The organism is Actinomyces sp. HMSC065F12 (assembly GCF_001814535.1).
Lineage (GTDB): Bacteria > Actinomycetota > Actinomycetes > Actinomycetales > Actinomycetaceae > Pauljensenia > Pauljensenia radingae_A.
In genome coordinates this window covers 23228-80898 of sequence record NZ_KV816976.1, presented here as the reverse complement: position 1 = coordinate 80898, position 57671 = coordinate 23228, and the positions used below count along the sequence as shown (strand labels likewise).

General features: G+C 57.1%; 45 protein-coding genes (1 of these 45 cut by a window edge). 19 read left to right on the top strand and 26 right to left on the bottom strand.

Annotated elements, in window-relative coordinates:
* Both mtrB and mtrA read right to left on the bottom strand, forming a co-directional pair.
* A protein-coding gene (mtrB, locus tag HMPREF2975_RS05530; RefSeq protein WP_070726369.1) for an MtrAB system histidine kinase MtrB crosses the window boundary here: on the bottom strand, positions 1–1019 show its 5' portion. Its footprint begins 640 nt before the window's first position; the window shows 1019 of its 1659 coding nt (coding positions 1–1019); the start codon lies at positions 1017–1019; its stop codon lies beyond the left edge, outside the window.
* On the bottom strand, positions 1000–1680 hold the full coding sequence (gene mtrA, locus HMPREF2975_RS05525; protein WP_058237026.1) for an MtrAB system response regulator MtrA: 681 nt from the start codon (positions 1678–1680) through the stop codon (positions 1000–1002). Before mtrA ends, mtrB begins: the two co-directional genes overlap by 20 nt.
* A gap of 163 nt (positions 1681–1843) precedes the next feature.
* On the opposite strand from mtrA, the gene HMPREF2975_RS05520 reads away from it, so the two are divergent.
* Genes HMPREF2975_RS05520 through HMPREF2975_RS05500 form a run of 5 tightly spaced genes read left to right on the top strand, consistent with a single transcriptional unit; the run spans position 1844 to position 7589 of the window.
* Positions 1844–3271, top strand: a complete 1428-nt coding sequence (locus HMPREF2975_RS05520; protein ID WP_070726367.1) for a DUF7847 domain-containing protein — start codon at positions 1844–1846, stop codon at positions 3269–3271.
* A gap of 14 nt (positions 3272–3285) precedes the next feature.
* Positions 3286–4017 (top strand): DUF4129 domain-containing protein, encoded by a 732-nt coding sequence (locus tag HMPREF2975_RS05515; protein ID WP_070726365.1) that lies wholly within the window; start codon positions 3286–3288, stop codon positions 4015–4017.
* Positions 4014–5195: a hypothetical protein gene (locus tag HMPREF2975_RS05510; RefSeq protein ID WP_070726363.1), complete on the top strand. Its 1182-nt coding sequence runs from the start codon at positions 4014–4016 to the stop codon at positions 5193–5195. The genes HMPREF2975_RS05515 and HMPREF2975_RS05510 overlap by 4 nt, the downstream gene beginning before the upstream one ends.
* 19 nt (positions 5196–5214) lie before the next feature.
* The gene (locus HMPREF2975_RS05505; protein WP_227469282.1) at positions 5215–6213 is read left to right on the top strand and encodes an AAA family ATPase; all 999 of its coding nucleotides are present in this window, start codon (positions 5215–5217) and stop codon (positions 6211–6213) included.
* Positions 6210–7589: a DUF58 domain-containing protein gene (locus HMPREF2975_RS05500; RefSeq protein WP_227469276.1), complete on the top strand. Its 1380-nt coding sequence runs from the start codon at positions 6210–6212 to the stop codon at positions 7587–7589. Before HMPREF2975_RS05505 ends, HMPREF2975_RS05500 begins: the two co-directional genes overlap by 4 nt.
* A 6-nt stretch (positions 7590–7595) precedes the next feature.
* On the opposite strand, the gene HMPREF2975_RS05495 is transcribed toward HMPREF2975_RS05500, so the two are convergent.
* Entirely contained in the window at positions 7596–8609 is a 1014-nt protein-coding gene (locus tag HMPREF2975_RS05495) for a stage II sporulation protein M (protein WP_083314437.1), read from the bottom strand.
* Here HMPREF2975_RS05495 and HMPREF2975_RS05490 point away from each other — a divergent pair.
* A complete protein-coding gene (locus HMPREF2975_RS05490; protein ID WP_193600002.1) occupies positions 8608–9447 on the top strand; it encodes an RDD family protein in 840 nt (279 codons plus the stop codon). The two genes, HMPREF2975_RS05495 and HMPREF2975_RS05490, sit on opposite strands and share 2 nt — an antisense overlap.
* A gap of 1 nt (position 9448) precedes the next feature.
* Here HMPREF2975_RS05490 and HMPREF2975_RS11985 read toward each other — a convergent pair whose 3' ends face one another.
* A complete protein-coding gene (locus HMPREF2975_RS11985; protein WP_083314448.1) occupies positions 9449–9925 on the bottom strand; it encodes a DUF3499 domain-containing protein in 477 nt (158 codons plus the stop codon).
* Between the two features lie 138 nt (positions 9926–10063).
* On the opposite strand from HMPREF2975_RS11985, the gene HMPREF2975_RS05480 reads away from it, so the two are divergent.
* Positions 10064–10438 carry a metallopeptidase family protein gene (locus HMPREF2975_RS05480; RefSeq protein ID WP_307781418.1) on the top strand — a complete coding sequence of 125 codons (375 nt, stop codon included), beginning with the start codon at positions 10064–10066 and terminating at the stop codon, positions 10436–10438.
* A 19-nt stretch (positions 10439–10457) separates the two neighbouring features.
* Here HMPREF2975_RS05480 and HMPREF2975_RS05475 read toward each other — a convergent pair whose 3' ends face one another.
* The 3 genes from HMPREF2975_RS05475 to HMPREF2975_RS05465 are packed head-to-tail and all read right to left on the bottom strand — an operon-like array spanning position 10458 to position 15749.
* A complete protein-coding gene (locus HMPREF2975_RS05475) occupies positions 10458–11945 on the bottom strand; it encodes a DUF5719 family protein (protein WP_070726355.1) in 1488 nt (495 codons plus the stop codon).
* Positions 11942–15475 (bottom strand): glycosyltransferase, encoded by a 3534-nt coding sequence (locus tag HMPREF2975_RS05470; RefSeq protein ID WP_227469275.1) that lies wholly within the window; start codon positions 15473–15475, stop codon positions 11942–11944. Before HMPREF2975_RS05470 ends, HMPREF2975_RS05475 begins: the two co-directional genes overlap by 4 nt.
* Positions 15476–15479: 4 nt before the next feature.
* The gene (locus HMPREF2975_RS05465; protein WP_371935782.1) at positions 15480–15749 is read right to left on the bottom strand and encodes a WhiB family transcriptional regulator; all 270 of its coding nucleotides are present in this window, start codon (positions 15747–15749) and stop codon (positions 15480–15482) included.
* 262 nt (positions 15750–16011) lie between these two features.
* Here HMPREF2975_RS05465 and HMPREF2975_RS05460 point away from each other — a divergent pair, with 262 nt between their 5' ends.
* On the top strand, positions 16012–16965 hold the full coding sequence (locus tag HMPREF2975_RS05460) for a hypothetical protein (protein WP_070726351.1): 954 nt from the start codon (positions 16012–16014) through the stop codon (positions 16963–16965).
* A gap of 56 nt (positions 16966–17021) precedes the next feature.
* On the opposite strand, the gene HMPREF2975_RS05455 is transcribed toward HMPREF2975_RS05460, so the two are convergent.
* From HMPREF2975_RS05455 to HMPREF2975_RS05425, 7 genes are all read right to left on the bottom strand, one after another.
* Positions 17022–17783 (bottom strand): ABC transporter ATP-binding protein, encoded by a 762-nt coding sequence (locus HMPREF2975_RS05455; RefSeq protein WP_058237036.1) that lies wholly within the window; start codon positions 17781–17783, stop codon positions 17022–17024.
* Positions 17784–18668: an ABC transporter permease gene (locus HMPREF2975_RS05450; protein WP_058237037.1), complete on the bottom strand. Its 885-nt coding sequence runs from the start codon at positions 18666–18668 to the stop codon at positions 17784–17786.
* Between the two features lie 21 nt (positions 18669–18689).
* Positions 18690–20693: a glycosyltransferase gene (locus tag HMPREF2975_RS05445; RefSeq protein WP_058237038.1), complete on the bottom strand. Its 2004-nt coding sequence runs from the start codon at positions 20691–20693 to the stop codon at positions 18690–18692.
* Positions 20693–21886 carry a UDP-galactopyranose mutase gene (glf, locus tag HMPREF2975_RS05440; protein WP_058237039.1) on the bottom strand — a complete coding sequence of 398 codons (1194 nt, stop codon included), beginning with the start codon at positions 21884–21886 and terminating at the stop codon, positions 20693–20695. The genes HMPREF2975_RS05445 and glf overlap by 1 nt, the downstream gene beginning before the upstream one ends.
* 126 nt (positions 21887–22012) lie before the next feature.
* Complete coding sequence (locus HMPREF2975_RS05435; protein ID WP_141757301.1) at positions 22013–24058, bottom strand: DUF6541 family protein; 2046 nt, start codon at positions 24056–24058, stop codon at positions 22013–22015.
* A gap of 47 nt (positions 24059–24105) precedes the next feature.
* Complete coding sequence (locus HMPREF2975_RS05430) at positions 24106–25986, bottom strand: glycosyltransferase (protein WP_070726345.1); 1881 nt, start codon at positions 25984–25986, stop codon at positions 24106–24108.
* 53 nt (positions 25987–26039) lie between these two features.
* Positions 26040–27329: a nucleotide sugar dehydrogenase gene (locus HMPREF2975_RS05425; protein ID WP_070726343.1), complete on the bottom strand. Its 1290-nt coding sequence runs from the start codon at positions 27327–27329 to the stop codon at positions 26040–26042.
* 98 nt (positions 27330–27427) lie between these two features.
* Here HMPREF2975_RS05425 and wecB point away from each other — a divergent pair, with 98 nt between their 5' ends.
* From wecB to HMPREF2975_RS05410, 3 genes are read left to right on the top strand one after another with little or no spacing between them, the layout of a single operon-like run.
* Entirely contained in the window at positions 27428–28525 is a 1098-nt protein-coding gene (gene wecB / locus HMPREF2975_RS05420) for a non-hydrolyzing UDP-N-acetylglucosamine 2-epimerase (RefSeq protein ID WP_070726341.1), read from the top strand.
* Positions 28522–29676 (top strand): glycosyltransferase family 4 protein, encoded by a 1155-nt coding sequence (locus tag HMPREF2975_RS05415; protein ID WP_070726339.1) that lies wholly within the window; start codon positions 28522–28524, stop codon positions 29674–29676. The genes wecB and HMPREF2975_RS05415 overlap by 4 nt, the downstream gene beginning before the upstream one ends.
* A 57-nt stretch (positions 29677–29733) precedes the next feature.
* Entirely contained in the window at positions 29734–30882 is a 1149-nt protein-coding gene (locus HMPREF2975_RS05410) for a glycosyltransferase (RefSeq protein ID WP_070726337.1), read from the top strand.
* Between the two features lie 25 nt (positions 30883–30907).
* Here HMPREF2975_RS05410 and HMPREF2975_RS12260 read toward each other — a convergent pair whose 3' ends face one another.
* Positions 30908–32167, bottom strand: a complete 1260-nt coding sequence (locus tag HMPREF2975_RS12260) for a glycosyltransferase (protein ID WP_141757300.1) — start codon at positions 32165–32167, stop codon at positions 30908–30910.
* Complete coding sequence (locus HMPREF2975_RS05400) at positions 32164–33258, bottom strand: glycosyltransferase family protein (RefSeq protein ID WP_227469274.1); 1095 nt, start codon at positions 33256–33258, stop codon at positions 32164–32166. Before HMPREF2975_RS05400 ends, HMPREF2975_RS12260 begins: the two co-directional genes overlap by 4 nt.
* Before the next feature lie 81 nt (positions 33259–33339).
* Between HMPREF2975_RS05400 and HMPREF2975_RS11980 the strand changes: the two genes are divergently transcribed.
* On the top strand, positions 33340–34557 hold the full coding sequence (locus HMPREF2975_RS11980; protein WP_082628555.1) for a glycosyltransferase: 1218 nt from the start codon (positions 33340–33342) through the stop codon (positions 34555–34557).
* Positions 34558–34559: 2 nt separating this feature from the next.
* On the opposite strand, the gene HMPREF2975_RS05390 is transcribed toward HMPREF2975_RS11980, so the two are convergent.
* Positions 34560–35882: a lipopolysaccharide biosynthesis protein gene (locus tag HMPREF2975_RS05390; RefSeq protein WP_227469273.1), complete on the bottom strand. Its 1323-nt coding sequence runs from the start codon at positions 35880–35882 to the stop codon at positions 34560–34562.
* Positions 35883–35938: 56 nt separating this feature from the next.
* A complete protein-coding gene (locus HMPREF2975_RS05385) occupies positions 35939–37411 on the bottom strand; it encodes a hypothetical protein (RefSeq protein ID WP_070726329.1) in 1473 nt (490 codons plus the stop codon).
* 179 nt (positions 37412–37590) lie between these two features.
* Here HMPREF2975_RS05385 and HMPREF2975_RS05380 point away from each other — a divergent pair, with 179 nt between their 5' ends.
* Both HMPREF2975_RS05380 and HMPREF2975_RS05375 read left to right on the top strand, forming a co-directional pair.
* Positions 37591–39186 (top strand): asparagine synthase-related protein, encoded by a 1596-nt coding sequence (locus HMPREF2975_RS05380; RefSeq protein ID WP_092648726.1) that lies wholly within the window; start codon positions 37591–37593, stop codon positions 39184–39186.
* 36 nt (positions 39187–39222) lie between these two features.
* Positions 39223–40308 (top strand): acyltransferase family protein, encoded by a 1086-nt coding sequence (locus HMPREF2975_RS05375; protein ID WP_070726327.1) that lies wholly within the window; start codon positions 39223–39225, stop codon positions 40306–40308.
* Between the two features lie 44 nt (positions 40309–40352).
* Here HMPREF2975_RS05375 and HMPREF2975_RS05370 read toward each other — a convergent pair whose 3' ends face one another.
* Positions 40353–41594, bottom strand: coding sequence for a hypothetical protein (locus tag HMPREF2975_RS05370; RefSeq protein ID WP_070726324.1), 1242 nt, complete (start codon positions 41592–41594; stop codon positions 40353–40355).
* Between the two features lie 140 nt (positions 41595–41734).
* Positions 41735–44290, bottom strand: coding sequence for an FG-GAP-like repeat-containing protein (locus HMPREF2975_RS05365; protein WP_070726320.1), 2556 nt, complete (start codon positions 44288–44290; stop codon positions 41735–41737).
* A 341-nt stretch (positions 44291–44631) separates the two neighbouring features.
* On the opposite strand from HMPREF2975_RS05365, the gene HMPREF2975_RS05360 reads away from it, so the two are divergent.
* On the top strand, positions 44632–46623 hold the full coding sequence (locus HMPREF2975_RS05360; RefSeq protein WP_070726318.1) for an acyltransferase family protein: 1992 nt from the start codon (positions 44632–44634) through the stop codon (positions 46621–46623).
* Positions 46624–46706: 83 nt separating this feature from the next.
* Here the strand turns inward: HMPREF2975_RS05360 and HMPREF2975_RS05355 are convergent, their stop codons facing one another.
* Genes HMPREF2975_RS05355 through HMPREF2975_RS05345 form a run of 3 tightly spaced genes read right to left on the bottom strand, consistent with a single transcriptional unit; the run spans position 46707 to position 49527 of the window.
* A complete protein-coding gene (locus HMPREF2975_RS05355; RefSeq protein ID WP_058237054.1) occupies positions 46707–47738 on the bottom strand; it encodes a Gfo/Idh/MocA family protein in 1032 nt (343 codons plus the stop codon).
* 5 nt (positions 47739–47743) lie between these two features.
* Positions 47744–48865 carry a DegT/DnrJ/EryC1/StrS family aminotransferase gene (locus HMPREF2975_RS05350; protein ID WP_070726315.1) on the bottom strand — a complete coding sequence of 374 codons (1122 nt, stop codon included), beginning with the start codon at positions 48863–48865 and terminating at the stop codon, positions 47744–47746.
* The gene (locus HMPREF2975_RS05345; RefSeq protein WP_070726312.1) at positions 48865–49527 is read right to left on the bottom strand and encodes an acyltransferase; all 663 of its coding nucleotides are present in this window, start codon (positions 49525–49527) and stop codon (positions 48865–48867) included. The genes HMPREF2975_RS05350 and HMPREF2975_RS05345 overlap by 1 nt, the downstream gene beginning before the upstream one ends.
* 124 nt (positions 49528–49651) lie before the next feature.
* Here HMPREF2975_RS05345 and HMPREF2975_RS05340 point away from each other — a divergent pair, with 124 nt between their 5' ends.
* From HMPREF2975_RS05340 to HMPREF2975_RS05325, 4 genes are all read left to right on the top strand, one after another.
* Entirely contained in the window at positions 49652–50326 is a 675-nt protein-coding gene (locus tag HMPREF2975_RS05340; protein ID WP_070726309.1) for a glycosyltransferase family 2 protein, read from the top strand.
* 5 nt (positions 50327–50331) lie between these two features.
* Positions 50332–50823 (top strand): DUF2304 domain-containing protein, encoded by a 492-nt coding sequence (locus tag HMPREF2975_RS05335; RefSeq protein ID WP_070726307.1) that lies wholly within the window; start codon positions 50332–50334, stop codon positions 50821–50823.
* 288 nt (positions 50824–51111) lie between these two features.
* Positions 51112–52296: an LCP family protein gene (locus tag HMPREF2975_RS05330; protein WP_157886375.1), complete on the top strand. Its 1185-nt coding sequence runs from the start codon at positions 51112–51114 to the stop codon at positions 52294–52296.
* A 262-nt stretch (positions 52297–52558) separates the two neighbouring features.
* Positions 52559–54181 carry an LCP family protein gene (locus tag HMPREF2975_RS05325; RefSeq protein ID WP_227469272.1) on the top strand — a complete coding sequence of 541 codons (1623 nt, stop codon included), beginning with the start codon at positions 52559–52561 and terminating at the stop codon, positions 54179–54181.
* A 186-nt stretch (positions 54182–54367) separates the two neighbouring features.
* On the opposite strand, the gene galE is transcribed toward HMPREF2975_RS05325, so the two are convergent.
* The 3 genes from galE to HMPREF2975_RS05310 form a co-directional block, all read right to left on the bottom strand.
* On the bottom strand, positions 54368–55363 hold the full coding sequence (gene galE / locus HMPREF2975_RS05320) for a UDP-glucose 4-epimerase GalE (RefSeq protein ID WP_070726300.1): 996 nt from the start codon (positions 55361–55363) through the stop codon (positions 54368–54370).
* A 161-nt stretch (positions 55364–55524) separates the two neighbouring features.
* Entirely contained in the window at positions 55525–56106 is a 582-nt protein-coding gene (gene purE, locus HMPREF2975_RS05315) for a 5-(carboxyamino)imidazole ribonucleotide mutase (RefSeq protein WP_070726297.1), read from the bottom strand.
* A gap of 186 nt (positions 56107–56292) precedes the next feature.
* The gene (locus HMPREF2975_RS05310; protein WP_083314445.1) at positions 56293–57492 is read right to left on the bottom strand and encodes a 5-(carboxyamino)imidazole ribonucleotide synthase; all 1200 of its coding nucleotides are present in this window, start codon (positions 57490–57492) and stop codon (positions 56293–56295) included.
* Positions 57493–57671: the final 179 nt, after the last annotated feature.

Below are 57671 nucleotides of genomic sequence, written 5' to 3'. Positions count from 1 at the left end.
AGCTCGGCAGATCGCTTCGTCGATGGGGATAAGTTGTCGCGATCCTTCCAGATCATCACTTCCGCCATGCGGATTGTGGTCAGCGGGGTGCGCAGTTCATGTGAGACATCGGAGACGAAACGCTGCTGGAGTTTCGACAGCTCGTCATACTCGGTGATGCGGTGTTGCAGGGAATCCGCCATGTTGTTGAAGGCCTGTCCCAAGCGAGCCATTTCGTCGACACCTGTCACCGGTACGCGTGCGTGCAGGTCGCCCTCGGCCAGTCGCGATGCGGCGGACGAGGTGATGCGCACAGGACCCATCAGGTGATACAGAATCAGGAAAACTGCCAGCGGCAACACGATCGCAATAGGGATGACGGCCCAGCCCAGGGAGCGCATCACCATCGTGATGATGTTCTGTTCCTGTTTGAGCGAGTAGATAATGTACATTTCGTACAGCCCGGCGCGCGGCAGGTTGACCTGAGAGCCGACGATGATGCCCGGCTGTTCACTGCCATCCCTGTCGTGCAGCGCCACGGATTGCCACTGACCGCTGGTCGATTCAACAACCGCGTCACGCAGTGGGTCCGTGATGGTTGTCAAGTAGTCGACGTTGATAATTTCGTTGATGCGGAAATTAGTGTCGGACGAGGGCGAGCGAAGCACCATCACCGACACTGCTCCGGCGCCGGCAGCTGAACCACGCACATTAGCCACCATTCGACGCGCCAGCTCCTGAACCTGGTCAGGGCTGGAGGCTGTCGACTGGTCGAACATGGATTGCGCGGAAGCGAATCGAACACCAGCGTCCTCCAAGATGGCGTCTTTCCTGTTATCGAAGACACTGTCGGTGAGCTGCTCGGACGTGATCAGAGCAAAGATAATCAGCAGTGCCAGCGCCGAGGCGCACAGTGACAGGGCGATACGCACTGAAAGCGAGCTGCGTGCCTTTTGCCAGAGCCACAGGCGTTCATGCCAGCGCGGTTGCCGAGTGGCCGCGTCCGATTCCGGTGCAGTGTCACGACCCTGTTCCGGCACGATACCCCACTCCGCGCACAGTAATGACGATTTCGGGGCGCTCCGGATCGCGTTCAATCTTCGAGCGCAGACGCTGGACGTGGACGTTGACCAGACGAGTGTCGGCAGCGTGACGGTAGCCCCACACTTTTTCCAGTAGTTCCTCGCGCGTAAACACCTTCCACGGGGCGCGGCACAGCGCAACCAGCAGGTCGAATTCGAGCGGTGTCAACGCGATGGTCTCGCCGCCTCGGCGCACCACGTGTCCGGCCACATCAATGGACAGTTCGCCCAGGCGCAGGTGTTCCTCGGCGCTTTCGTCTCGACCTCGCAGGCGGGCCTTCACACGGGCGACAAGTTCCCTGGGTTTGAACGGCTTGGGTACGTAGTCATCTGCACCGGCTTCGAGTCCGGCCACCACGTCAGCAGTGTCGGAGCGTGCCGTCAGCATGACGATGGGAACGTCGGATTCGCGCCGAAGCCTACGACATACTTCAATGCCGTCAATTCCCGGCAGCATCAGGTCCAGCAGCACCAGATCTGGAGCATCAGTGTGGAATTCATCGAGCGCACGAGCACCGTCTTCCACTGCGGTGACGATGAAGCCTTCAGATTCGAGGACGATGCCGATCATCTCCGCCAGTGCGACGTCATCATCTACCACCAGGATATGTGCTGCCATAATCACAATAGTGTCACGAAATGGACAATTTTTACAGTCGACCCGCTTTCAACTTCCGTTCCTTTTGTGGCACTCACGGTCGTGAAAAATAGAATTGTCCATGACTTCATGGCACGATTAAAAACGATCACTGCACTGACACTAATGTCCAAGGAGTCAGACCATGAGTGAAAGCGATCAGTCGCGTACATTCGACCAATCGGCATCGGAGGGCGCATCGTCGTCTCCGCCTTACGAGGCCAATCAGACCGCGCCCGAAGCCGGCCACGACGCTTCCTGGTCAGCACCAGGTTCTGGATCCGCGTCTTCCGCATCACAATTTGATTCCACCGCTACCGGCGGTGCATCTGGCCACGCCGGAGCCTATAAGCCAGGTTCCGACTCACGTGAAGGGCCTGATTCATCCTGGGGTGCTCCGCCACCGCGGTGGGGACAGCGCACGTCGTTCGCTCCGCCTGCCAATGGATCTGACCAATTCGCCGCACCCAGCCAGCCAGCCTCACAGGCTTCCGCCCAGTGGTCGCATGCAAGCGACCACTCGGCGCCAGGGGGCAGTGATCAGAACTTTGCTCCCGGTGCCGGCCCTGCCCCGCAGAATGCTCCTCGGGCGCAGCAATGGGGCCTGGGTGACCCCAAGCCAGGGGTCATTCCGCTGCGCCCTCTCCAGATCGGTGAACTGTTCGAGGGAACGTTCCGTGCGATGCGTTCGAACCCGTCTGTTGTTTTCGGTTTCACCCTTGTCGTCGTCCTGATCGTCGCAGTGATCACCGCGATCATCTCGTCTTTGACGGTCGATTCGGTCTTCAACAAGCTTTTCCCGCTGATCGACCAAACTGACGAAGACCCAACCGTTCTCATTGACTTCATCCTGTCCGACCTGTCCAGCATCGCCACCAACCTCGGTATCAACGCGGTGACTACCACCGTTCTTCTGACGATCTCCACCGTGCTGGTCACCGGCGTGCTGTGCGCAACCGTTCAGGACGCTGTTTTGGGCAGGGCGTGCACACTGGCGGAAGCGTGGAACCAGATCAAGTCACGCGTAGGCGTGCTGTCCCTGTACGGTTTGCTCCTGTCGATCCCCAGCATCGCCATCGGTGCGCTGATGATCTTCGTGCTCACTCAGTTGGGAAGTGCTCAGGAAAGCGACATGCAGCGCATTGTCATCATGCTCCTTGTTGCCACCGTCGCGGCACTCATTGTCTCACTGATCTACCTGTTCCTGCTGATTCGACTCCTGTACGTCGAAATCGTCATCGTCATCGAACGCGCCGGCCTGATCGACTCCATCAAACGCTCATGGAAGCTGACCAAAGGCAGTTTCTGGCGCACATTCGGACGCTACGCGCTGATCTACATTCTGCTCACTGCGCTTGTATCTGTCGCCAGCGGCGTGGTCGGTGCCGTCACGGGCCTGCTCGCATTGACCGGCTCCCCCACCATTTTGTTCGTCTCGTCCGTCCTGGGCACAACGATCGCGCAAGCCATCACGCTGCCGGTCGTCGCCTGCTTTACGACACTGATGTATGTCGATGAACGCATGCGCAAGGAAAACCTCGGCCCCGCCCTGGCTCAAGCTGCCCGCGCCTGACTGGCAGGCCACTGATGCGAATCGTCAACCTGGACGTGCCCGTCACTCCGGATGCCCCAGAGGCTCAGGAGTGGCTCCAACGCGAGCTTTCCAAGACGCGCTATCAGTTTCCAGACCCCGTCGACAAGTCCGGTGAGACACTCCTGCAGCGCATCCTGCGATTTCTTCAGGAGCAGTCTTTTCCTACATTGCCCGGCTTCAAGATTCTCATGGTGGCGCTGGCTGTCTTTGCCGTGCTTCTCATTGTCGCGCTGATCCTCAACCCCATTCGCCTGCGCAACCGTGTGCGTTCTCATTCGGTCATGTCCGACCAGGACGTCTCCGCACGCCAGGCGCATGACAACGCATCTAGCTATCTGAAAGAGGCGGACTTCGCGCAGGCGTTCATTTGGGGAATGCGCTACCTGGTCCTGAGTCTTGACGAGCGTGACGTCGTGCGTGCCACGCCTGGCCTGACCGCTCATGAAGCGGCCACGGCTGCCAGCGCGCAGTTTCCAGACTCGCGCGACTCCCTCGTCAATGCGTCCGCGCTGTTCGATGCTGTCCTGTACGGCAGGTCAACTCCGACACGTGACGATGTCACCCGCCTGATGAAACTGACGAAAGCGCTACGCACTTCACGCACCTCCTCAGGCGAATCACTCGCAGGTGACCCACCGTCAGGCGACTCGTCTCCAGACGGCTCAGTATCTGAACACTCACCCTCAGACGCTGACCGTGTTCCCTCAGCCCAGGGGGCCAAGTGAATCAGCAACGAGCCACGGTCGCCACGCTGTCCGCACGGCAACGACTGCGCGAAAGCAAACCCCTGCTGATCCTGATCGGCATCATTGTCGCGTGCATGGCGCTCCTGCTGATTATCCCGACCAATTCGCAGGATCGGCGCCCATTTTCCGCCGGAAATCTGCACGATGAAGGCTCGGCCGCCCTCATTGAAGTCCTGCGCGAACAAGGGGTGAATGTCTTCGTCACGTCTTCGCCGGAGGACGCTATCGCCCGCGCTCAGCAGCCTGATACCACGCTCGCAGTCGCAGGAGATGTGGTGCCACTGAATTTTCAGATGTACACCGACCGGATCGACTCAATCGTGTGGATCGCGAACGGTCAGATGACCGGCCCGGAATTCAACGGCGTCACGTTTGCCGGCACGTCCCAGCTTCTGCCTGGTGTCCTGAAACCGGACGTCCCTGCGACGGTTCGTTTGCTGGAGGATTCAACGTGCCGGTCCGAGGCGGCCAAGCGGGCCGGAAAGATTTCGAAGTCCGAGGTCACAGTCAGCGTGCACGAACCGTGGACCGGGTGCTTCGAGCAGTCTTCCGGCCAATTTGTCTACGCTGAGAAGATCGAGGGTGACCAGTACCGCGCCATTATCCCCGGCGGGGCGGTGGTGCAGAACAAGACGATCGCTCAGGCGGGTAATGCTGCGTTGGCGTTGAACACCCTGGGCCGCAACGCGAACCTGGTGTGGTTCGTGGGCTCACTGAACGCCGGCACGACGGTTGCCGCACCTGCCCCTCCGATGCCGCTGTGGCTCAAATACGGAATTTTACTGCTGGGCCTGACGATGGCAATGCTGGCGTGGGTCAAAGGCGTGCGTCTTGGTCGCCTCGTTCCTGAAAACCTGCCCACGCCTGTCCCCGCCATTGAAACCGTCCAGGGACGAGGACGACTCCTGCGTTCCAACCGTGCGCACGCCCACGCAGCCACGTCGTTGCGCGTCCACACGGCACGAAGGATTGCCCGCCGCCTGGGGGTCACCGACCATTCCTCACGCGCCGCGCTGACCGAGGCGATTAGAGCCTCAGGTGTGGATGTGATGCGTGCTGACGACACATTGTGGGGGCCGGCCCCCACCAACGATCAGGATCTTGCCCGCCTTGCACAGGAACTCAAACAATTGGAGGCTGATATTCGCCATGAGTGACCAGATGACCAATGACCAGATGAGCACCCCACCTCACCAGTCTTCTCACGAGTTCTCTCAAGAAGAGTTCGAGTCAGCCCAGCAATCCTTGCTGCGGATCCGCTCCGAGATCAGCAAAGCGGTTGTCGGCCAGGATCAGGCCGTCACCGGCTTGATTATTGCGCTCGTGGCAGGCGGACATGCACTGATTGAGGGTGTGCCCGGCGTTGCGAAGACACTGCTGGTGCGCTCCCTTGCTGCGGCTGTGGATCTTGAGATGACACGAGTCCAGTTCACGCCCGACCTGATGCCGGCTGACATCACCGGGTCGATGGTGTGGAACGCGGGCGATTCGTCCTTCGAGTTTCGCGAAGGCCCGGTCTTTACGAATATCCTGCTGGCCGATGAGATCAACCGCACCCCACCAAAGACCCAGTCCGCTTTGCTTGAAGCAATGGAAGAACACCAGGTCAGTGTTGATGTCACGACTCATCGTCTGCGTGAGCCGTTCATGGTGGTCGCCACGCAGAACCCCGTTGAGCAGGAGGGAACCTATCCCCTGCCTGAAGCGCAGCTGGACCGTTTCCTGGTCAAGCTCGACATGCCGCTTCCGCCGGCAGATGTGGAACGGGAAGTGCTGGCACGTCACCAGCGCGGATTCGATCCTCTGCAGCTCAGGCAGGCGGGAGTGGAACCTGTCGCCACGGCTGATGATCTGGCTCTGGCCCGAAAGGCTGCTGCGCACATCAACGTGGACGACGCAGTAATCGCCTACATCGTCGATCTTGTCCAGGCAACCCGTCGTTCCCCGGCAACATCGCTCGGTGTCTCGCCACGAGGCGGTACCGCCCTGTTGGCCACGTCGCGGGTGTGGGCGTTCCTGATGGGTCGATCATTTGTCACTCCTGATGACGTCAAGGCGATGGCGCCGGCAACTCTTGCGCATCGTCTCTCACTGAATGCTGAAGCAGAACTGGAAGGTACGACAAAAACGGCAGTGATCAACAACGTCCTGGCGACGGTGGCGGTTCCACGGTGATTATCCCTTCGTGGAGAGCTGTCGCCCTCACGGCGCTTGGCATCATCCCCATCATCTTTTTCCCCACGATGACATTGACGGTCGCGTGGTTCCTCCTCGTGGTGGCGATGGTGCTGGTTGACAGTGCGCTCGCGCTTTCGCCGCGAAGGCTGGAAGTCACGAGGGAGACGCCTTCACCTATTCGTGCCGGCACTGATTCAGTCTGCACCCTCACTCTGGCAAATCCCTCCGGCAGGGTCGTGCACATGGATGTGCGCGATGCATGGCCGCCGTCGGTGCGCCAGGAGCCTCGTCGTCACCATGTGCGTCTCGAGGCGCACGGTAAGGCGCGATTGCGGACAGCGATTTTTCCTGCCAGGCGTGGCACGGTTTTTTCTGATTTTGTCACCGTGCGCGCGTGGGGTCCACTTCGGCTGGGGTCCCGTCAGGTGTCGTTGCGAGCTGACCTGACGCTGACAGTGATCCCGGAGTTCCGCTCGCGCCGCCTGCTCCCGTCCCGACTGCAGCGCCTCCACGATCTGGATGGGTCAACGGCCACGGTTCTGCGCGGACCGGGCACCGAGTTTGATTCTCTGCGCGAGTATGTCATCGGTGATGACCCTCGTGACATTGACTGGCGTGCCACTGCCCGCTCACGCGACCTCATGGTGCGCACGTGGCGCCCTGAAAGAGATCGCCACGTGGTGATCGTTGTGGATACCGGGCGCGCAGGATCCCTGCTTCTGGGCCCCACAGATGTGGAGATGATTCGCAGCAGCGACCTTTCAGTAGTTGAAGAACATACGCATGACGCTGACGTGGTGGATGTCGGGTCGGCGCCTCGCCTGGATTCAGGTATTGAAGCGACGCTGCTTCTGGCAGCTTTAGCTGATCGAGGTGGGGACAAGGTGCACGTGATGGCGGTTGACCGTCAGGTGCGTGCCCGTGTCAGCGGTCTGACGGGGCCGCGTCTTCTCAACCAGCTGGCGATCGATTTTGCCGGCGTGCAGCCCACCGTTGAACCTACTGACTGGAATAAGGTGATCGTGGAAGTAGGGCGCATGGTGCATCACCATTCGCTGCTGGTCCTGGTTACCGAAGTTCCGCCGTTGGGGTCAGATCCTGACTTTGTGGATTCTGTGGCAGCCCTGTCGCGCAATCATCGTGTGGTCGTAGCATCGGCGCGTGACCCGCATCTGGATCACATGCTGTCAGAATCTGACACGATTGATCAGGTGTATGGCGCGGCAGCTGCTTCCGCTGCCCGCCGTGAGATCCGTCAGGCCTGTGAGGACCTCAATCGCATCGGTGTGATGACGCTCGACGTGTCGGCGGGTCTGCTCAGCGCCAAACTGGCTGACTTGTATGTGCAGCTGAAAGGCCAGGGACTGGCCTAGTACAGGTCAGGCAGCAACGGGTTGCGCGTAGCCGGCATCCGATTCCAGATCGCCAATGATCCCGAGCTTGTGGGCACGCCCTCCGAGGATGAACGTGTACAGCCACAGTGCGGTGATGACCAGTACCCCACTGCCGATGCGAATCCAGTTCGGCAATGATGATGGCGTCACGAATCCTTCGATGAAACCGGAGATTGCCAGGAGGATCACCAGGCCGCCGCAAATCACCACCATTGACCTGCCAGCTCGCGCAAGGGCTCGTCCGCGGGTGGTACCACCAGGGCTGATCAATGCCCAGAACAGGCGCAGCCCTGCCGCACCGGCAATGAAGATCGCCGTCAGCTCGGGCAGACCGTGCGGAAGGATGTAATGCAGGAAGAAAGCTGGCCCCGCATAGTGCACAACCAGCGCACCTGTTACCCCCATGGAGACAGCATTGCTGTAAATGATCACGAACGGCATGATTCCGGTGATACCCGCGCCGATCATCTGGATGGCGATAAATGCGTTGTTAAACCATACGGATGCGCCAAACTGGGCGTTCGTGTCTTGTGAGTAGTACTCCACGAAGTCGTGGAAGACGAATGATCGTGCTGCTTCCGGCTCCATCAGCGTTTCAATGGCAGCGGGGTTGCGTCCCAGCCACACAATTTCAGTGATGGTAATCGTCAGGAACAACGCCATGATGGCGATTGTCCACCACCGCACTTCGTACAGTGCGGCAGGCAGCGTCACTTTGAACCATCGAGCCATGCCAACCAGGGATGCGCCTGACGTTCCGGTCAGGCGTGAACGCGCTCGCGCCAGGTCGTTGGACAGTTGGTGGATGAGGTCCGGATCAGGCATGGTGGCGCGTATCATCGCCAGGTCCGAAGATGCACGCCTGTACAACAGGCTGAGTTCGTCAATCTGATCGCCGTCCAGGCGGCGCATCCGTGCAAGCGTATGGAGTCGATCCCATGAAGGCGACCGCGAAGCTTTCAGCGCATCTATGTCCACTCGAGCTAGCATGTCATACATGAGCCCAAACGTCTCGCCCGTACGCAAGATTTCCGATAACCGGTTGAAAACCGGCGAGGGTGTCTCCCTGGACGTCTACCCCGCCTCCCCCGTGGTGCGTGGGTTGGCTCTCCTTATCGATATGTATGTGTATATCGCCACCTTCGGCAGCGTGTTCTTGCTGATGGCGTTTCTGGGCACCTTTGACTCAGGGTCACTGGAACGCATCGGTGTCATCGGCACGATGGTGATGATCTTCCTGATCGCCCCGATGACTGTGGAGTTTTTGACGCATGGTCGCTCACTGGGCAAATGGGCGTTCCACCTGCAGGTTGTTCGAGATGACGGTGGTCCTGTCACGATGCGTCAGATCGCGATGCGAGCGGTGTCCGCGCTCCTGGAAATTTTCATGACGATGGGGTCGGTTGCCGCGGTGACATCGCTGGTCAACAAGCAGTCAAAGCGTCTGGGTGATATCGCTGCAGGAACGATCGTGGTCCGACTGCCTGAGCCGGCACATTTTGTTCCCCTGGTGATGCCACCGGAGTTGAAGCGATGGGCTGACACTGCGTTGTTCACTGATCCTGGAAGTGACGTGAGGGCGTACGGCCTGTATCTGATGCGCACGATCGCAACCATGTCGCCAGCTCAGCGCGCTCAGCTCACATCGGAGTACGCCCACTCGTTGCTGGAGTATGTCTCACCTGCCCCGCCCACGGCTGATGCGGAGCGTTTCATCGCGGCATTCCTGGTGACATTGCGTAATCGCGAGTATGTGCGCGACGTGCGTCGCCATCACCGTGATGACGTTCAAAGGTCACGCGCAGGCGCCGTGCCTTTTGAGATCGGTGCTGCCTGAACTATTCCTTGTCCTCAGGAGTCATTCCCTGTGTCGTAATCACATGGAACCGTGATTTTCTGGCCTCGTGATCACCAGCGAAGGGGCCGCGTTCAGCCTGCCAGGGGCAGTTGGGTGTGTCTTTCCCGTCAATTGACGAGGGGGCAGCCGGGTCGCCTTGTTGGGCGTGGTGCGCGACGCATTGAGCCACTGGTGAGGCTGAATCGGTGTGGGCGGCATCGCGGACTGCGTCAACGAGCGCCATCAGGTCATCGGCCGATGGTGGTGCCGGGTCAAACGAGCTCTGCAAACGCACGATTTGCCATCCTTGAGGGGCAGTCAGATTATTCGCGTGGCGTTCACACAAGTCGTATGCGTGCGGCTCGCTCGCTGTTGACAGTGGACCGAGGACGGCCGTCGAATCGGCATAGTCATACGTCAATGTTGCAACAGGAGCCCCTGCGCATCCGGGTTTGGAACAGTGTCGAGCCAGCATCACGCCTTCTACTGTAGGGTGGCCTGACGCCGGTTGCGTGGAGGCACACCCAAGGTTGACTGCCATTTTCGCCATGTCATCGCTTACAGTGGCCATGTGCCTACACGGAGTCAAGGTCGTCGTGATCGCCACGGACGAGGGATGCGCGGACCACAGTTTGTTCCGGGCATCCCTGCGCGCATGACGCGGCGCGCACAGTTTGTGCGCTGCGTTCAAGATGCTGTCAGTGAGCTGACTGAACGGTGGCCAGCTGTGGCGACCATTGAATTCGGTGTGGAGGATGTTCCACCGTCCGATCCTGCTGCGTGGGAGGACCATTCGGTGGTCATTGCCCGCATTTTTCCCGCTGATCGCCGGCGCGGGCTGCGTGACCGTATCGTCGTGTATCGCCGGGCGATGGAGCTGCACAGCGCGCGCTCAGACATGGACACGGTGATGCGTCAGATTCTGGCTGACCGTATTTCGCATATTCTGGCGATTCCGCCCGACGAGCTCGAAGAGTATTTCGACATGTAGTCGCTTCAGTCCGGTCCGCTTATCGGCTGGGCGTCATGAGGATCGTTTCCTGGCCTTGTCCTAATCCGGCGTGATCCAGCCCCGTCACCGCGTGAAGCATACCTGTCGGTGTCTTCACACTCAGTGCGAGGCTGACGTGGACCGGCTGGCTGGCTTCGAGTGTCTGCTGAGCTGCTTCGTCCAGATCGATCTGCGTGCTCGTCCCGGCCGGCAGGTCGTATGTGAGATCCCCGATGCTCACCTGTGTGGCGTTCGCGCCGGTGGTGACAAGCACGGACATGGTGCTCAGTTCTGCACCGCTGGCAGTTTCGAGGGCTGTTGGACGCGCCACCTGCTCCTCAGCCAGAATGTCACTCAGGAGTGCCCCGAGGTCCTGGCGAGCCGGGATGGTGAGCGTCGTGACGGGAGCGACCCCGACGGATGCATCTCTGTCTTCCCAGTGCGTCTGCGACCCGTTCCATTGGCTCCCAACCGTCTTCACCATCACGGTTGTCGCGATGGGCACATCTGATTGGACGCGAATTGCACGAGCCTGGTCATCCAGCGTGGAAATATCCACATCCAGAACTGTCCCGTTGTCCACGGTGAGCTGGTCGGTGCCGGCCAACGGCGTTGTTCCCACGGGGTTCAGCACGCTCAACGTGACCTGCGCGTTCTCTCCGCTGGGTACGGCGATACGGATGGCTGCTGATTCGAGTGCGGTGCGATCCGGCAACGCTATGACGGAGTCCAGCGATGCTGGCTGCCCTGCAATTCGCGTCAGTCCCAACGGTGTCTCACCGTTCATGCCGGATGACTGTGCCCAGGCGATGAGGCCGGGACCGTCGGCTCGAACGTGCAGTGCAAGGCGCTCATATCCTGGGAACCAGGAGGCTGCCAGCAGCGACATGCGTGATTGGGGCGGGACAACGACGGCAGGTCCTGGCGTGGTGGTCGGGCCAGATTCGCTGATTGCATCGATGGAAACCTGTGTCGACTTGTCGGATGGGTTGACCAGTTGGAGCACGACGTCCTCACCCACGAGAGTACTTCCGAGCGCAACCCACTGGTCCTGCAGAGCTGGTCGGCATGTGTCGAGCGCCAAGGAGCGCAGTTCTCCTCCGCCGTTTCCTGACAGCACCAGCGCGGTGGCACGTTGCACGCGCTCTCCTGTCACGGTGAGTGCCACGTGTGGTTCGTTCTTTGCAGCATCGTTCCCGCCAGCGTTGACACCAGAGGATCCGGCAGGTGACACCCACCATTGCGCCGGCATCCGCGTATTGCCGACGGCTTGCGGGTCGTCCAGGCCTCCCGGGCAGCCCAGTGTCACTGACGAGGGGGACGCCGTCACAACCGGAGCTTCAATACGGGCCGGGCCGATGGCACTGGGCTGCGTTGTGGCGGAGCGTGCGGCCAGGTAGCAGATTGACGCGATAGCCATAATCGTGATCAGTGCGGCGACCATCGGTCGCCGTGAGCGTGCCAGCTTCGTGCGGGGCACGGCTGTGGGTGTGTGCGCGGTACTCATGTGCGCCTCCTGAGTGGCACGAGGCCCATAATGCAGGCGGCTCCGGCCACAGCGAGCACAACGCGCCACAGGGTCTGCGGCCACCACGACCAGGTGATGACAAGGTGCCCCGATTCTGGCAGTGCAAAGCCTTGAGCCCAGGTGGCTTCCGAGGGTGTCACGTATTCAAGTGCGCGCCCGTCCACAGTGGCATGCCAGCGCGCATCTGAACGCTCCGCCCACACCAGGGTGGCAGGGGCTCCCTCGTCCACCCCTGCTCCAGTATCAAGGGCGACTGACGTGCCGAGTTGAGTGGAGTCAATCGGCGTCGTGCCGATCCGTAAGTGTGCGGGCTGGGCTGAATCTGGTCGGACTCTCCACAGGGCACCCGCATCCGTGTCACCTACTTTTTCCAGTGCCGCCACTTTGTCGAGTGATTCTTCGACGTTGGCCTGGCAGTGAGAAGCAGCCGCGTGGGAACCTTTCGATCCGGTGCACACCACTGTGTCGATGTTGTGCTGGTACAGGATGCGCGCAGCCTGCTCGTCAGGGGTCGCAACCAGCGTGGCGAGTGCGCTGAGAAGCTGCGCGGATGCGGGGTCTGGGAGGGCTGCATCGCCATCCGCCTCGCTCGGACTGACTGCGATCAGACGGGCCCATCGTGTCAGCGCTGAATTATCGGTCCATGACACATCTTGGGCGCGCAGGATCCACGCGGCCAGTGCGCCTTGAGCGCGCGTCGCGTCCTCGTCTTCCTGATGATCATGCGGACCGGCCGCGCCTGTCCCCTCGGCTGAGCCAAACGCTTCAGCGGACGGTTCGAGTGGGGCGATCACGAGGGTGCGTCCGCCTCGCGGTGATTCCTGTGCGTGAGTGGACACAGCTGGCAGGGCCGGGCGCGATGTGGCGGTGACTCTGCTCGCCGTTGGGGGCGCCATCATCATCGTGACCCACACGATCATGGGGACCAGCGCGGTGCAGGCAACCAGTGCGGTGGCTGCGCTACGGATGAGAGGCGGGCGCTGCGACCATGCGCGCATGCGCACAGTCAGCTCACCGTCTTCAGCCTTGGCCGTGTAGTGCGGACTGTCGCACGTTGACAGCGCGAGGGTCATGCCCAACAGTCCCAGTGAAATAAAGGGGCCGGGCCACGCATAGGCTACCGTGTCTGCAGCGAGCCATCCGACAGGGGCATGAGCACCGGCCCCCAGTGCCACTGGCACTGTGCTCACACCGTAGGCTGCGAACAGGCTCAGCGCTGCCACGGCCATTCCCCACATGCGGGTGAAGGGCTCATGGGCACGCACAGGGAGGATGCTCAACAGGGCGCACACCGCCAGCATGACAATAACGACCGCCCCGCAGATGAGCGCTGTGGTCAAACCGTGAATATTCAGCCACGTCCACACCGACGGGTTGTGTCTGCTGAGTTCTCCGTAGGGGGCACGAATGTCAAAGGGCAGACCCAGTGCGATCTGCCAGGCCTGCGCAGGAGGAACTGCAAGTGTTCCACCGCCAGGCGTGATGAGCGCGTGCCAGCTCGTACCGCCAGTACGGATCGCCGCGCTGACCAATGGGGTGATCACAACTCCAGCAGGCACGAGGGACCACGCGAGGGCGGCGGCACGCCTCCTCCACCGCATCAGTGCAACGGCGGCGATCAGCACAGCCGCACCCATCAGGGCAGGCACCGCGCTCACGATGACGGCCAGGCTGATTGCCGCAATCCCCCACGCTCCGCCGGCACGGACATGGCGGTCAACAGTCGCCACACCATCCGCGCTCGGGACGACCAGTGTTGGCTTTGCGCGGCTGATCAGTCGGATCCAGCCCCACGCTGCCAGGGGAAGAAAGACGTGGACGAGGGCGGCGCTGAGACGTCCGTGGAGTAATGCCAGCAGCAATGTCGGGGGGCAGGCCCACACCATGCACATGACGACTCGAAGGCGCACTGAGGTCGTCACAGCGCACGAAAGGGCCCACATTGTCAGGCACGATGCCGGTATGGCTGCGGCCAGCAAAAGAGCAGTTGCATACGTTGGGGATACTCCCACAGCGCACAACGGCGCAATGAGCACCGTGAGAAGAACGAGGAACGGGTCAGGAACAGCAGCAATTCCACTGCCTGACGGCAACCACCATGTCAGCGCGGCTTGCGCCGTCTGTTTCCATGTCGATGGCAATGCAAGCCAGGCACCTCCGCGCAGGGTGGACAGATGCGAGTGCCAGAGGACGATACTGAGTGCGACAGTGATCACGGTCATCACTGTGAACGTCACAGCACTGGTCATGCGGTAGCTGCGCAGTGAGGCATGCTGGATGGGGTCGCCCTCGTCCATGTCGTTGCGTGCGCGAATGGTGCGGGCTCGAAGTTTACGGGCGCGCCACACCTCGCGCGGACTGGCTTCCACTGATGCGAGTACTCGTCGAGGCAGTGTGGCGGTGCGGGCGGCAAGGTGTCGAGCGCGAATCAGGTCGGGCGTGTGCGCGACCAGCTTGAGCCAGGCGCTCAGCTCAGGTATCGCCAGGTGGGCGGCACTGGTCATGATCCTGCCGATGGCACGCAGCGGTGTCCACACGGTCAGAGCCACCATGAGCAGCGGAAGTTGCCACCATGGTGCAGCCACCATCCAGTTGAACAACTGGGCATAGCGGCGTACCTGGAAAGACGCGTCATCGGGATGGTCAGTGCCTTGGTCATGCAGGCTGGCCTGTTCATGTCGTACTCGTGCCTTCGGGTCAACGACGACGCGGTACCCGGCGCGCCGCGCCCTGCGGCCGAACTCCAGTCCGTCACCGAAAGGTCCGAGGTAGGGGCTCAAGCCGCCCAGTTTCGTCCATGCCTGCCTGCTCACCAGCATGCCGGCGGTGCCGACCGCGAGGACATCGGACGTGTCATCGTATTGACCTTGATCGATCTCATCGGGCATTACTGTGTCGACTCGCCGTGCTGAACGGGTGGCGCGAATACCCAACTCAAGGAGGCGTGAGCCGTCCATTGCGACCTGTTTGGCACCGACCACGCCGATTGTGCGTCCGCTCTGGGCGGTATTCCACTGACGAGACAGACACTGTGGGTGCGCCACACAGTCATCGTGCATGATCCACAGCCACGTGGAATTATCGATCAGTTCAGCCACGCGATCGTTGTCGGCATATGCACGGTGGATGGCGTCAGAGAGGTTGCGCGCACCTGGTGTTGAGACGAAGGTGGTCGGAACCGTGAAGTCACGAATGGCATTGTCGAGCGTGGCGTGTTCGTCAGCCTGGGCGGCAGTGTGAGGTGGCCGGGGATCCCCAGCTTCCGCATCGATGATGACGAAGTGTTCGGGCTGTTCGGCCTGGGAATCGATACTGACCGCGGCTGCGCGGCAACGGTTGTCATTCGTCGAACGGGTGACCAGCACGGCGACAACGCCGTGAGCAGTGTGGCCGCGCGCGCGGCGTGAACCTGGCTCATCGCCATGAGGTGAGACGTCAGCGTCTGATTGTTCAGGGGTGGACGAGGGTGGCGAAGTGTGCGCCGAGCGGTGCGAAGCGCTGGAGGTCATGTCATCAGCCAGCGGCACGGCGCAAGCGGCGACGCTCCCGTTCGGACAATCCGCCCCAGATTCCGAATCGCTCGTCATGAGCTAATGCGTATTCCAGGCACTCTTCGCGCACTGAGCATGATTGGCACACAGCTTTCGCTTCGCGCGTCGATCCTCCCTTTTCCGGGAAGAAGGCTTCTGGATCTGTCTGTGCGCACAGCGCATGCTGCTGCCACGCCAGCGGGCCATCAGCACGGGCAAATGCCTCGACATCCGCAGCCTCGGACCATGTCAGAGGTCCGTCACCCAGGATGTTCCACACGATTTATCGTCCCCTCGCCGTAAACAGTTCGTACCTGAATTACACCGTTGTTATCCGCCGGTGTCAAGTTCGCTTGCGATTTTTTCTCCGCCACTCGGCGTGTCGAGTTGTCGCTGTGTCGCATCGCGGGTTAGCGTGGCCACTCACGGTGACCTAACCGTTATTCAGCCTGCAATGTCACGGGTTTGCGCGGGCACACCCCCGTTCCCCCGCCTTTTTCGCTAACGTACCGAGTATGACTCTTCATCAGCTGGTCAGCCTGCTTCAAAGACAGCCGCTGCCACTACTGACGTGGTACGACCTTGCAGCCTCCCCCATTCAGCGCACCGAGCTCTCCGGCCCTGTCCTGGCCCGCTGGCTCTCCAAGATCGCGAACCTTTTGATGGAGTATTCCGCGATGAACCAGTGGGGTGACCTTGCCGGCGCCGGCAGCGGTGACAGTCGCAGCATCAACGCGCCGAGCGGGCAGGTCGCCCTCGACGATCAGGACTGTCAGCCGCGCGGACGGATCTGCGTGGACATGCCGTCTTCGTGGCAAGGGTGTCTGTGGGCGGGTGCCTCGTGGCTGTGCGGGTGGCGCACCGTTGACGCGGCCCTCATGGACGAGGGGGACGCCGACATTTTAATCACGGGCGAGGTGTCTGAGCGGGCGTGCGCCGCTGATGAGGCCGGTGTGAGTGTGTATGCGCATAACTTGTCTGCGCTGGCGTTGCAATGGGACGGGGACCTGCCCGGCGCGATGATGGATGCGATCGCTGAGGTGTCGGGGTACAACGATGTGCCGGACTTCGGTGTTGATGAGTTGCCTACTTTTTCTGCCGGCTGGCGGGTCGATGAACCCTCAAATCTAGCGTGGGGGCAGTTGTGGGAGACTGACGGCGGCGCGCCTGGCGCTGCGCACGATGAGGGCGCTGCGTCGGAGTCTGTGAATACGGACGGCGGTGTGACGGAGTCCCCACGCACTGACAGCGCTACGCCGGCATCCCTGCGCGGCAGCATCGACCTGCCGCCTCGTATCGCTGTGATGAGCCGGGGCCTGGTTGCAGATACGAGTCTGCTGCTCTGGGCGCTGAGCCGCAGCCGCCCTCTGGTCATCATCGCCTGCGGCGGGCTTGACCGAGACGATCCAGCCGTTGCCGACCAGATCGCCCGCATCGCTACCCAAGAACGCGCGCAGCTGCGCCCTTAGCCTTCTGGCGGCTTCGCACAGCGCGGGTGGCCCCCACTCCGGCGGCACACTGGTTCTTATCGAGAGGCGCGGAGGAAGTCGACGGCCTCAACGATTGACCCATCGAACTTCTTGACTCCATGATCCAGCACGATGCCGCGCTCACAAATGTTCTTAATCATTTCGAGGTCATGGCTGACAACAACAAGCGTCTGGCCGGTACCCCGAAGCTCTTCCATCTTCGAAATACACTTGCGTTGGAAAGGCTCATCTCCCACGGCGAGGATCTCATCGACCAGGAAGACATCAGGCTCACAGTGGACGGCAACGGAAAAAGCAAGCCGCATGTACATACCTGAGGAGTAGAATTTCACCTCAGTGTCGATGAATTTTTCGATCTCGCTGAACGCCACGATCTGATCGAACTTTTCGTCGATCTCCTTTTCTTTCATGCCCAGAATCGCCGCATTCAGGTAAATATTTTCGCGTCCGGTCAGATCCGGGTGCATTCCCGCGCCAACTTCAATTAAACCGGCGATTCTGCCACGGGCCAGAACAGTGCCCTGATCGGGGCGCATCACGCCACTGATCAGTTTGAGCGTGGTGGATTTTCCTGATCCGTTGAAGCCGAGCAGTGCCACGGACTCACCCTGGTGGATTGACAATGACAGGTCGTCAAGCGCTTTGAAGGAATCGTCCAGTTCGTCTTTGCGCCCCTTCAAAGTCCACACCACGTACTCCTTGATGGAACGGGTGTGACGCAGCCGAAATTCCTTGTCGAGGTGTTCAAGCCGGACCATCTCGAGGGCTTCGGACCCAGAATTGTGAGGATCGTTCATTTACAACTCCTGTGCGAACTTACCTTCAAGACGGTGGAAGACCAGTTGGCCGATGAGCAGCACACCAAACGCAATGACGAAGGATCCCATCATCAGTGCGGGCATGTTTGGGGCCATGAGGTCCCAGCTCGTATGGCCGGCTTCGACAACGCCTTGCGTCGGTGCCCAGAAGCAGAAGTGAGACAGTTCGACGCCCATCGCAAGAGGGTTCAGCATGTAGAGGTTGACAAGCCACCGAGGGAAGACATCCGCCACCATATGCCATTGGTAGAACACAGGCGAGACCCAGATAGCAACCATCGACAGCAAGTCAACGAAGTTTTCAGCGTCACGGAAAAAGACGTTGAAAGCCGCGAAGAGCAGACCTAAACCGAGGGAGAACATGCCGATCGTCAGCACTGAAAGTACACCGACCAGAATGTGCACTGGGGTTGGTCTCCATCCGAAGAGGAGTGCTCCGACTATCAGCACAACGATCTGCGGAACAACATGGACGAAGGCGACCCACAAGCTTGAGACCGGGAATAGCTCGCGTGGTAGATAGATCTTGCCCACCAGCGGAGCGTTCCAGATAATCGATCGCGTGGTGTTGGACAGGATCTCGTTGAAGAAGTTGATCATCACCATGCCGGCGAACAGGTAGACCACGTAGCTGGGAATGGAACGACCCAGGCCCATGAATTTACCCATTGCGATGTAGTAAACGACCAGTTGGACCGCTGGTTTTACATAGCTCCACACCATGCCCAGCGCGGACCCTCTGTAGCGTACCCGCAGTTCTTTCTTCACCAACAGGCGCAGGAGGAAACTCCATCGTCCCAAGTCGAGCAAACCGGCCGAATGGCCGGGCGCTCGAAGTGGGTATTCACTCAGTTCTTTAGTCATCAATAGAAGAATTCTGTTCGATCAGTACTCCGCGGCGGCAGTTTCACTTGGTTCATTGGACGTGATACCAAAAGTCTTCGCCCACTCGTCGAGCGAGACGATATGCGCAAGAGCCTGTCGATATTGCGCCGAAAGTTCATCCCAGCGGCTGATCAGTTGGCTTCTGGCCGAAATTGACTGACTCAGGAGCTTGCGCAGTTTCCGTGGATCTCGTTTGTACCATGCTGTGCCAGAGCCGTCCGCTTTCGTGACGAGGACAGAGTCAAACTGGCTCAAAATAAAGTACTTCGAGTCAGCGTGTGCAACAAATCCTTCCGGATGCTGTTTTGCGCTTTCTTTCGGAGGCGTCATCAACCGGATCAGTGTTTTCAGTGTCCAAGGCCCCAAGGTCAGCATATTTGGCCCCTTGGGTAGCCCTTTCTTGAAACGCGAACGGCTCAGACGATTAATCGGCGGGAAGGCATCCGGCTCTGACTTGTACTGCGCGTCAGTAAAGTTCTTCGTCATTTCACGAAGCTGTTGCATGCGCGTCTTGAGGGTGCGGTGGAGATGCTCAGGGCCAGACAAGATATCGCGCACTGCCATCAGTCGCGCTGACTGGGCGTAGTATTCAGCAGATACAGAGTGCTTCACGTCAAGTGTCGTGAGCTCGTACGGCAGGCGGCCACCGTGGTCATATGGCGAATGCAGAAGAGCCGTCAGGATCCTGTTGTGCTCGTGGTAGTACGCCTGCCAGTCGCGTGCGTCGTCTTTGTCACCCCACGCTACGTGCCACAGACCTGCCCCTGGGAGGGTCACTGTGCTCACGCCATGCTCGGAGGCGCGCAGCGAGTATTCAAGATCGTCCCACTTGATAAAGATCGGCAAGGACAAGCCAATTTCTTTGATCACTGAGACAGGAATGAGCGTCATCCACCAGCCGTTGTAGTCGACGTCGAGTCTGCGGTGCAGTTCACGACGCTGACGGAGATTAGCCAGTGCAAGATCAATGCGATTCTCAGTTCCCGGAACAGGTCCCCACAGCCAGCGCCACGTATTGATTCCCTCGCCAAAGGAGTGAGCAACTGCACGGTCGTTAAGATCGAACATCTGCCCACCGACGATCGTGCGGTTACGGCACAGTGATGCGAAGCGAACCAAACGTTCGACTGATTCGGGGTTCACGATGACATCGTCATCAAGCAGCATGTGGAATTCTGTCTCGTCAGCTTGTACCGATTCGTACATGCCGCGCGAGAATCCACCGGAGCCTCCCATATTTCCCTGGTGGATCATGACGAGCCTATCGCCAAGCGACTCCGCTGCTTTCGGATAGAGCTCATCATCGCTGACGTACTTGTTGCCCTGATCGACGACGTATACCCGTTTGAGGATATCCTTCAGGTTTTCGGCTTCACCAAGGGCGAGGATTGTCTTTGCGCAGTAATCAGGGCGATTAAAGGTGGTGATGCCGATCGACAGGGACGCATCACCGTCAGGGCACGCGTCCACTTTCCAGCATCCGGAGAGGAACTGCGCGTCTTCATCTGATGCAATGACGTCGAACCAGATCCAGCCGCCATCGGCAAACGTCTTCAGTGAAATGTCGAACTCAACGGTCCGCGAATCGACCGTTGCGGAGTCGATACGGATGAAGCGTCCCTGAGCATTGGACTTGTAGACCAGGACCGATGCACGTCCTTTGATCGTTACTTCGAGACGTGCTGCTGTCGCACGGGTCCACTGGCGCCAGTAGCTCGCGGGAAACGCGTTAAAGACTGACGCGAATGAGACTCGAAGACCTCCAGGCAGCCTCATTGTCGAGTCCCCGTTGATCAATGCGCTATGGTCTTCGCCCCCATGGCGTTGCATGGCAAGACTACGCAGTGTGGCATTGCGCGCCTTCTTGCTGCCGGCATCAATGGGTTCTGTCGAATTGTGTGCCCGGCCGAAATCTACATACAGGGGCAGCAGATCCTCTTCCCCCTGTGCGGGAAAGACTATTCGCGCGACCTGGGTGTAGTCCTGGTGTGACGTGATGCTCATCAGTTGTTTTCTCCTGACTTTAGCGGCGTACCATCAGCGAAGTGAGGCTGAAGAACGTTGTCGAACATCGTCAGCGCAGAGGCGATCGCCATGTGCATGTCGAGGTACTTATATGTTCCAAGCCTGCCGCCGAACAACACATTGGGCTCTTTGTCAGCTTTGGCGCGGTACTTTTCCAAACGCTCGCGATCATCGCTGGTGTTAATGGGATAGTACGGTTCGTCGCCTCGTTCAGCAAAACGGGAGTATTCGCGATGAATCACTGTTTTGTCAGTCGGGTAGTCGCGTTCGGGGTGGAAATGGCGGAACTCATGAATTCTGGTGTATGGAACATCCAGGTCTGCATAATTCATCACTGATGTTCCCTGGAAATCTCCGGTGTCGAGGATTTCCTCTTCCAAGTCGATGGTGCGCCATCCTAGGTCACCCTCGTCGTAGTCAAAGTAACGGTCGATCGGGCCGGTGTACACAACTGGAATCTTGCCGACAACATGGGATCGGCTGAGTTCGTGTGAATCGTCGAAAAAATCGGTATCGGTGTACACCGTGATATTCGGGTCGTCCACCATTTTTTCCATCCACGCGCCATAACCGTCGGTTGGCAGCCCTTCATAGGTGTCGTTGAAGTACCGATTGTTATAGGTGTAGCGGACAGGCAGGCGCGAGACGATTGAAGCGGGAAGATTTTCCGGTTCAGTTTGCCACTGCTTGGCTGTGTAGTTCATGAAGAATGCTTCATAGAGCGGACGCCCGACAAGGGAGATTCCTTTTTCGACAAAGTTTTCCGGCTTCTTGTCACCCAGCTCGGCGGATTGCTCTTTAACGACCGCGCGCGCCTGGTCGGGAGTGTACGCCGCGCGGAAAAACTGGTTGATGGTGCCCAAGTTGACCGGCATGGGAAACACTTCGCCGTTGTGAGTGGTGTAGACATGATGCTGGTAATTCGTAAAAGAAGTGAAGCGATTGACGTATTCCCACACTCGCTCGTTGGATGTATGGAATAAGTGAGCGCCATAGCGGTGGACCTCAATGCCGGTGGTTGGTTCTTCTTCCGACCATGCGTTTCCACCAATGTGGGAGCGCTTCTCAATGATGGCGACTTTGAGTCCAAGCTCTTCTGCAGCTCGTTGCGCGATCGTCAGTCCAAATAGGCCCGCACCCACCACAACGAGATCCGGTTGGTCCTTCTCCACTGCATTCTCCTTAATCCTTAATTGGCGCGGTTGCCTACCGCAGGATGCACTTAGCTCTAAATGCTAGCGCCTTTCGGCTCTGATTTAAGGTAAGCCACCACAGACTACTCAATCGCACAGGCATCGTCATTTCTCCTCGCAAGGTGTGATCTTCCAGAGCGCCGCAGTTCCGCCTCGATCAACCAAGCGCATATACCTCGTCAAGAATCGACCTTCGCGCAGTCCCACAGATAGTGGGCGCGTATCTGCTTCTTCCGGCCAATATGTCAACGAGTCGGTGTAATAGTACTGAATGTCGTGCGCATTCAGGACGCGACAGATCTCAGGATCTTCCAGCATGTCTGAGATGTTATAGGCGGCATCAAGCAGGTCAGGATCGTATGACCCGGTGATGTGGCGGAAAGTGACATCAACATTGGCAACCGCATACAACAAGGACGAACCATTCATCGGATCTCCGATTACCTCGGCATCCGGGGGGATTTCTTCCTTTATTCTCGCCATCATCGTTAATTCGGCATCAGAGACCAGAGAACTGTAGCCCTGTTGGTTCAGCTGCATATAGTTCAGGTACAGTTGGTGCGCTCCTACTGTGCGCCCGTATTTACCCGTTGGGACGTATAGGAGCCCGATCGTGACTACGAAACAGGTCAGCAATAGCAGGGGACGCAGTGAGCGTCGCTTGTCGTCCGCTCCCAACGCACGCGCGCAGTGCCAGTGCACGACATGAATCACCGTCGCCAGCGCGACTATAGACACCGGCGCAGCTATGAGGGGAATTGCTGAGCCTATACGAGCAGGATCTGTGTACCACAGGCCCACGAGCTTCAGGCCCGGTTTCCACAGTACTGCAGCAATCAGATATAGGGCTACGATGGATGCCCAGGCCGGAAGGACCCATCCCTGTTTCTGACCAACGCAGACGAGAATCCCACCTATTGTCAGAATTCCCAGTAAAATTATCCCTTGCTGATTGCCGTGTATTTGATCGGGAAGCTGGGCGTCAATTAGCGCTCCCCTCAGCTCGCGCTGAAACTCTCCAAATGGTTTCAGACGTTCATATCCGGTAGTTGATCGCCAAAAACTTGTGCGTGTCAGGCCGAAGAGTCCTCCGGCGAGGACAAACGGCATGCTCCACGCTAAGATTTTCCAGCTTGCTCCCGCACGGACCCGGTTCTTTCCAAGCGCCGCCAGGTGTCCGATAAAGCGCCACACGACAAAGACAAAAGCGACGATGACGCCCGTCGGATGGGCGATGCCGATAGCACCAAGGCCCATCACCATAAGGACGAGCAGTGAGGCCCTACGTGAGCAGTGATTACGCAACATTTCAACAATGATGCTCGTTACCAAAGGGACAAGCACGTATGACAACGCAGTCGGCCACAGTGTTCCATATGAGATCAGACGTTCGGGAAAGGCCGTAAAGCAGCTCGCGACTATAGGTCCGATCGCCCATATCCACGTTCTGCGCTTACTCAGTGTTGCTGCAAGCATCGTTGCAGTGAAGGGCCATAGAAGCGCAGCGATGACCAGTGCAGAAACGTTCGCCGCAGCCACCACGTCTCCCGCTGTCCCTGGAACAGCCAATACTGCCCAGTCATGCCACCCCGCAGGATAAAAGACTGGTGTACCATCTGACGTCGCCACGGCACCGAGATGCAGAGTCGATGCGTCCCCTGTATCGAGGATCCACCGTAAGGCATTCAGGTGGAAAACAGCATCCCAAGTTTGTGGGGGGCGCGCCGGGTTGCCTATGGGAGCAATCACTCCGTAGGCGCTGACCAAGATGGCCAGCATACCGCCCAGAGAGTACGCCACGATATTCGCAGGTGGTGGAATTCGAATGCAGGCAGTCGAGCCAGATACTCGCGCGTGGTTCGCACTTCTTCGGCGACGTATGAGTTGTTGGGCTCCTCGCACAACGCATGCGCCTACGACCCACAGGAGTGTCCAGCTGATGTAAGTTCCCCATCCCCATGGACGAACAGCCCTTTGTGCCACGATCGCCCCCGTCCCCATGAGGAACACTGAGAGCAAGGGAGTGGCGATCAGGAAGATACGTCTCCGATATCCCATTGCCCATGCAAGCAAGGCGCCCGGAAACACGATCGCAATGAGTAAAAGAAGGAAGCCGGGGAAGACATGAATCCATGGTGACAAGTCAGTCATTCTGATACATCAACTTCCTTAGGCAGCAACGAACAGTTGGGCGAATTTCAGGCTTGCGGCTGGCTTAGCTGTCTCCATAGACGATATCCCGCCCGTCTCAAACCGGTTGGCACAATTCGGTAGGTTGCACGTATTGCAAGATTACGCACTAACTGGCCTCGAGTCGTTATTCCGTGACTTCTTAGCCGACGCTGCAACTCGACCTCACTTTTCAGTAGCCGAAGTCCTCCGCGCCGCTGGTAGGCCCCCGCTCCCACCCGATACTTCACGAGGACGTCGGAAAGATTGGTAACTCGCGCACCGCTAGCAACCATCCGCGCGAAAAGCCAGTAATCCTCCATCAGGTCCAGATGCTGATAGCCACCAACTTCCTTCACTGCACTTGCACGGTAAACGACCGCGGGATGGTTGAACGGGTCATGAAAGGTAAAGGCGCTCACGATGTCATGCTGGTGAGTCGGCTGCCTTCTGATCATCCCAGTGCCATTTTCGTCTCCTGAAAACTCCACGATCGCCGCTCCCACAATGTCAAATCCTTGCTCCATGACTGGCAGCTGGCGTGCAAATCGTTCAGGAACAGAGATATCGTCGGCATCGGCTCTAGCGACAATGTCGTATGAACAGTGCTGCAGACCCGCGTTCAAGGCTGCTGAAAGGCCTCTGTTACGCTCCAGTCTGACGACTTTGATCGGTATATCAGCGACGAGGTGTGGCGATCTGCCATGACGCGCAGAATCTAGGATCTCATCTATTTCCGGGCTCACGGGACCGTCGCACACAATAACAATCTCATCGGCAGCAAGACTCTGATCTGCACCCACAGACTGGAGAGCCCGCTGGAAGTGTGCTGCATTGTCCTTGATGTATACGGGCAGGAGAACTGAGAATGGCAGTGTCTCATCTGACGCGGTGCCTTCCGCCACGGAAGTATCTGCCTGCTCCTGCTGTATACGCTCACATAGGTCACTTGTCCCGTTTTGCCCCTGCCTGCTTGCTCGTCGATCCAACTGCGCTGCTTCACACGCCACTGGCGTATCCGAAAGCACATCGGCGGTAGAGGACGGCTCCTCGTTTGCCTGCTCCACGCCCTCTTTCAGGTAGCTCCACAGCTGAGTGCGATCAGGGGACGTGGCCAGCAAGCGTACCCAGCGCATCGTGGTCATCGCCATGAATGCGCACCGCTCGATCGGCCCAAAAGCCTGCGAACGTCCGAACGCCCACATCTTGTTTCGCACCTCGTTGACGAAGCGTGCGCCAGGGCTTGCCGTAGAGTTTCCAAAAGTTTTCGTGCGGTGTTCGACGCGCGCGGCATCAACATACAAGCCCACTCTGCGTCGAAGAAGACGCGCTGTGTACTCAAAATCGTCATTCCACAGGAAATATGCCGCTTCGGGCAAACCGTCTTCGCGGATCGCTCGCACGTCAAGCAGGATCGCCACAAAAGATGCCGTTCGAATCTGGTAGCTATCTGCCGTCTCAGCATGCTGATGCAGGACAGGTCTCAGGAAGGCGCGGCGACGCGGCTTGTTCATTGGATGCTCACGCCCATCGAACCATTCCGCCCGACACGCCATAACTGCAGGTTCGCCCGGATATTCTGCCCGTGCTTCCAAAAGTCGCTCGAGGGCGTCCACGTGTGGCACCGTGTCGTCATCCATAATCCACACAAAGTCAGCGCCTCGGGATACTGCTCGGGCAATGCCGGCAGCAAATCCTCCAGCGCCGCCGAAATTCGAGGGAAGCGTGACGGTGTCTGTGACGGCCTCACTGCCTTGAATGGCCTGCGGTGTGTCATCCGTCGAGGCGTTGTCTACCACGATAATGTCGTCAAGCGGCCGGGACTGTTGGGCTAGCGCTCCAAGCGTTTCGCGTAGGAGCTCGGCTCTGTTCCAGGCAACAACGACGGCAGCAATTCGCGGGGCAGTCATAGCGCTCATCTTAGGCGAAGTAGGCGGATTCTCGGGGCACCTCGCCCAAGGCCTCATTCACCGATTACCATGCGTGGGGTTCCTGCCCATGTGGCAGGATCGGTCACCCGGCGGCCGTCGAACAGGAGGCGAATGCCGGGCAAGTCCTGAGCAGTCATGTCCTTGTACTCAGGATGGTCCGCCTGGATAATCGCAGCGTCGACAGGCTCACCTAGGTGGTAGGCGTCCCATCCGAAGTGTGCGAGTTCATCATCGGTGAACATCGGGTCATGGACCAGCACCTCAGCACCACGCTCACGCAGGGCGTCAACTGTGGCAAACACACCGGAAAATGCTGTCTCCTTGACTTTGCCGCGGTACGAGGCTCCCAACACGACAACTTTCAGATCTTTAAGGTCTCCAAGGACGCCCTCAACTCGCGAGACCACGTATTCAGGCATGCCCGCGTTGAACTGGCGAGCTGTGCGCACCACTGACGCGTCGGGGTCAGTGGACAGGTACAGGCGCGGGTAGACGGGAATGCAATGCCCGCCAACAGCGATTCCGGGCTGGTGGATGTGGCTGTATGGCTGTGAGTTGCATGCGTCGATGACACGCTTGACATCGATGTTGGCCTTGTCGGCGTATACGGCGAACTGGTTGGCAAGCCCGATGTTCACGTCACGGTAGGTCGTTTCTGCAAGCTTCGCCATTTCTGCAGCTTCGGCGCTGCCCATGTCCCACACACCGTTGGGGCGGGGAAGGTCGTCGCGCTCATCGAAGTCGAGGACGGAGCGGTAGAACTCCATGCCTTTGTCAGTGCCTTCCTGGCTCAGACCACCTACCAGCTTCGGGTAGCGTCGCAGGTCGGAGAACACACGGCCGGTCAGTACACGCTCAGGTGAAAAGACGAGGTGGAAGTCCTCCCCTTCTTTCAGGCGGGAGATTTCCTCGATCATCGGCTTCCAGCGTCCGCGGGTGGTGCCCACCGGCAAAGTCGTTTCATAAGATATCAGTGTGTCTTTGGTCAGGTGCTCGGCCAGCGAGCGTGTGGCCTGATCCATCCATCCGAAATCAGGTGCCCACGTCTCATCGTTGACAAACAGTGGAACAACTATGACGATTGCCTCCGCTTCTGGGATTGCTTCACCGTAGTCCGTGGTGGCGCGCAGTTTTCCGGCGGGTACAAGCTCAGCGAGTTTTTCAGCCAGGTGAGCCTCCCCCGGGAATGGTTCGCGTCCCTCGTTGACGGTTGCAACCGTTTTGTCATTGACATCAACGCCGATGACGTCGTGCCCTTTGCTTGCAAACTGGACGGCGAGCGGCAGCCCGATCTTTCCCATAGCCACAACTGCAATACGCATGAAAACTTCTTTCCATCTGTCAGCGATAACGCACACATTCTAACCGCTTCCACACGATCATCCCAGCATCTCAACGTCTCCACTGATAAAGTGCCCACATGCGCGTTGTTTCAGTTGTCGGGGCACGTCCCCAATTCGTCAAGTTGGCGCCGATTGCCCACACTTTTGATAAAGCTGGGATCGATCACGTGATCGTCCACACGGGGCAGCACTATGACCCTATGCTTTCAGATGTCTTTTTCGAGGACCTCGGTATTCCCGCGCCTGACGTTCACCTGGGCGTGGGATCAGCTTCTCAAGGCGTACAGACAGGGAAGATGCTGGCCGCCCTCGATGATGTCTTTACCGGCCAGGATCCTGACTGGGCTCTCGTGTATGGAGACACAAATTCCACCTTGGCTGGGGCTTTGAGCGCTGTGAAGCTCCATATTCCAGTCGCACATCTGGAGGCGGGACTCCGCTCCTTCAACCGCGCGATGCCCGAAGAGATTAACCGCGTCATGACCGATCATGCCGCAGATCTGTTGCTGACGCCCACTGATGAAGGTGCCCGCCACCTTGCCGATGAAGGTTTGAAAGAGCGCACCGTCATTGTCGGAGACGTGATGACTGATGTCCTGCTCCAGATCCGCGACCAGGTGAAAGATCTGCCCTCCCCTGTCATGAACGAGCTTGGGTTAGCTGAAGGATCCTACTCGCTGGCCACGATTCACCGGGCAGAAAACACCAATGATCGCGATCGACTGCTGTCAGTGCTCGATTCCCTAGGAGACGTTGATCATCCCGTTGTGCTGCTTGCCCACCCCCGCCTTGTTGCCAAGTGCAAGGAGCATGGCATCGAATTGTCAAACGATCACCCGCGCGGGAACCTACTCGTTCATCCCCCGCTGGCATATCCCGACCTTATTGCCTCAGCGCTTCATGCACGTGGTGTGATCACTGATTCGGGTGGACTGCAAAAGGAAGCGTTCCTGCTGCGCGTTCCCTGCACGACGGTCCGCCCACAGACCGAGTGGGTGGAAACCGTACATCTTGGCTGGAACAAGCTGGTGGAACCTGGCTCTGATTTGATAGCGGCCGCTTCACGTTCTTATCCGGCCGAACCTGCTGAAGCTGAAGCCCATCCATATGGTGATGGCCACGCTGCCGAGCGCGTGGCAGAAGTACTGTCAAACTGGGCAGGGCGCGTCAGGTGAGTCGCGTCGTTCTTGCCACCCGGGTCTTCGCCCCCGAGCCTGCGGCGGCCGCCCTTCGTCTGCGCGGGCTTGCGCATGCGCTCGCGATGGATGGGCACGACGTCACAGTCTTGACCTCGCGTTTTGGTTCCCTTCGCGGTTCGGTAACTGACGAGGGTGTCCTGGTCAAGCGTTTCCCTGTTCTGCGGGATTCTGCTGGCGCCGTCCGTGGCTACGCGCAATACATGTCCTTCGACATTCCCCTGTTCTTCCGTCTTCTGACATGCCGCAGACCCGATGCTGTTGTGGTTGAGCCTCCTCCTACGACCGGGTCCGTCGCGCGTATCGCATGCAGTCTCCGGAGAATTCCCTACGTTTATTACGCGTGCGACATTTTGTCTGACGCTGCCGAAGCCGAACATATGAAGCCTCTGGTTGTCAGGGTCCTGCGCAGTATTGAGCGTTTTGCTCTCACAGGTGCAGAACGTGTCATTGCTGTGTCTGAGGGGGTTGCTCAGCGCGCTCAGGAGCTGGGGGCTGTCAATGTGAGCGTGGTGCCCAACGGCGTTCAAACGCAGGAGTTGCTTGACCGCACTCCCCTGCCCGACGGTTTTCCTCACGCTGGCGGCCCGGTTTACCTTTACGCAGGTACCGCCTCATCGCTGCAGTCTCCTGACGCCTTTATCAGGGCTTTTCCGCGCGTCAAAACCGTGTTTCCGAAGGCTGTCTTGGTCTTTCTTGGACAGGGAAACGCATGGGATGACCTGGTTGAACTGGGTCGAGCAGCATCCACGGACATTGTTTTCCATGAGCCTGTTCCTCCTGATCAGGCTCAGCGCTGGTACGCCAGCGCCGATGTTTCACTCGCATCGATTCGCCCGGGTGGTTATGACTATGCGTATCCCACCAAGATCCTTGTCTCTCTTGCTCAGGGAACACCTGTTGTCTATATCGGACAGGGACCTCCTGCCAACGATATTCGCAAATCCAATTTGGGGCGTACCGCAGGCTTCAGCCCGGACGAAGTAGCTGACGCGATGATTCAGGCAGGAAATATGGCAATGCACCGCGAGGCAGGCGAGCGCGAGAGGCTGCGCCAGTGGGTCATCTCGCATCGTTCGCTGCCAGCGACATCCAGGCGCGCTGCACAGGTCGTTGCGCAAGCCTTTTAGGTTCACGGTATTTATACAGAGCACCATGCCTTGTCAAAGGCAGAAAGAAGCGAGCACATGAGTCAGAAGCCACGTATTTTGTGTCTTTCGTTTTCTCCTCTTGCACGCGACGCACGCGTACTTCGCCAGCTGAGCGTACTTCAGGAATTCGGTGACGTCACAACCGTTGGATACGGGCCGACAACCCCGTATTCAACCGAGCACCTTGAGGTTCCTCAATCTGCTGCCTCTTTGCCTCAGACACCATCCGGTGTCGCCAAGCTTGCGCTTCACCGTCACTCTTCGGTCGACCTAGATGCTCCGGCCACGAAGGAAGCGTTGCGTCTTCTGGAAGGACATTCATTTGATGTTGTCGTGGCCAACGATGCACGGGCACTGCCTGCCGCGCTGACAGCGGCTCACGGCGCGCCGGTGTGGGCAGACTTGCATGAATGGGCACCGGAGGAACGCACTCAGATTCTCTCGTGGCGCCTGCTCGTTGCTCCCTGGATTGATCACATCTGCCGCACATGGCTTCCACAGGTGAGCGCAGCGACAACTGTCGGGGGGAGAATTGCCTCGTTGTACGAGCAGCACTATGGTATCCGGCCTCGTCTTATGAGGAATGCGGCGCCATGGGTCGATCTTTCCCCTAGCCCGGTTAACGACTCCGGTCCTATCAGACTGGTTCACTCAGGCGGCGCAGTTGCAGGCCGCGCGCTGGACACTGCAATTGACGCCGTGATTGAAGCCGGTGACAAATTCACGCTTGACCTGTATTTGGTGCCAGCGAATGATAAAGGTAAGTATTTACGGGAACTACAAGCCAAAGCCAGTGGATGCGATCGAATTACCTTTCATGACCCTGTTTCCCCTTCTGATTTGCCTTTTGTCTTGAACCAGTTCGATGTTGGTGTCTACTGGATCAAACCGATTACAACGAATGCCCGCCTAGCTTTGCCAAACAAATTCTTCGACTTCATTCAGGCGCGGCTTGCCTTGGCCGTCGGCCCTTCTGTAGAAATGACGGACGTAGTCAATAAATACGGTTTAGGAGTGTTATCTGGCGGCTTCGATATTCCGCAAATCGTAGAGTCTTTGCATTCACTTAATTCACAGCAGATACAAGCATTCAAACAGGCTAGCCACAAAGCTTCACATGCCTTGAGCTTTGAGAATGAAGCTGCGGTTGCTCGGACTATTATGGAAGAACTATTGGGCTCCTAGCTATCGGAGTCCCGAAGGAAAAGCTTTAGGCGGATATCCAATTTTCATATAGCGCACGCGCGCTCAGTTCACCATCGTGGACAAGCGCAAGATAGCGCTTATTTTCTTCGAGGATTGATTCACGCCTGTGCTTATCGCGAGCAAGAGTTGCAATGGTTTCTTCCAACGTGTCCGCTTGCGCCTCGACAATGGGGCATTTGATTCCGGTAGTTTTCTCGATATATGTGCGAAAGCGGGTATCAATATGCGCTATCGGAATGCATCCCGCTCCGATCGCTTCGAGCGACGTTGTTCCATAAATACCCATCGTGATTTGTTCAACCAGAAGATCTGCATTTCCCAAGGCTACGGGCATCTCATTCCGAGGCACTGATTCGAGAAATCTACTCTCCACGATTCCTTTCGCATCAAGGCGCTCGAGCACGGGAACTATTTGTTCAGAGCCCTTCAACCAAGAGCGACTTGGAATATGTGCTACCTGCAGGAGGCTTCGTCTTTCGCTCGACGTTTTGTCTCCCATTCCGCTACTCTTTGATCCCCACTCGTCAGGGTTAATCGCGAGTGGGCACCAATGAGCCTGCGGAACATCGTCAAGCAGATCTGGCGTCGAAACGAAAACTGGTACTCCTAAACGCTCGATCAGCTGCCGGTTACGATCTGAACGTCGTTGGAGTAGTTGCGTCTTAGGGTCGTTTTCATCGAAAGGAGAGGAGTGGATTCGCCGCGCATGCGCGCGAGGATTTCGCGTATCAGAACCATGGGACAACACGGCGACAGAAACTCCCCGCGACTGTAAAGCTCGCACTTCTTTTTCAACGCTGAAGTTAAATAGTGGCCCGAAAAGAGGCTCCTCCGCCTCGACCAGCACATGCGTAAACTGTGAGACCTGTTCGAAATACTTGCGTGCCCAATCCTTTGAGAGCGTGAAAACGCCGTAGGGAATAACTCGATCGGATCGGAATGGTAACGCTCCAGGAAAGTCGACCATCACATTTTGTGCATTTATGTTCGGATAAGAACGTTCTAGAGCATGTGCCCACTGCCACGCCTGTTCCGCAAAGTTTACGGGCGCAATCAGTACTCGAATAGGCGCGTCGGGAATCGCAAGCGGGGATGGAAGCGGGTAGGGCTTGTATCCTTGAGCTCTGCGAATTACCGGATATAGGGGGCTACCCGGCCCTGCAAGCTTCATGACAGTGTCAGCCACAGGCGCAGGTAGGGAAAATGCGGCGTCGTGGAGAAAATCAAGCAGGCGGGCACGAAATGATTGATTCATCTTTGTCACTTGCTTTCTGTCAAGACTTCGGCAACAGAGCGAGCACGGTCTCTCCACGTATTAGTCTGAGCCGCTATGCGAGCATTCCTCGCTTTCTGCTTAACGTCCTCAGGGTGAGCTTTCAAGAAAGTCAAGATCTGGGCAATATCAGCAATTCCGTAATTGACCTGCCAGCCTGCATCCAGTTTGTTGACGATCCGTGCGGCCTCGGTTCCAGCTGTCACGAGAACTGGTCGCCCTCGCGAAATATACTCGAACAGTTTCGCCGGCGCAGCAAACTTCCGGTAGTCACTCGGCTCAACAGCAAGAATGCCGATGTGAGTATCCGCATACAGCGGATCAAGTTCACTTGAATTCAAGTGATGCACATGAATCTGGTCGCTGCCCAATGAAGAGTCCTGAGCAAGGGCTGCCTTCCATTGTTCAGGCCTCGTCACTAGCTCCAGTTCAATACTTGGTTCTTGTTTAAGGGCTGCGAAGAGCGCATCAAGACGATAATGCCCGCCGAGCCCACCGACATAAAACAATCTCAGCGGACCTGTTGGAAGCGGCATTGTGCGTCCACTATCCCCTGCGGGTGGAAGAGCAGAAAACGTTGCGTCGTTCGGCAGGTTGAGATAGGTTGCCATGCCTTCAGAGGGCAGGAAAAAATGCACATTATTGCGGAGGTATCCACGCATATCGAGTCGGTGAAAAAAAGGCGACAGCTTGCCAATGACAGTTTTTGCTGGGGCATGTGCAAATTTCCAGTAGATATCCCGGTAGAAAACACCCGATGGGATGCCGTGCCTGTGCACAAGACTCAAGATCGCATTATCAAGCATCGGCGCAAATCCTGACTTCACGCTCGTAGCGAATACATTGGGTTGCGTGGAGTTCTCGCTGTAGAGAAACTCCGGCTTCGCCCCCTGCCGAAGCTTCCTTCTCAACGCTGCCAGTTTTCTGCGCCTTTCGAGCGTCGTCCCTGACATGTCAATCACGTGGTAGCCGATTTCCGCGAAAGCCTGCCGCATCCGCAGGGGACGCAGACGCGAGGCTGCAGTGGGATTTGGCTCCATCGGATAGGGCGCATGAAAAATCATCGTCGGTGTGGAATGCACTTTGAGCCTCGCATCATCAGGAATTGGATGACACTATCCTACAGGGCGCCAGGATAGCTCGAAATCCTCTATGCTCAAAAGATGACAGGGTCCTCAGTCAGCTCGTTATCGTTTTCACCTCATGTGCTCCTTCTCCCATCGTGGTATCCGAGTGCCAGTTCTCCTTTGAATGGAACTTTCTTCCGCGAACAGGCCCAGATGCTGAAAAAAGCCGGCTTCACAGTTGGTATCATCGCACTCACGTCCCAGCAACCCTGGAAAGCGGCCGAGCCACTCAATTTCACTATCGAGGAGGGGATTGGCGTTGTCCGCGGTTCCGTCAGAAATATCCCCTCAGAAAAGCTGCCCGGTGAATTCTCCGTGATTGCACTTCAAGCGAAAAAGGCTTTTCAACTGTATGAGGCCCATTGCGGTAGACCAGCAATCGCGCACGCCCATTCAGTTTACCCAGGAATTTATCTCGCTGCTGCTGCGTCAAGACGTTGGTGTATTCCTTATTGCCTCACCGAGCACCGACCTTCGTCAATAAAACGAGCACATAACTCACCGCGTACCCGCGAAATTATGCGCCTTGTCAGAGCAGCCCAGGGACGCGCCACCGTGTCTCCACTCTTTGCAAAAAAGCTTGAATCGTATTATTCCACATCTCCTTGGACAGTCATCACTTTGCCTGTTCCTAATGACGCCCAGAGCGTTCCCATACCTTCCTATGTCTCCAGAAGTGACTTTATTTTCAGCCATGTCTCACATCTTGGCGACAACAAACGTCCAAAACTCACTATCCGAGCTTTCGCCCGGCTACGCAACACCATTCCGCATACACGACTTGTAGTAATAGGAGGAGGAGTATCAGGAGAAATAGCTCGCCTCAAAGCGTATTGCACAGATCTCGGCGTCGCGGATGCGGTTGACTTCCTCGGCTCTCGGCCCAGAAATGAAATCTTCAATCTGCTGTCACACACACATGCGTTTGTGCTTGCGAGCGCTGTCGAATCAGCCGGCGCAGTGTTCGCAGAGGCGCAGATGGTAGGCCTGCCCTGCATCGGAACCCGAACGTGGGGAGGACAATACATGATAGGGCCTTCGGAAGGCGTAACCGTTTCGATAGACGATGAAAGCGAGCTTGCACAAGCAATGCAGTTTGTCGCCTGTGATGCCCTCTACGGCAATCCACGCATTTTTGAGCCAGAACGAATCCGCAAACGGGCACGCGAGCGATTCAGCGAAACGACGTTTGCCACTTCATCAGGCAAATTCTACCGTGACAGTCTCGACTGCTTCCGCAGGCATATGTCTTAGACCTACGAGATAGAAGATTCACAAGCAGGCGGCTTCCTGTCAAAATCCACGGCGCATTTCCACGCTAGCAACAGCATCACACCCAGCATTAGTGCCATAAGCCCGCCAAGAGCAAATACGGTCGGGAGCAAAGCCAGCGGCGAGAACCACAACCACAATAAAGGAACAACACAGTACAAAACAGCAAAAATCAGCATTCGACGTTGATTTTCGGTAACGACAAATATGTTCGATATGGGAGAAGTCAGGACCGTCATATACAGCCATGGTGTAAGTGCTTGAGCAAAATAGCCAGCCTGATCCCACTGGGCGCCAAAAACGAATGGAAATAGCCATGGTGCCAGAACGAATAGCAAAGCAAATGGCCCAATTGCAGCAAACGCTGCTCGAATCAAAGTAAAACGTACAAGACCTGACATCTTCCCATGTTCAACAACTGCAAGCTTCTTGAGAAATACCTGCGAAACTGAGCCTGCGATAAGTCCAACGGGAACTTGCATAATGGCCCACGCTAGTTGAAATTGGCCAAGAGCGGCGACGGCCACTGAACCAATCAACAAATTAATCCCCATATTGCGAACCGAGTCTACAAGTACGTTTGGACCGTTTAACAAGGGCATCTTTCTATAGCGCCTCATTAGCGAAAGCATCGAAGGCGCATTATCCGGTATGGGTCCACGGAGCTCTGGAGTGCGGATCTTTATTGCGACAAACCCGACCAACTGACCCATGATCGTTCCCGTTATAAGACCGACCAGACCTCCCTTCCACAACAGTCCCATTATAAGTTGAAAGAAGACAATACTTGTCGACTGAAGAACCTGGTTGGAAGCAAGAGCTCCGAATCTCTCTTTTCGCGTCAACCAGTACTGAATATTCGTTATCTCTGCCACCAAGAAGACAGTCAAACCGGAAATCATTAGCCATTTCGATAATTCCTGGGATTGATGATACCTATCTTCAAGAAACTTCGAAAATATAATACAAAATAGTGAAGTCAAAAAAGAGGAGACCACTATCGAACGAGTTGCAATCTTTTTCAAAACACGAGCAACAGTATCTGATTTGGGCAACATCTGGGTAACATCAAATCTCAACGCTGCTACGGCGATAACGAAGGAGGTAATGGTTCCATATATTCCGAAAAGCCCTTTTTCGTAGTCAGTATAAATTCGATTGATAAAAATTTGAAATATAAAAATGACGATCTGGGAGATCATGGTTCCCGTCATCAGAGTCAAGATCGCAGATACCACTGGACTACGATTCTTCTCGCGCAGCAGCTTTTCATGTAGTCGATGCCAGATCCCCCGCAATTCTTTCACCTCCTCAGATAGAAGATTCTCTCGTTTTCACCGGCATTTCACCGTCCTAAGTTCTTCTAACGTGAGTGTCTTGAAACGTACCAACCGTACCCATAACAACTGAGATAGAATATTGGCCAATTGAGCCTCACTATTCTCTTGATATTAGACTCGGGTGTGAAGCCGAAAGAAAGAAGCTTCGGGTCTAGCTGCTGGAAGAGCGATTTATGGAGCTCCTTGCGGACGCGTTGCTTTCGCGGGATCTTGATCCATTCCAAGATAAGTTCTCGACAGTTTGACAGTGTAAGCATGTTCACACCACACATGCCATAGGTAATATCACTTTGAGTACCCCATCTACAGCAGTCCTGTTCCCAGGCTAAAACATCAAACACATCATTTCCACAATTTTGCCTCACGTCCCTAAGATAGAGTCCGAGTATCTGCAAGGCTGGTTTGCCACTATTGTAAATACGGGAACGAACAAAGGATGGCGAAGCGAGTCTATCGGGAACGTTATTACCCGTAACACTTTTACCTATTTGGTCGATTATATTCCCGTTGAGAATCGCTCTATTACCGAATGTTTTTCTAATGGTAAGCGCTAGATTAAGCGAATAATCAGTTGCATCTCTACCGACGAGTCTTTTATAATAGCTCTTTTCAGATTCCTCCATACGGGAGTCCATAACTATAGAGTGCGGCACGCCATAATATTCAGATATTACATGAGAAATCTTCAAATCCGGCGTTTCATCCGTGAATGAAGGATGGCGGAAGGTGAATGTTGCCGGGTTATCACCCAGTTCCTTCATAAAGGCAAAATTAATCCTACTGTCATATCCAGCAGTTAACGGACACAGCAAGTCATAATACCTATTATATTCTCGATATATATTCTTCATAAGAAGAAGCGTTTTCACTACGACCTCATCGAGAGCTGTCCGTCTGACCAGACCCGGGGTCCTCCACACACGTTCGGCATATTGTTGACGAACATAAAGTATATGATTCGGGAGAAGAATTCTGACATGGTCAAAGCTGGTCACATTGTTCGGAAGGGGCTGACCATCAGGAGCATTCGTTGTAATCTTCACCATCTGAGAATCCGAACGGTTGCTCACATAAGCACCTACCAGATTCTCTGACACACCACAGGCCACCACGGGATCCTCGTGAGTATAGAAGACGGACATACTGCATGTCGCGTCCCCCCAGACTACCTCTACGCCATCAACACTTAAGTAGACGACGTATTTGCCTGCGAGACGGTTACACAGCTCATATGCGTACTTGATTCCCGACTCGGCTGCAGCCTCGAGAATCATCTGCGGTATTTCGTCACGGGATCGCTCACCATGCGCATCAACACAAAAACCAATAACAACAGCCTGTGAGGACCCTTCCGCATTTGTGAATTCTCTGCTCTCAGTCTTCTCGGTTGTATTGAGAAATAGAGAACCAGCGAGCTCTTCCGACTGGGCAAAAGCTTCATCAGGCTCCTGGGTAATTGAGTAAGCAAAAACTGCGTCGCCTGGTATCTCCAGCATGAACTGTCCTCCTGCATATCTCACTGGCAAGTCCGCGAGTCTAGCAAGACAATACTCTATATTGTCTAACCAGTTTAGGTCCCGTCACACAGAACTGAAGCAGTACTTGTGGTTCTCTTCTGTATGATGTTGACTGCGATTCCTGCTCTTCCACATTCGCTCGTCGAAGGGAGCGTTTAATGAAGTTTTTCGATCTCAAACTGACATCCCCCCGGTGGGTCACAGACTCTTCAGGCAGGCTCCACGTCTGGTCAATGTCCAGCGATACGCAGCTCATCATGCAGATGTTATCCAGTGGCGTAAATGAAGACATTTTGGCGAAACTTCCTGGCCACTGGACCATCGTCGATGAGCGAGAGGAAAACCCGATTATAGCCAGTGACCGGATTCGTTCCCATCCGCTTGCCTATGCATTTGTTAACGGAACGTGGTTAGTTACCGACGACTTCGAGGCTACTCGCACATTGAAATCACTTGAGCGGAATGACCAACAGGCTCGGATATTTGAGAGTACAGGCTTTTGTATCGGCCCTTACACTCTCGCAGAAAGCATTTGTTCAACTGAGGCCGCCCACTACGTCATCCTTAAGAAAGATGGGGAGAAAGAGTCTCGCCTTTACACGCGATATGCCTTCTCTCCAGACAGTGTTACCGATGCTGAAGAATTTAGTGACTTATTCAAGCATGCGCTCGATAGCAGCATAGGGCGCCTCCTCGACGTCGTCGGGGAAAGGCAACTTGTCATTCCTCTATCCGGAGGGCTCGACTCACGGCTTCTCGCATCCTACCTACGGTTGAAACATGTCGAAAATGTGATCGCATTTACGTACGGAAAAGATGACAGCGATGAAGTCAACATCTCGCATCTGGTTGCAAATGAATTAGGAATTGACTGGTTTGTGGTCCCCCTTGATACTTCAAAAGTCCACAAAGCTGTGACAGGATCTGATTTCGAGCACTTTCTCAGAAAAACCTGGAAAGGAACATCACTCCCACACATTCAAGATTGGTATCCACTTAGTGTTATTAAAGAAAACAAGCTCGTCGAGGACGATGCTGTTTTCCTGCCTGGCCATACGATTGTCGGCAATATGCACGACGAAAATCTTTGCGAAAAAGGGCATTCGTACAAAGAGATCTTGGCCGCAATAACTAAACACCACGCTAATCTTCAAGGCTGCTATCATGCCATTGGCCGCGATCCGGTTTGGCAAGCAGAACTTCAACGAGCAGCTTTAGAAATTGGTTCCAGAAATAATCCCCGAGCGACACAAGAGCTTATCGAATGGTTCAACCTCAGGGAAAGACAGGCTAAATATATCAATAATTCAATGTCGACGTACGAGTTCTTTGGCTATTCGTGGGCACTGCCGATGCTGGACCATGAATTTTGGATGCTATGGCTAAAGGGCGGATCGCACCTGACTCTTACCCGCGAATGGTATTCAAGATTTACCTCCCATCTTTATCAGGAAGCAACCGGCCGTGACGCACGGCTATTTCATCAGGCACCCATCCGACTGACACCCGCCATAAAGCGCCCCCTACAAGCCGTAGCAAAAGCTACGCGTGCCGACAACTTTATTGCCAAGTATCGTTCAGTCCGCATTATGATGAACCATCCTATGGCTTTCGAAGCTTATTCAAGTCTTTCACGCCTACAGCAGCTCCACGCATATCTGTGCGGGAAAAAGCAAGTCGGGCTATGGGCAAAGGAATTCGTGGAAAAAGGGTGGTGTGGGCATGAGAATCTACTTCCGCCAGCCGACCAATAGATCTCGCTTCCTATTCTCAGTCATAAGGAATTGCCGATGCATAAACGCCTTGATTCCCTGACCGGCTTACGATGGTGGGCAGCATTTGGCGTCTTCGCATACCATATGGCGAATCTGGCACCCCTTCGGCATCAGTCGCTCCTGAACGTGGGATATACGGGTGTTTCATTTTTCTTCGTTCTTTCCGGTTTCGTCCTCACTTGGTCAGCCACGCCGTCAACGGGCATTCGACAATTCTGGTGGAGAAGATTCGCCAGGATATGGCCGGCCCATCTCGTGGCACTGATACCCTGTCTTTTCGTTTTCTATTCTTTTTTCACACCGCCTGATGATCAGTCCTGGGTCAAGCAGTTCTCACTTCCAGTCATTGCACTGTCAATCATCTTGCTCCAGGGGTTTTCCACCCAGCCTGCGGTACTGTTTTCAGGAAATCCCGCGGCTTGGACTCTTTCGTGTGAAGCATTCTTCTATTTCCTTCACCCCTTGGTGAATCCGAGCAGAACGATGAAAAAGAAAGCTTCCTCTGCCCTGTTGACGAGTGCCGTTGGGGTAGGCGTTGTCATGTGCCTGCTTCGTGCTTCAGGAGTTATGATTTCTCCTCCGTTGGAAAGACTCTGGGAATTCTTTCTCGGGATGGCGCTCGCTCATCTTTTGCGCGCCGGCGTACGCTTTCATCTTCCTGCGTGGTCTACCTACGTCATGATTTCTGGCGTCATCGCCTTTTACTGGCTCCTGAATTCGCGATATCACGACCAATCAGGCCCTTTCATCAGCTCCTTAAGGACTTTCACTCCCGTCATCCTGGCACTCGCCTACACCGTAATGATTGGTATCTGCGCATCGGCGGACATCGAAGGGCACTATTCACCCCTGAGGCACCGGTTCCTCGTGACAGGCGGTGAATGGTCGTATGCTTTTTACCTCGTCCACGCTACTGTCCTCTATTCCTTCAAGAACTTCACTGGACTCATTCCGTGGGGAGTGTGGACTATCCCTGTGTGGTGCGTCGTATTCATCATCGCGCTTGCTGCGGCCGGCGGACTCCACTTATTGATCGAAAAACCTCTGGAAAGGAGGCTTCGTAGGTGGGGCGATTCTCACCTTTCACCTAAGGCATTCTGAGCCGAGGCCGTTTGAAAACGGAAGTGCTTTCAGCAACCGACCATTCAGTCAATGGGCTTTTCAAGAGCCCATTGGACTAGCGGCGCGCCCGATTCTTTTCCAAATGAAGGAATCGCTGTCATCAAATGGCCTCCGCTGAAGGGAACAGAAAATCCCTCGTTAGCGCCCAGGGCGGTAATACTATCGGTCATCAGGTCCCATCGATACATTTCAGAGCCGACATTTCCTGACCCATTGCCCCATACTGCGACTGAATCGTTCAACGATAACGCAATTCCATCGGACTTTTGATAGACCCACCCCGTGAAAGCATCCTTTTCACGATCGAAGCGCCCCAGCCAAGAACGCGCGGAGCATTGATCCTGGAAAACTATCACAATAAAGTGTTCGTCGCCCGCAAGCCACTGTACTTTGAAAAAGTCACCTGTCTGAATTTCAATATCGTGTCGGCTCGGCTTCGCCCAGTGAAGGGTGAATACGTCAGATTCTGACTCTGGTCCGTTCCCGGTCGTGTCACGAATCCATCCCACGTCTGTACCAATGGCAGCGGGCAAACGCCCCTGTTCGCGCGAGATGACAGTTCCAGGATTGTTCAAAGCGACCTGGAGGATTTGTTCCTCATATGCATTGTCCTGTCCATCGGCCGGGAGCACAGCTGGTACATACGCATATGTGCCATCGAAAGCAGGTGGAACCCATCCGGAGGCGACGGGAAGACTGCTCTGACCAGTCAGCGCCCATGATGAGAGCAATTCGGTCGCCATCTTCTGACCCGTCAGCGGCGCTCCCATCACACGCCACGCCATGGACCACGCGTTGGACGGCGTCCCGTCGAAAAGCTGTTCGGTCCATATCGCGTGGCCATGTGCGATTGTCCCTGCAAGAGGAGCCGGCGTGAGCGCGGTAGGCGGTTGCTCCGGCAGCAGTTTCGTCGACACAAATGGATAAAACTTCTTGCCTTCAATGATTCCTACATGAGTCGGACTGGAATGTTCAGCACGCGGCAGTTCCTGCGCAACCGCCAGAGCTTCACCCCTTTCGCCCATGCCGATCATTTGCAGTGGAGATCCGCTGTCAATAGTCGACCCGACAGTCGTGCTTCGGAAGGGGGCAACTGCTTGCGAGGTCGTATCAATAATGACAGATTCCGTCGAGATCGGTTCGCCTAAGACAGCCAGCACTGCACGAGAAATATCAGCGGGTTCACGCGCCTGTCGTTCACACGTGCTGGGATCCCGCAGACCTCCTGCTGCGGGCAGGGATTGCGGCTCGCTTTGCTGAGCCACACCGGTATTCTCCTCAGGCGCGCCCGATTGGCCATGGTCGCTCTGGATACTCCCTGTAAAGGAACTTGTACATGCGCACAGCCCCGACATCGCAGCACACGTTAGTGCTCCAGCTACAAACTGCAGACGGGTACGGCGCATCAATACACCATTCCATGGCCGCCGCCGCCATAATTGCCGAGGAAATTCTCCGCAAAACGGTTAGCGTCAAAGTAATCAAAGTAACGCTGCGCGCTATATCCGGTAATGGCAGATCCAGGCCCTCCCGGATCAACAAACCCCACTGTCGCATTTGATTTGTGGTAGCGATACGCAACAATGATGTGCGAACTGGTCCCAGTGTGACCGTTATAGTGGGGGCCTCCATAACTCTCAATCGTGTCCACCAGAACCGGGCGCCCTGTCTGAAAACTGTCGAGAACCTTGCTTCTGAAATCCCACCCACTGGGGAATGTTGTCTGTCGGTAGGACTGAGTTCCCATCCATCGGTTCAGGCCGACAGATAACCGGTGGTGTTCCCACGATGTTCCCCCTGAGGCACCACTTCCTACTGCCGCGTAGCTTGAAGATGCGAGATTCCAAATCGATAAGCTGTGCGTCGCATAGCGAGATTGCTGGTAACCCAGGTAATTGAGAACCATGTACATCGACGTCGGCCCGCACGTTGATCCGTCAGGTTGTCCCTGCCACGAAATGGGATGCGTGAGCCACTGATCGGTTTCCTGTACCCGATGAGCATACGTCGGTTTCGGTAAGGGAATACTCCTGAAGGAGCGGTTAGTTCCTCTGTAGGTGAAAGAGTACAGGTGCAGGATCCCTCGCGTGTCCACAGCAACAAGCTCCTTGGAAGAATGCGAGGTATTTCCAACAAGAAGTGGCGACATACTCTGCCATCCCCACCCTATGAGTCGTGGTGGTTCGAAGCGCCCGCTCTGGCTCTGCTGAAGAACGTACAGGTGACCATTGTCATCACGGGAGATGAGATCTGAACGACCCGAGCTATTCCAGTCATCTGCAGAAAAAGCATGAGAGAGCAGGTCATCGACTTTTCCGAGGTTGCGTGGCGGCAGGAACGTTCCTTGGCCATTTGTCGAATAGAGCATGAGACTTTGATCAGAGTCCAATGCGTAGATAGCCGGGTGGTGATTCGGCCCATTGCGTAGCAACCAAACTTTCGCGAAGCTGCCCCACCCCTGACCAACGTAGTACGGCGCAAGGAATCCACCGCGTGCATCGCCAGGATACAGTCGCAGCCTTCCATCTGGCATGCGGGCTAATATATCGCTGCGATTGTCCCCATTAAAGTCAATTCCTGTGTAAATGTCTCGAACTGCATTCCACCCCTGACCAATAACGCGCGGACTGCCAAAGCGAGTAGATGAGTTCATGGGATAGAAAGTCAGCTGACCATTCGAATTAACCAAAGCGAAATCTGCATGGCCATTCCCATCAAAATCGCCCATCGAATACACCCTTGACTGCGGCCAGCCCACTCCGATCATTTCGTGGGTCGACAAGCTAATGTCGTACCACACGTCGTCAGGTCCAGGAGGTTCAGGTGCTGGATGCGACGGCTCCGAATCACTTGATCCACTCAAGCCTGCAACCTTCACAGAATAAAGAAGGCCGCGAGCATCGGCAATATCGATACTCCCCTCACCACCGCCCGCATAACCGTTGGACTGGGCGAAAACAGGTGCCTCGAAAGAGGTTTTCAACGAAGCGTACGACGAATAAGCCAGTCCATCGGTCGTCGCATGCAAATTAACATCACCATCTGATGACAGGCAAATAATCGATGAATGACCCGTGTCGAAAAGATCGCTCGCCGGGAATGGCGTGCAATGATGATTCGGGAAACTCCCGGGACGAGGCGCTTTCCACTTTCCTTTACCATCTGTTCCGTATACGCTCATCTGGTTATCTCTGAAAGCGAGAATTGCTGCATTGCCACCTGGACCACGCTGAATCGCAATCAACCGATCAAAAATAGCCCAACCCTGTCCAACCTGTCTGGATGCCTTGAAGGATCCTGATCCCGACCCCGGGTACAAAACAAGCGCCCCATTGGGGTGAACGCCCAGGACATCTGTGTGGCCATCACCGTCAAAGTCGATGCCAGCCATCACATGCGGCAGTGTTGACCATCCTTGGCCGACACGTTGACGTGGTTGAAAGGTTGTGGGAGAGGAACGCGGATACAGCCACAGCGTTCCGTCACCCGTGACAAGAAACAGGTCGCCGCTTCCGCTGGCGTCAAAATTCCCGGCGTTGTATATGTCCCCGACAGTCCAGCCGTTGCCGATGACTTCTGTTGACTGGACGGACACGATGCCGCCGTCATGTGATCTCACAGAAGTCTGGGGCGAAAAGTCGTCAGGTGGATCTTGCGGTTGAGAGGAATCTTCTTCGCGAGCACTGGTCTCTTCTTCAAGCCCGCTGCCTTCAGGATCTTTCCACTCATCAGCTTGGCCAGTATTCCCAGCCTCCTCAGGAGCTCCTTCTACCGCACCAGTATGTGCTGGATCCTCAGAAGAAGATGTCGACCTGTCTTCTTCGGTCGATGTTCCTTGGCTTCCTGCCGTCTGGTCGTCTTCCACGTAGTCGCTATCCGTTGCGAGAGCGGCGACGGGCATACTCGCAGCCGCAAGAGAAAGGAAAACAGCGGCACTGAAATAACGAGCGATTTTTATCATTCCACCTCATATCATCAACGTGCTCATAGCATTCTAATATGCACATATTGGCGGTTCTTCAGGTCACTCAGGGCAAGTCCCCCACATAAAGGACAGCCAAATGTCACATCACTTTCGCGCTTTCCAAGCCGCATGACGATACGCTTTCTGATCTACCCCGTGATAGCTTCGATAATTGTCAATGTTGAAGCACACCCGCGTTCGACATTGAGCCGCGAGCGCCCACAAGGCCCTTCAACGCCTCCTCTTGTAGCCGCGCAGCCCATCAAAGCGTCTCCCCGTCGCTTCGATATCCAGGGTCTGCGGGCGATCTGCATGGTGCAGGTGCTTCTCTACCACGCATGGCGCATCGGCTCCCCATCGGTGTTGACGCATTCATCATGATTTCCGCTTACCTGATGACGTCGTCATTCGTGCGTCGTTCAGAAGCCGGACGCATGCCGTTTTTCCTGGAGCGCTGGGCCAACACATTCAAGCGCCTTCTTCCGCCCCTCGTCGTCACTGTCTTCGCCACCGTTATTGCCTCCTTCATCATTCTTCCGCGCTCACGGTGGGTCGAACAGACCATCCAGGGATTCGCGTCAGTGACCTACTGGCAGAACTGGCGCCTGGTGTCGGTTGCCGCCGACTACTACGCCAATGACTCCGGGCTTGCCAGCCCCCTGCAGCACCTGTGGTCCATGTCAATGCAGGGCCAGGTGTTCCTGCTCTGGCCATTCCTCATGACGTTGTGTGTTCTGCTGGCACGCAGGAAGCGGCACCTGATTCGCCCTGTCGTCTGCGCTGCATTCACGCTGCTGACCGTTGCGTCACTGATGTGGCTCCTGACAGCGGCCCCAGATGACGCGAGCATTTATTTCGATACACGTGCACGAATCTGGGAGTTCTCCCTCGGCTCAGCAATCGCAGCCGCAGCGCCATGGCTCCGTCACCTGCGCCCCTGGGGCCGCCTGATGTCATGGGTGGGTCTGGTCGTCCTGCTGATCTACAGCCTGGTGAGCATCGGCACCTATCCAGGTCCCATGGCCGCAGTCCCCATGCTCGCGGTTTCCACAATCCTTCTCTTCCCCAGCAAATCGCCTCGCTCAGCCGCAGCATTTCTGTCCACGCGGCCGCTGCCGAATCTGGGCGACATTTCCTACGCCGTATATCTGGTTCACTGGCCCATTTTCACGCTCACCCTGGCTGCCCTCGGCCAGCACCGACTCACGGTGGTCGAGGGACTGCTTGCCATCGCAGTGTCCATCGTTGTCGCAGTAGTTCTGACCCGTGCGGTCGATGATCCGGCGCGTAAGGGTCGCTGGGTCAATGCACGTACCCGCAACAAGGCGATCGTGGCGTTGGCAAGCGTTCTGGCTGGAGCTGTGCCTCTGGCCGCCACGTACTGGACTCTGCATGTCAAAGCTCAGGACGACCTGATGAACCTCACGGATCTGCAGAATAACGTGGTCTCCGAAACTCACCCCGGTGCCACGATTTTCGACACGAGCAGTGAGAGCACATACTCCGCATCTGACAGCGATGCGACCACTGACGGCAACATGCAGCCGGTTGTTTTTGACGAGGATCCGCTGCCCAGCCCGTTTGCCTTGGACAAGCAGTGGGCCTCGTATTCCAATCCGTGTGACGCGGATGGACAACGCCTGTTCAACACTGACGACGGGTCGTGCCGAACCTATGCGGCAGATGACCAGCACTCCGAAGGCCACATTCTGATTGCCGGAGATTCTCACGCTGAACAGATGATTCTGACGCAGGTCAGCATGTTCCTGGACGCGGCACAATGGAATGCGACTGCCGTCCTGCAGGGCGGGTGCTCGTGGGGAATGCCGGACAGCTACGAGGGGACCTGTCAGGAACGCAACCAGAATCTGCTGGACTACATGGACATGCACGACTTCGATGCGGTGATGCTGGTCAGTACGGCCGCTTCTCCTGATTCCCCTGATGAAAGCCTGGTCAGCGGTCTGGAAGACCTCGTCACCTACCTGAATGAGCGTGGGATCCCGGTGGTCGGTGTGCGCGACAATCTGCGCTCAGAGCAGAACCTGTTTGACTGCTCTGATTCCAATCCAACCGACGGGACGTACGGCGGATGCCTGTTGGAGCGCGCTGCGTATTTCCCTGACGCTGATCCGACCGACCAGCTCAGCTCCAGCCTTGACTTCACGCAGATTGACATGACGGATCAGGCTTTCTGTTTCGATCAGGTGTGCCCGACCCTCATTGGAAACATTTCCGTCTACCTTGACGACAATCACGTCACGCTCGACTATGCGAAGACAATGGCTCCCGCATTCAGCAGGAAAGTTGGTGAGGTTCTGGGCGCATGAACGCCCTCGCCAATCCGTATGGAATGAACGAGGGCGTCCGGCGGTCACCTTGATGAGGGGCGACCTGACAAGTGCGTCAGTATTCAGTTATCGAAGTGCACGACCTCATTGGATGAAGCGGACTTCAGGATTGCTTCGACTACGCGCAGCGCAGCAAGGCCGTCATTCATCGTGACGTGCTCATCGCCAACGCCCCAGATGGCGTCGCGGAAGTGCTCCTGCTCCACGGCGATCGGCTCACGCTTGGTCAAGGCGTAGCGCGTCATGGTGCCTTCGGACACTCCGCGGAATGCGGCGATCTGATCCCACTGGACAGGCATCTGGCCGTTTTCGAAGAAGGTCAGATCCCCCATCACGGTGTTGGCGACCAGCGCGCCATGCTCGCCGGTGACGATCGTGGTGCGGTCCTTGTACGGAGTGAGCCAGTTGACCAGGTGGTTGACCAGCACTCCGTTGGCGAAACGACCCGACACCGTGACCATGTCCTCGTGTTCACGCCCCGACCGGTACGCGGTCTGTGCGAATAGTTCGGCATAGGTGGAGCCGGCGACCCATGCGGCCAGATCCACGTCGTGAGTGGCCAGATCCTTGACAACGCCCACGTCTGAAATGCGTGCAGGGAATGGGGACTGGCGACGCGTGACGATCTGGTAGACCTGACCGAGCTGGCCGTCCTGAACGCGGCGACGCATCTCCATGATCGCCGGGTTGCAACGCTCCACGTAGCCAACAGCGCCGACAAGTCCTGCTGCGTTGAACGCGTCAGCCAGACGCTGTCCGGCCTCGACACTTGCGGCAAGCGGTTTTTCAACCAGTGTGTGAACCTCAGCTTCAGCCAGTTTGAGAGCCGCTTCCTCGTGGAAAATGGTGGGGACAGCAACAATGGCGGCGTCAATCCCGGTTTCGATCAGAGCATCAACGTCTGGAAGAACAGGCATGTCACCGGCAACGCCGAAGCGGTCACCGCTGGGATCGGCAATGCCGACCAGTTCGAACCCTTCGGTTGAGCGTGCATTGCGCACGTGGTGACGTCCCATCGAACCGATGCCGAGGACACCTACGCGAATAGGCTGTCCTTTTTCGATGCGATGCCGCTCGGGTGCTGATGATGTCATGCGACTCACGCTCCAGCCTTGGCGCATGCGGACACGGCCTCAACGATGCGATTCAGGTCTTCAGCCGACAGGGAGGGGTGAACCGGCAGGGAGACAACCTCGCGGGCAGCCTTTTCCGTGTTCGGCAGTTCAAGACCCTCAGCGTAGGGTGCCAGGGACTGCAGGCGGTGATTCGGGATCGGGTAGTACACGCCGGAGCCGACCTGCCATTGGTCTTTCAGTGCGTCGCGGAAGGCATCACGTTCCTCGCCGGTCGCGCCTTCCAGACGGATTGTGTACTGGTGGTAGACGTGTGAGTAGCCTTCCGGCACGGTCGGGGTGACCACTCCGTCCACAGAGGCGAGACCCTCGCTGAGCTTTGCAGCGTTCTCCTTGCGGGTCTTCGTCCAGCCTGCGAGTTTCTTCAGCTGTGTGCGACCAACAGCAGCAGCCACATCAGTCATACGGTTGTTCAGACCGACCAACTCATTGGCGTACTGCTTTTCCATGCCCTGGTTACGGATCAGGCGGCAGCGGCGAGCAAGCTCATCGTCAGCGGTGGTGGCCATGCCGCCCTCAAGGGACGTCATGTTCTTCGTCGGGTAGAAGGAGAAGGATCCCCAACTGCCGAACGTACCCACCGGCTTGCCGTTGATCGACGCGGCGTGTGCCTGAGCGCAGTCTTCGAAGACCTGCAGATTGTGCTTCTTGGCGATCTCAAGGATGGCGGGCATGTTGGCCGGCAGGCCGTACAGGTGCACGACCTCGATGGCCACGGTCTTATCAGTGATTGCAGCTTCAACGCTGGCCGGATCCAAAGTGAACGTATTGACGTCAATATCAGCGAACACAGGGTTGGCTCCGGCGATGGCAACGGAGTTGCCGGTGGCAGCGAAGGTGAAGGACGGCACGATCACTTCAGCATCTTCAGGAAGCTGCGACGCCAGAGTGGCGACGTGCTGAGCTGATGTGCCGGAGTTGACGGCCACGCAGTTCACGCCTGCGACAACCTGCTCAGAGAATTCTTCTTCGAAAGCCTTGACCTGAGGGCCCTGAACAACCATTCCGGTTGCGAGCACGTCGTCAACAGCCTGACGCTCGTCGTCACCGATCAGTGGCTTTGCAGGCGGAATAAATGCACGTTCCATTAGTGAGAAACCTCTTTCAACGTTGTCTGTCCATCACTTGATTGTTCTTCGTAGTACACGTCACCGGTCAGGGGGCAGCGGTACAGTGTCTGCCCCTCGTTCACCGATTCGAGAGCGCTGCGGGCGCCTTCGTCAATGTCATGTCGATCCACTGGTTCAAGGCGTGCACCCGAGCGGCCGACCCACCCAATGCGCCTGGCTGGCACGCCGGCAACAAGGGCGAAATCAGGGACGTCCTTCGTGACGACTGCTCCGGCAGCGACTGTGGCCCATGCGCCGATCGTCACGGGCGCCACGCACACGCTGCGAGCGCCAATTGCGGCGCCTTCCTTGATGGTGACGCCAACCGGCTCCCAGTCAGATGCAGATTTGATGGTTCCATCCGGGTTGACGGCCCTGGGGAAGTGATCGTTGGTCAGGACTGCTGCCGGACCGATAAAGACACCATCGGCAAGGGATGCGGGCTCATAGACAAGGGCGTAGTTCTGCACTTTGCAGTTGTTCCCCATGTGAACGCCCTCGCCAATATAGGCACCACGGCCAACGATGCAGTTTTCACCGATGTGAGCATCTTCGCGTACCTGGGCGAGGTGCCAGATGCTCGAGCCCTCGCCTATCGACGCGCTCGATGCAACATCGGCAGTATCAACAATTCTGGGCATATACCCTCCTGACGTACTGTAGCCACTTAATCATACGCACTCACAGCCCAAGATCACAGGCACCACCCGCACACTTCGGCAATGCGCAGGCAGAGCGTGCGCACCGGTGTGGAATAATGCCAGCATGGAGCGATATGAGGACACGTGGCTGATTGTGCCTTTATATAACGAGGCCACAGTTGTCGGACAGGTGATCCAGCAGGCGCGGCGCACGTTCCCGAACATTGTGTGCGTGGACGACGGGTCAAAAGATGATTCCGCCAGACAGGCGCGTCTAGCCGGGGCACACGTGGTGACGCATCCCATTAACCTCGGTCAGGGCGCAGCGCTACAAACTGGATTCGAATACTTCCTCACCCGTACGAATGGCACGTACGCCGTCACCTTTGATGCCGATGGGCAACACCGCGTCGAAGACGCAGTGGCAATGCGCCGCACCTCAATCGATACCGACACGCCGATTATCTTCGGCTCCCGCTTCCTTGAAGGTCACGTCGATATTTCCAGTTTCAAGCGTGTGGTGCTGAAAACGGCAGCGCTGGTGACTCGCGTGCGCACCGGAATGAAACTGACCGATGCGCACAACGGTCTGCGAATGCTGCGCCGCGACGCTGTCGAACACGTGCATTTGACACAAAACCGTATGGCACATGCTTCTCAAATCGTTGCCCAACTGGCGCGTTCAAAGATGAAGTGGCTGGAATTTCCGGTCACGATCATTTACACCGACTACTCGCGCTCCAAGGGACAGTCACTGCTGAACTCCATTAATATCCTCGTCGAATTGCTGATGGGGTGAGCGACATGTTGACAAATTACTGGCTTATCAAGCTACTCCTGCTGGCGGGGCTGCTGCTGCTGGCATGGTTCGTCATGCGTCCCATACGCAATCCGAACCAACTGGCGCTCAAACGCCTCGGCATGCTGCTGATGATCGTCTTTGCAGCATTCGCGGTGCTCTTTCCCGGTCTGCTGAACCGTCTGGCCGCATGGCTGGGCGTGGAGCGAGGCATCAACCTCCTGCTCTACGCGTTGGTTTTGGCTTTCTTCATGCAGGTTGCCACGACGTATCGGCGCGATGCCGATACGGAAAAGCGCTTAACTCAGTTAGCTCGCGCTATCGCACTGTCAACACACCCGCCGCTTCCTCACTATCGTGATGACGATACATATTCTGGGACAACCTCTGACAGCGTTTTCCCTGCCGATACCACGGAATCAACGGAACCTGTGCCAGATGGCGATGAAACGAAAGATGCCGGCGCCCCCCTCGACAATGACGCTGACGACAAGTAGCATCGGCGGTCAATCTGGGCAACGACGGCGCTTTGACCTCGGGCTGCGTACGCTAGCACGCCAGGGGCCGTATACGCATGGGGAACGACACGACAAACCTTACAGTCTCAATAACGTTTGGATAACGATTTTCCGGTACAATCACACTCAATGAGTACAGCCAAACGATTTCTTGCGTTTCGCGCAATGCAACATAGCGCCACTGAAGTTCGATACTTCAGCGCGATTCGCGCTGTCCTCGGCGTGCTGGTCTCGCTTGTATTGTTAGCAGGCTGTACAGGCTTCTTTGTGATTAAAGATTTTCGTGACCAACTCTCCGAAAACATCATCGATATCAGCGATTTCGACAAGGGTGGCACGACCGACGAAGAGAAACCACCAGGGGACCCTTTCGCCGGCAAAGCACTGAACATTCTGGTTTCCGGCATTGATTCGCGTCTCAACGCAGACTACGCGTATGGCGATCCCGACAAGATCGACACCATTCGCTCCGATACCACGATGATCGTGCACATCTCGCAGGATCGCTCGAGGGTACAGGTGGTGTCGATTCCGCGTGACCTGATGACGACGATCCCCTCATGCCAGTCAGCCGAAGGCTACGAGACCTACGAACACTATGGCCAGTTCAACTCTGCCTTTGCTGACGGAGCAGGCAAAGATGACATCGCCGGCGGGATCGCATGCACGAAAGCGACTGTCGAGTTATTGACAGGACTTGAGCTGGACGGGTTCGTCGTCGTCGATTTCGCTGGTTTTGCGCATATGGTGGACGCGCTCGGCGGAGTCTGGTTTGACGTGCCGTCAACCATTGAAAACGACGACTCGAACATCTACTTTGATCCAGGATGCCAGCATCTCGACGGGCGTCGTGCCCTCGACTACGCCCGCGTACGCTACGGAGTGGAAGATTCCGACGGGTCCGACCTTGAGCGCATCGGCCGCCAGCAAGCACTCGTGGGTGTCATATTCAACACACTACTGTCCAAGAACTTCATCACCGACATGCCGGCATTGCTGTCGTTCCTCAAGCAGACTCTGGCGGCGCTCAAGATGTCCAGTGAATTCGCCGACATCACTGATGACGCGGGACTGCTCATGTCACTGGCAAGTATCAGCCGTGAAAACATCCAATTTCTCATGATGCCGAACACGCCAGATGACTACGACCCCAACAGGGTCGTCGCAGTTGAGCCCGACGCCACTGAGGTGTGGAATGCTCTTGCCAACGATGAACCGTACCCACCTGGCAGCGAGTACCGCGATGGCAACGGCGTGATGCGCACAGTCCCCTACCCTGAGGGCGATGGGCAATCCAGTGATGACAGCTCCGGGGCATTCGACGACTCTGATAACACCGAGATTGACGGCGGTAATGCAACCAACGAGGCACCGGGCCCTGACCTGCTGTCAGAGGATCTCTCAGATGAGTCAGCTGAGAGCACCCCAAGTTGTCCTCCGACCGGCCACTAAACGTCGAGCCGATACGTTTCGCACGCGTCCTCGTCTTTTTTGTTGTGCCGAGTGGTCGCGTGCAAGCGACCACTCGGCGCCACGCTGAGCGACAGGATTTGAGACACCGATCAGGCATACGAGCACCTTGAGCCCAATACAACGTAAATTAGACACCGGTACCCATTGGCGTGCCGCGAAGTCTCTCGCTTCTATGATGCTTTGCATTCTCGATTGCATGCGACGCACTGCCGAAGAACTCAACGAGTAAGGAATATTCGACGTGACAGACCATCCCCCGTCATTTGCACCTGACCCGGGTCGGTCTCGCCCTCGTGCCAATGATGCGCACAAAACCTCCGAGCATCGCCGCACGCCAGATGCGCAGCGCTCGCCAGGCCGCAGTGCAGCGAGCCACCTCCGCACAACATCCGATGCTCCCGCAGATCCGAACCCCGCGGCCACACCTCAGCGCCGTTCCTTCCGTGATCCGTATGCTCGCCGTGGTACTCCTGACCCATCATCCAGCTCTTCTCGCGTCCAACAGTCCGGAGGAAGCAGCGCTACCCACGCTGATTCACATTCGCGTGCAGATCGTGGCGGCCCTGTCCACCTGGGCCGTGCGTCCTCACACAGCTCCGGCACCCATTCCTCACAGCAATCCTCCGCTCGCAATCAGCCGGCCGAGCCAACCAGGCGCATGCCATCACACACCACGCCGCGCAATCAGCGGCAACAGCCACCCTCGTTCCTGCCGGCCGACCAGGTGCGTCAGCTTCAATCTCAACGCGCTGCGCTCTCTGGCACCAACGATGACGGGACGCCCGCGACGCCGCGCCAGCAGGCTTTTCATCCGCCACGCCAATGGACGATTCCTGAGCGTTCGCATCCAGCGCAACAGTACGGCTCGTCCGGCCCATATGGCTCCTCAGAGCCCTCCAGCTCATCCGCGCGCGACCGCGCACGCCCGCGACGCCGGCGTCACAGGCGCTGGCCACTCGTCCTCGTCATCATTCTGGTGCTCATCATCGGATGGCCGGCATTCCTCGTCTGGGATGCGAACCAGCACCTCGGGCGAGTTGACGCACTCACCACGAACGCGGACACTCCTGGCACCACATACCTGCTCGTCGGTTCAGATTCCCGGGCCGATGGAGCCGTCGCTGACGGTACCGAGGGCGCTCGAGCCGACTCGATTCTGCTGATCAACGTCGCGCCCAACAGTCAGGCCACCGCAATTTCACTGCCTCGCGACACGTACGTGTCGGATCCGGACTACGGCGACATCAAGCTCAACGCAGCCTACTCCCTGGGAGGTCCCAACCAGCTGGTCGCAACGGTCGAATCGCTTACCGGACTCACCGTGGATCACTACGTCGAAATCGGAATGGGCGGCGTGGGAACAATCGTTGACGCGCTGGGGGGCATCAATTTGTGCCTCGACATGGACGTGAATGACGAGCTGTCCGAGCTGAACTGGCAGGCCGGATGCCACGACGCCGATGGTCGCACCGCGTTGGCATTTTCACGCATGCGTTATTCAGATCCGCTCGGTGACATCGGCAGAGCCGAGCGCCAACGCCAGGTCATCACCAAGACCATCGGGACGGCCCTGTCCCCCAATGTCCTGCTCAACCCAGTAGCCACCTTGAGGGTTGAACGCGCCGGAGCGAGTTCACTCACCGCCGACAAGTCCGCATATTCAACCGACATTGCCCGATTGGTGTGGGCATTCAAGTCAGCCAGTGACGCCCAACTCATGGGTGCACCGCCCATCGAATCCATGGGCTTTGAAATCGGATCTGGCTCAGCTGTTTTGCTGCGAGACACGACCGCGCCCGAGTTCTTCGCCAAAGTCGCACGCGGCCAGATCACACCAGGGGACCTCAACCAGCTTGACGGGTAGGTCGCTAGTGCGGTCCACCTTGTAGTCGGCCGACACACAATGGTGCGCGCCACCTGCAGACTAAATGAGCGCCACCGCGTGCGCACGCTCCCCTGTCCTTGGAGGCGGCATGACAAAGCCGCCCTCGTCACTGTCGAAAACACCAATGACGAGGGCGACCCGTGAGCCTGTAAGGTCCGCCGGCTCCTAGTTGCTGGCGGGAACCTCAAAGTGACGAGGGCCGGCCTGCCACGCTTCCCAGGCGGAGCTGAGGATGTCATGGACATCCAGTTCGGGCGTCCAGTTCAGGTCCTTGCGGATACGGGACGAATCGCCGATGAGCTGAGGCGGGTCGCCGGCGCGGCGATCCAGCTCCTCGACCGGGAAATCCCAGCCCGACACTTCGCGCAAACCGTCTATGATCTCGCGAACGGACGTGCCTTTCCCAGTGCCAACGTTGAACACGCGATGTTCCGGCTTTCCATCTTCAAGAGCATCAAGTGCAGCGATGTGTGCCTGAGCCAGGTCGCGCACGTGGATGTAGTCGCGGATGCAGGTGCCGTCCGGCGTGGGGTAATCCGTGCCGAAGATCTTGGCGGACTCGCCCTTGGAAATGCGATCCAGCACCATTGGAATCAGGTTGAGGGTCGCGGGGTCTTCCAGGTCGTTCCACCCCGCACCTGCCACGTTGAAGTAGCGCAGGCCGATCCAGTTCAGGTCCCATGCGCGTTCACAGTCCGCCATCATCCACTCGGCGATGAGCTTGGTCTCGCCGTACGGGTTGATTGGTTTCTTCTCGATGTCTTCGGGGACGACCTCGACGGGCGGCATGCCATACACCGCGGCCGAAGAGGAAAAGATCATGCGGGTGACGCCTGCATCCTGCATCGCCAGAAGCATGTTGGCGAGGCCGCCGATGTTCTGCTGGTAGTACCAGGCGGGGCGCTCCACCGATTCGCCAACCTGCTTGCGGGCGGCGAAGTGGATTACTGCGTCCACGTCCTCATCGACCATGGCGTTGGTCAGAACGCCGCGAGCTTCATCGGATGCGCAATCGATTTTGATGAGTTTCGCGTCGCCGATACGGTCAGCTGTTCCGTACGACAAGTCGTCGACGACGATGACGCGTTCACCGCGCTGCTGGAGAAGCCGTACTACATGTGCGCCGATGTAGCCGGCGCCGCCACATACAAGAATGCTCATGTCACTACTGTATTACGGATTTGCATGCCAGGTCACGCACGTGGTGCGTGACCGTCCGACGAACTCTCAGTGTGATTCGAGGGGCGGCGCGCATCGGTCCGAACGCTGGGCCAGATAGATGCAGGTACTGGTTGGTGGATCGACAACGGTAGTGAAAGGTGTTAGTGCTTCTGGCTACCCAGTTCATCGCGCAGGCGTGTTCCTTTGTTCATGGCAACTGCGCGCAGATCCTGCTGGAAAGCTCGCATGTGGGCGCGAAGATCGGCAGCAGCCTCGTCGGTACCGACGCTGAGGATACGTACCGCCAACAATCCAGCGTTTCGTGCACCGCCGATTGACACCGTGGCGACCGGCACGCCAGCAGGCATCTGCACAATCGACAGCATGGAGTCCACACCATCCAAGTGTTTCAGTGGTACCGGAACACCGATGACGGGCAGTTCGGTGAGCGCTGCGAGCATGCCGGGCAGATGCGCTGCACCACCGGCACCTGCGATGACGACACGCAGACCTCGCTCGGACGCTGACCTGCCGTAATTCACCATGTCTTCAGGCATGCGGTGCGCAGAAACGACACCGACCTCACAGGCGATGCCAAACTCTGCAAGGGCATCAACGGCAGGTTTCATCGTCGGCCAATCTGAATCCGACCCCATGACCACCCCGACCAGGGGATTCTGACCGGTTGGGGTCACGATAGGAAACGCGTCGCCACCCTCCCCGCGCCGAGTGGTCGCTTGCATGCGACCACTCGTGGATTCCTCTGATGGTTGTAGGCTCATGGTGCTCCGTGTCCTCTCGTGTTGTTCATTGGTGCTTTGCGCACTCACAGCGCGCCGCCACCTCATCATCAGGCATACCCCTGTCTTAATCTCATAGTGCCACGCCGCAGAGCGTCGCCCTCGTCAATGACGACTAGTGTGACGGGCCTAGCCGTCCTCCTCCTCCGGCTCGCCGAACAGCGCATCGACAGCCGCCTGAGCTGCGGCCTGAGCTTCTTCCACCGTAGTCGCAGATGCGTTGACATGTCCGAGCTTCCGGCCGGGTCGCACCGACTTGCCGTACAGATGGATCTTTGCTTCCGGACTCGATGCCAAAGCCTGAGACAGGCCCGCGCTGGGATCGTGTCGATTCGACCCCAGTAGGTTCACCATGACCGTGGCAGGCGCCGTCATTCGCGTGCTCCCCAACGGCAGGTCGAGCACAGCGCGAAGATGCTGTTCAAACTGACTGGTCACAGACCCGTCGATCGTCCAGTGACCCGAATTGTGCGGTCGCATGGCAAGCTCGTTCACCAACACGCGCGCACCGTCAACCCCATCAGCAACAAAGAGTTCGACAGCCAAAACACCGGTGACTCCCAGCTCAACTGCAATACGCTCCCCAAGATCTTCCGCCTGCCGGGCAAGCTCGGCAGAAATACCTGGTGCAGGCACCCGCACAATGGAGCAGACTCCGTTGTGTTGGATCGTCTGAGCAACTGGCCATGAGCGCACCTGACCGGATGGATTTCGGGCGACGAGGGCGGCCAGCTCCACCGTGAATGACACCTTTTCTTCAGCAAGGAGCGGCGCTCCGCCGTCGAACCAATCGTCAACACCATGAGCATCGCCGACAACCCGCACGCCATGACCATCATAGCCGCCAACCGGTGTCTTCACGATGACCGGCCATCCAACCGCGTCGCCAAATGCTGCCAGTTCCTCGGGTGTGGTGACCTTCGCCCAACGGGGGCACGGAATCCCGGCGTCAGTGAGGCGTTCACGCATAGCGAGCTTGTCCTGCGCGTACAGCAAAGCCGATGCAGGTGGATTGATTGCAATGTCGGATCCAACCTGCTTCAGGATGTCCTGCGGAACGTGTTCATGCTCGAACGTCAGCACATCCGCGCCGCTGATGATCGTGCGCACAGCATCGATGTCCGAGGGGTCCCCCACCACTGAATGCACAACAACTGAGCCCGTTGCACTATCCTCAGCTTCAACCAGCGCATGTAGGTCGATTCCCAGTGCAATGGCACTTTCCTGCATCATGCGCGCCAGCTGACCACCACCGATCACAGCGATGACGGGGCGAGGTGAAGAAGGCGCTGGCGCACCGCTAGGTGCCCCGGTGGCATGAGACGCCACGTGACCATGTGGCGCTTCGAGGTTGTCGACGGCTGCTGCCGTGTTTGCGGATTCTTCGACTGGTGACTGCGCAGTATTTGATGAGCTCACACATAGAATCTACCGCTCACCCGCGGCTTCGTCACATCCCAGCGCACTAGGGTTGTGTGTGCCGAGTGGTCGCTTGCACGCGACCACTC

Coding starts and splice junctions, on each gene's coding strand:
- purE (WP_070726297.1), bottom strand. CDS start 56,106: ATGCAAGCGACCACTCGGCGCGGGGAGGGTGGCGACGCGTTTCCTATC.
- HMPREF2975_RS05410 (WP_070726337.1), top strand. CDS start 29,734: ATGAGTCAGAAGCCACGTATTTTGTGTCTTTCGTTTTCTCCTCTTGCA.
- HMPREF2975_RS05345 (WP_070726312.1), bottom strand. CDS start 49,527: ATGCCCAGAATTGTTGATACTGCCGATGTTGCATCGAGCGCGTCGATA.
- HMPREF2975_RS05470 (WP_227469275.1), bottom strand. CDS start 15,475: ATGACCTCCAGCGCTTCGCACCGCTCGGCGCACACTTCGCCACCCTCG.
- HMPREF2975_RS05360 (WP_070726318.1), top strand. CDS start 44,632: ATGGCGCATCGGCTCCCCATCGGTGTTGACGCATTCATCATGATTTCC.
- HMPREF2975_RS05425 (WP_070726343.1), bottom strand. CDS start 27,329: ATGCGTATTGCAGTTGTGGCTATGGGAAAGATCGGGCTGCCGCTCGCC.
- HMPREF2975_RS05505 (WP_227469282.1), top strand. CDS start 5,215: ATGAGCACCCCACCTCACCAGTCTTCTCACGAGTTCTCTCAAGAAGAG.
- HMPREF2975_RS05480 (WP_307781418.1), top strand. CDS start 10,064: ATGCGCGGACCACAGTTTGTTCCGGGCATCCCTGCGCGCATGACGCGG.
- HMPREF2975_RS05495 (WP_083314437.1), bottom strand. CDS start 8,609: ATGTATGACATGCTAGCTCGAGTGGACATAGATGCGCTGAAAGCTTCG.
- HMPREF2975_RS05435 (WP_141757301.1), bottom strand. CDS start 24,058: ATGACTGACTTGTCACCATGGATTCATGTCTTCCCCGGCTTCCTTCTT.
- HMPREF2975_RS05385 (WP_070726329.1), bottom strand. CDS start 37,411: ATGCTGGAGATACCAGGCGACGCAGTTTTTGCTTACTCAATTACCCAG.
- HMPREF2975_RS05515 (WP_070726365.1), top strand. CDS start 3,286: ATGCGAATCGTCAACCTGGACGTGCCCGTCACTCCGGATGCCCCAGAG.
- HMPREF2975_RS05445 (WP_058237038.1), bottom strand. CDS start 20,693: ATGAGCATCACGTCACACCAGGACTACACCCAGGTCGCGCGAATAGTC.
- HMPREF2975_RS05355 (WP_058237054.1), bottom strand. CDS start 47,738: ATGACATCATCAGCACCCGAGCGGCATCGCATCGAAAAAGGACAGCCT.
- HMPREF2975_RS05340 (WP_070726309.1), top strand. CDS start 49,652: ATGGAGCGATATGAGGACACGTGGCTGATTGTGCCTTTATATAACGAG.
- HMPREF2975_RS05365 (WP_070726320.1), bottom strand. CDS start 44,290: ATGATAAAAATCGCTCGTTATTTCAGTGCCGCTGTTTTCCTTTCTCTT.
- HMPREF2975_RS05335 (WP_070726307.1), top strand. CDS start 50,332: ATGTTGACAAATTACTGGCTTATCAAGCTACTCCTGCTGGCGGGGCTG.
- HMPREF2975_RS05375 (WP_070726327.1), top strand. CDS start 39,223: ATGCATAAACGCCTTGATTCCCTGACCGGCTTACGATGGTGGGCAGCA.
- HMPREF2975_RS05430 (WP_070726345.1), bottom strand. CDS start 25,986: ATGACTGCCCCGCGAATTGCTGCCGTCGTTGTTGCCTGGAACAGAGCC.
- wecB (WP_070726341.1), top strand. CDS start 27,428: ATGCGCGTTGTTTCAGTTGTCGGGGCACGTCCCCAATTCGTCAAGTTG.
- HMPREF2975_RS05490 (WP_193600002.1), top strand. CDS start 8,608: ATGAGCCCAAACGTCTCGCCCGTACGCAAGATTTCCGATAACCGGTTG.
- HMPREF2975_RS05460 (WP_070726351.1), top strand. CDS start 16,012: ATGACTCTTCATCAGCTGGTCAGCCTGCTTCAAAGACAGCCGCTGCCA.
- HMPREF2975_RS11980 (WP_082628555.1), top strand. CDS start 33,340: ATGACAGGGTCCTCAGTCAGCTCGTTATCGTTTTCACCTCATGTGCTC.
- HMPREF2975_RS05455 (WP_058237036.1), bottom strand. CDS start 17,783: ATGAACGATCCTCACAATTCTGGGTCCGAAGCCCTCGAGATGGTCCGG.
- HMPREF2975_RS05380 (WP_092648726.1), top strand. CDS start 37,591: ATGAAGTTTTTCGATCTCAAACTGACATCCCCCCGGTGGGTCACAGAC.
- mtrA (WP_058237026.1), bottom strand. CDS start 1,680: ATGGCAGCACATATCCTGGTGGTAGATGATGACGTCGCACTGGCGGAG.
- HMPREF2975_RS05450 (WP_058237037.1), bottom strand. CDS start 18,668: ATGACTAAAGAACTGAGTGAATACCCACTTCGAGCGCCCGGCCATTCG.
- HMPREF2975_RS05520 (WP_070726367.1), top strand. CDS start 1,844: ATGAGTGAAAGCGATCAGTCGCGTACATTCGACCAATCGGCATCGGAG.
- HMPREF2975_RS05350 (WP_070726315.1), bottom strand. CDS start 48,865: ATGGAACGTGCATTTATTCCGCCTGCAAAGCCACTGATCGGTGACGAC.
- galE (WP_070726300.1), bottom strand. CDS start 55,363: ATGAGCATTCTTGTATGTGGCGGCGCCGGCTACATCGGCGCACATGTA.
- HMPREF2975_RS05475 (WP_070726355.1), bottom strand. CDS start 11,945: ATGAGTACCGCGCACACACCCACAGCCGTGCCCCGCACGAAGCTGGCA.